The following is a 57,671-nucleotide window of genomic DNA, read 5'->3' on the forward strand; positions in this document are numbered from 1 at the left end:
GCACAATCGGACCGCTTGATCGTCCTGGACGAGGCCTATGTCGACTTTGCACCTGATAATGGTCTGCGCCTCATCGATCGCTATTCGAACCTTCTTGTCTTAAGAACATTTTCGAAAAGCTATGCAGCCGCCGGCGTTCGCGTCGGTTTCGGTTTCGGTCATCCCGAAATTATTGGCAGGCTGCGCAACATCCAGAACGTCTTCAACATGAATGTGATCGGGCATGCGGTTGGTATCAGCGTCCTTGCGCATCGCGCCGCCTATGCAGAGAACCACAAACACATCAAGCTTGAACGCCAGCGCGTGACCTTGGAGCTGTTGCAACTTGGATTTTCCGTAACACCGTCCCATGCGAATTTCTTGCTAGCCCGTGTGCCAGCGGGACAGGACGGCTCATGGTGGCAAGCAGCCTTGGAACGGCAAAAGATACTTGTCGCCTTCTTTCCCGATAAAGGTTTGCAAAATCACATCCGCATTAGCATCGGTACCAAAGAACAGATGGATGCATTTCTTGCAGCAGCGAGAGAGATTTCTGGAAGCTTAAAGATGCCAAGGTCAGGCTTGGCAGCATCAGGCTCTGCTTGCCCGCTACGCTAGCGATAATCCGAGCGATCACACACCTCTATGCCTTTGAATTGTTGGTCATCGCCAGCAAGAGAACCTTCTGCGTTAAACTTGGAGAAATCGAGTGAGAAACGCCTTTCCTTCAACCTTGACCTTCGGAATCTTCGATCACCTAGACGAGGACGGCCGCGATATCGCCCGACAATACGCGGATCGCCTGATGTTAGCAGAGGCGTGCGACCACCTCGGTTTCTATGCATATCATCTGGCAGAGCATCACTGTACTCCGCATGGGAGAGGTCCATCGCCGAATCTGTTCTTATCGAGCGTCGCCCAGCGCACCCAACGCCTTCGCATCGGCCCGTTGGTGATGCTACTTGCCCTTTATCATCCGCTGCGAGCCTTCGAAGAGGTCTGTATGCTTGACCAATTGAGCGGTGGTAGGCTCGAACTCGGTATAGGACGAGGCTCTTTCCCCGCCGAATTGGGTTACTTCGGAATTGGTGCGGACGCGGCGCCAGGACAGTATGCGGAAGCCAGCGAGATCCTTATCAATGCGATGAAGGGCGGCACGCTCTCTTATCAAGGGCGCCATTTTGAACTGAATGACGTTCCTTTGACGCTAAGACCTCATCAGCGGCCGCATCCGCCGACCTGGATCGCCACCAATCGACCCGAGCCGGCAAGCTGGGCCGCGGCTAATGGGGCAAATATCGCGTGCGTGGGACCTTCCTCTTCTGTTCGCAGAACGACTGATGCTTTCCGCGCCGGTCGAGAGCACGAAACTGGGGCGGACGATCGAGCACCATTTCTTGGACTGCTGCGAATGGTCGTGATTGGGCGTTCTGAAGCAGATGCGTATTCGCTCGCGGCACCTGCTTACGAACGATGGCTTAAGAGCTTCAAATTCCTTTACGACCGCAATGCCATTCCGACTCCACCAAACCTGCCGCTGACTTTCGATGCAGCAATCGGAAGTGAATTGTGCGTAGTAGGATCGCCAGCTTCCGTGCGAAAAGCTCTGCTTGGTCACGTGGAAGAGGCAGGGGCCAATTACCTTCTTTGTCAACTGGCATTTGGGGATCTGCCGCTAGATGCTTCCCTATACACCGCAACGACAATTCAATCCGAAATCATGGCTCAAGTCGGCTGACCACGAAATTCGCTGTCGGGATTGGAGGTCAAATCATTGTCGAAACGCTCGATGACGTTCCCATGCAGTCTGGGGACGACCCTGCGTATAATGGCGGGATTGATATGTCATTGGGATGTTCGAGTGTGGTGCGGTACCGGGACGGGAATGCGACCGTCGCACTCGGATCCACCTGCACCGTCACTTACCGTTCTATCGTCAGGCGCACATCTGAAAGCGGGCAAGGAACAATTCGCTATTCGGTAGCAACCGCCACCAACTCCCGAATTAACGCTTCAACCTGGACTTTACTCCAGAAAGGCCAGAGCCCGTCTCCCCGTTCCCCTCGAAGGCGTCAGGCTTTTCCATGAGCGTATCGAGATGCCGTTCGCCCTTGTCGCGATCAGAACTTCGATCCCATGGAACTCCCGCGTCCGTACAAGGCATCCAAAGTTAGACTCGCGTCGCGTTGTCGAGGCGGAGGCGCGCTCACTGGCCTCGGCACCAGCTCAGGGACACATCCGCGGTCGGGCGAGGCGAGCGATTTATTCTTCATTTATTCATACACCTTTTGGCAGTTTTTACATCATTGTAAACAAAGGGTTTTTGTGCATCCATTTGTTCATGAATGGCGATATGTTCGTTTGACTTTTGCAGGGCGGCGGGCGCTTAGTCGTCCCTGCGTGAACTTGTGAATTGGTGAATCCCATGCATCCAGTGATGGCGCTCCGCAATTTGGACACCCTCCAGAAGGAGATCGTCAGCATCCTTTCCCGCGTCGGGATCGGCATGTCGCAGACTGACATCGTTGCGAAACTGACTAGCCGCGCCAGCCAGCCAACCGTGTCCCGGGCGATGGCCAAGCTCGTCGCCGACGGGATCGTCATCAAAACGGGAGAAACCCGCGGCGCATCGTTCGATTTGTCCCCAGCAGCGTCTTGGTTCTCGAAGGCACCGCACTACCGCCCCGAGGTTCCGTATGACCCCGAGCGGATCGGAGGTTACGTCCCGAACATGACAACATGGCTTCCAACGGAACAGTTGGCGCGCATGAGGGCCGCCGCGGAAGGCGTAAACCAGGCCCTGGATGCATCGACGTATAGCAAGGCGATCGCGGAACGCTTCCTGATTGACCTCGCCTGGGCATCATCGAACCTTGAAGGGAACACATACACCTATCTCGACACGGAAGTCCTCCTTCAATACGGCCAGAAAGCGAGCGGCCACGAACTGGCGGAGGCAACCATGATCCTCAACCACAAGCACGCGATTTCCGAACTGCTCGATAGCGTGGGGAGGCCCGTCCTCAATCCCCAGTTCGCCGCCCGTATCCACGCGATGCTCCTTCGCGACCTGATCTCGCCCGAAGACCTTGGGCGGGTGCGGGGAAACCCGGTCAAGATTCAAGGCTCCAGCTACCAGCCGAGCGGCGACCGCACCCAGTTCACGCAGGACCTGGGCCAGCTGCTCTGGAAAGCGGAACAAGTCGAGGACCCGTTCGAGGCAAGCTTCCTGTTGCTGACCGGGTTCTCCTACCTGCAGGCTTACATCGACGGCAACAAGCGGATGGGGCGGCTCATGGCCAACGTACCATTGCTGTGGCAGGGCCTACCGCCGATCTCGTTCATGGGCATCGACCGCAGCGCATACCTGTCCGGACTCATCCTCTTCTACGAACTGGGCGACGCGTCATTGATGGCCGGCGCCGTGGCTGACGCCTATGAGGAGACGTCGAAGAACTACACGGCTGCGGTGGCGACCAGGCGGGTGCCGAAGTCTGTCGAACTGCGTGAGCGGAGGCGCATCGACGAGGCTATCCGTACCATCGTGGAGGATGGCATCCCGGAAGATGACGTGCGGTCGTTCGCTTCGGATTATTTCCAGGACCTGAATGATGAAGACCGGGACCACCTCGTTGGGTTAGTGGCCGAGATAATCACGGCGATCACACCGGAAAACGCGGGGGCATGGAGCGTCGACCCTGACAGGGTAGCCGCCTACATCAGCGGCAGATCCAAAACCCATGGCACTTAGTCTGTTTTATTCACCATTCATTCAAGCCGCCAACGGAACGGCCAAGCATATGATTATTATGGACTATTTTCAGGCGTTTTATTCATAACCGAGGACGCGGCCTTAGAAACCCGAGTGCGGCGGCGATGGACATTTCAAGCTCTTGTCCGAGCGGCTAGCAGAGGTTGGGCCCGGAGCGGTCATCCGTCCGCCTTTTACTGCGACTATGGCTTCAACGTCCGGATCGGAGCCAGCGTCTACGTCAACGTCAAACGCGTCATCCTTGACGTGGTAGAGGTGACGATTGGCGAAGGAATGGCAATCGGGCCTGCCGGGCTGATCTACACCGCCGATCATCCACATGATCCCGAGCAGCGGCTGGCTGGGCTGCAGTTCGGGCGTCCTGTCCGCATTGGCAGCCGTGTCTGGATCGGTGGTGGAGCAATCATTCTCCCGGGCGTCACCATTGGCGATGATGCGGTTGTGGGCGCTGGCAGCGTGGTCACCCGAGATGTTCCAGCTGGGGTAACGGTCGTGGGAAGTCCGGCTCGCGTGCAAGGGGTTCAAAGTCGTTGAATTTGGAGGTTTATGGCACGCGGCGAGCATGCCGGATGGTTGTGTAAGGCAACCTCTCAATTTCGGGCCGGTTGGGCGGGTTCCGCTCCGCTTACATTCGGCATAATCTGGCGTCTTACAGCGCCTGATGAAGGCCGGTCCCCAAGCGCGCTGCCCTGCAAAGTGATGGGCATTGTTCCTTCCATCCTTTGCCGACATATCGCGCACGGCTCCGGTATGGGGATGGACGCATTCTTGTCGAGGCTGATCAGCTCGGAGACGCATCGCGTCGTCCGCGATGGAGGCAGGCTGGGCGGTTGTGCGCAATTGTAGCCCCGGCCGACCATGTCCCCGACAAGCACCCCAGCTACAACGATCTCGCCGGCCTCAAGAAGATGGTGACCGTCAAACATCAGGTCCGGGAGCCCGCTAGTGCGGTGATATATCCAGTTTCACTTCGGCAATGTCGTCGAAGGACGCGTTGTAGAGTTTGGAATAGAGCCCATCCATGGCCATTAGTTTGTCGTGGTTGCCGGTCTCGATGACCTGGCCATTCTCAAGCACGATGATACGGTCGGCGCCTCGGATCGTTGCAAGGCGGTGGGCGATGACGAGCCCGGTTCGGCCTTCGAGCAGTTTTCTCAGAGCGTTCTGAATGAGCATTTCCGTGTAGCTGTCGATGTTGGCGGTGGCCTCGTCGAGAACCAGGATCTTGGCGTCGGCAACGAGAGCGCGGGCGAAACTAATAAGCTGACGTTGGCCCAGAGATAGGTTGCTACCACGTTCGCCGAGTTGGGCTTCATACCCGTTGGCAAGGCTCATGATGAAGTCGTTGGCGCCCACCGCCTTGGCGGCCTCGATGACCTTGTCGCGCGTGGCATCCGTCTTATGGTAGCGAATGTTCTCGAATACCGTCCCGGTGAAGAGGAACGGCTCCTGCAGAACCATGGCGACCTGGCGGCCGAGCGATTCCTGAGTCAGATCGCGCACATCACGCCCCCCGATGAGCACCTGCCCCCGCTGAACATCATAGAATCGGTGGACGAGGGCCATCGCACTCGATTTACCCGAGCCGGTCGGCCCGACCAAGGCGACCGTCTCGCCGGGATTGACCCGGAAGGAGATCTTTCGCAGCACCGGATGATTGGGATTGTAGCCGAAGGTGACGTCCCTGAACTCGACTGAACCGTCCATTTCCGGCGAAATCACCTTGGCATCCGGTTTGTCTTGAACCTCGATCTTAACGTCGAGCACGTCGGTCAGGCGCCTGCCGGATGCCATGGCGCGCTGCATGACCGAATATTGCAGGGTGAGTGAGCGAATTGGGTCAAAGAAGCGCTGGATGTAGAATAGGTAGGCGACCAATACGCCCACATCGATGCGACCATTCATGACCATGGAACCGCCGGCTACGATAACGACAGCCATGGCGAGGCCGGTGAGGCCATCGACGATCGGCACCATGACCTGTGCATATCTGGCAGCAATCAGGTGTGCCCTCAGGTCGGCCTGTGCCTTGTCGTCATAGAGAATGAAATTCACCTGCTGGCGGTCCATGGACTGGACGGTGCGCACGCCGTGAATGGCTTCGGCCAGCGCGCCGTTGACGACCGAATTGGTCTCGTGTGCAGCCATGAAGGCCTCGCGAGCACGCGGCAACCAGACGATGCGGATGATCAACAGAGCCGGCAAGACCGAGAGCGTCAGGAGGCCCAGGCGCAAGTCGAGGTACAGCATCACGAAAACGATGCCGAACAGAAGCGCAACGTCGCCTACGGAATAGACCGATGTCTCGAGAAACTCCTGGATGGAGTTGACGTCGCCTTGAAGGCGGGACATCAGGCGTCCGACCTCGGTCTTGTCCATGAACGAGAGCGAAACCTTCTGCAGATGGCCAAACATGGCGCGGCGGATATCGAACAGGACGTTGACGGCCATTTTCCCCACCATAGTTTCCTGCGTGTAGGAGGCGCCGAAATTACCCAGGATGGCGAGAGCGAACGCGCCGACGGCCGCCAGCAGCGCGGAGCGATCAACGCCTGCTGGAGTCATGGCGTGGTCGATCGCGTAGCGAATGATCAGCGGGATGAGAAGCTGCGTGCCGATGAAGATCAGCAATGCGGCGACCGAGATGATAACCATAGCGCGGTAGGGGCGAACGAAGTCCCAAATGCGCCGCATGACGTTCTTGTCTAAAGCCCGACCGAACATCTCCTCCTCGATGCGATGGGAGCCAACGACCGCGCGCGGGGGGCGTCTGCCGTCGTCATTGGGTTCGATCTCGGGTTCGCTAGCGTGCCCCTTGGCCATCAGGGCGCGCCTCTACACGCGATCGCGATGTCATCACCCGGGCGCAACTGGAGATCGTTAAGGGCCTTATAGCGTCCTCGCTTGGCCAAAAGCTCTTGATGGGTGCCCCGTTCGACGATCTCGCCGTTTTCGACAAAAAGGATACAGTCGGCGTGCTTGAGCGAACTCAGCCGCTGGGCGATGATGATCGTCACCCTGTCCTTGGCGAAACGCCGTATCGCCTCGCGGATGCGCTGCTCGGTCGCGGCGTCGATCGCGGCCGTTGAGTCGTCGAAAACCACGACGGAAGGGCGCAGCATCATGGTGCGCGCTATCGTGAGACGCTGGCGCTGGCCGCCCGAGAGAGAGGCGCCGCGTTCGCCCACGAGCGTATCGTACCCTGCGGGGAGGCCGAGGATGTAATTGTGCAACTGGGCGGATTCGCTGGCGCGCTCGATCCGCTGTTCCTTCGCCCAGGGATCGCCATAAGCGATGTTGTTCTCTATCGTGGTGGTGAACAGGAATGCATCCTGCTGTACGATGGCGATCGCCTTGCGAAGCGTGGCGAGGGTGACCCCGCGGATGTCTTGCCCGTCAAGCGTGATCGTGCCCCCGGTGACGTCGTAAAAGCGGGGGATCAGATGAACCATTGTCGATTTGCCCGAACCCGGCGCACCAACGATCGCGATCGTCTCGCCCCTGCGGGCCTCAAAGCTGATATTCTTGAGAATGGCGCGGTTTCCGGCGCCGGGATATGCAAACGAGACATTGTCGAATCGCAGAGCGCCTCCCGTGATCTCGAGTGGCCTGGCCTCGGGCGCATCCCTGATCGTGACATCCTGGTCGAGCAGACCGAAGAGGCGCGAACCGCAAGTGTAAGCGCGGGCGAAGGCATTGACCATCAGGCCGATCTGGCGGACGGGCATTTGCAGCATCGTCATAAAGGCCAGAAACGTCGCAAGCGTTCCGACGCTGAGCTGGCCGGCGATGAGCTTGGCGCAACCGATCCAGAGCACCAACCCCATCGCGAAAAAGAAGGACAGGGTCATTGCCGACGTGTTGGGCACATAGACGTCAACTTGCTCGTGGGCGAGGTCGAGCGCGTTCTTCGAGGCGCGATCGAACTTCGCCATCTCATAATCCTGCGCCGAAAACGCGCGGACGACGCGAACGCCTGCGAGATTTTCCTCCATCACGCGGCCAAGGACCGAAAGCCGCTCCTGCAGGTCGAGCCAGGTGGCGCGTAACTTAAGCTGTGTGACCGACGAGCGCCAGGCGACGAAAGGCACGAAGCTCAGCGCGACCAGGCCTAGCACCGGGTCGGTTGAGATCATCATGTAGGCGCCGATCCCGATCAGCATGGTGAGCTGAAGCACGCGAACCAAGGCGGTGGAAAAATACATCCGCACGCCGTCGAGATCGAGCATGCCAAGGGTGATCAGATCGCCTGAATGCACCCGGTCGTGAAAGGAAAAGCTGAGGCGCTGGATCTTGTCGTAGCAAGCGAGTCGCAGTTCGTAAGCGACCTGATGCCCGACGGCTTCGGCAAAATAGTTCTGCGCCATCGTCAAGAGGCCGCGAAGAGCGCTCACCGCGAGCAGCAGGAGAGCCGGTGTCCAGAGCGCCTGTGCGGCGGCGGTTCCCGTCACACCGCCCGCGATGGCTATCTGGGTCTGATCGACGGCCTGGCCGAGAAGCTGCGGAATGAGCGACTGGAGGATTGCCGCTACGACCGTCGCGCCGAGAGCAAAGGCGACTTGCCGCGGGTGCCGCAAATTCATGCGCGTAATGCGCAGTAGCGTACTCAATCCCCGCCCCAGGGGGGCCGCTTCCACATGCGCGGACGAATTGCGAGAGGTCGCGCCAACAGCATCACTGCTCACGGGTGTGTTCCGACTGAATTTTGCGCCTTCCGAAGCAAGCCCGACGACTCACATCAAAGGCGTCCTCGATGTTGATCCTGGCCACCATCTGCTGCAGAGCCTGACCCGACAAGCCGAGCCACGGCTTCATTTGCGGGCAGGTCGATCACCGTGATTCCGCTTGCCGCAAGGAATTTGGCTTCGTTTCTGGTCAGCGTTTGCGCATCCATTATCGTGCAATGTGGGCCTTCGGAGCGCTTCATGATCTGCCTGGCGAAGGTGCGCAGCATCTGATCGTTGAAGCGGCAGCCAAAGAAGAAAAAGCCACGGTTCGTGCGCCGCTCCTTTACCACGTCAGGGATCGGCGTCTGGATGTCGATTTCGGTCAGGACTTCGACATAGTCCGAATCTGCTACGAGGAAATTCGCAGCCGGCCTAATGCTGCCGTGAGGGGTATAGAGAACCGTTTTAGCCACCGACCCGGGTTCGAGTTCGCTCCCGGCCAAGTCATAGGTTTTCATCCAAATGTCACCGAATTGGTTCGCCCGCGTCACGCCTTGTATCTCGACGACTTCCTTTCGGCCGGCGTCTGCGAGGGCCGCGCGCATGGCGCCGTCGTACCAGCTGTCGATGATGAGGGAGAGCGGCAGCTTTGCGAGCCAGGCGTGGAGGACGGTCGGCGCCGTCGGCGCTGCGAATATCTCGGCCATCCACGCTTGAAGCGTCCGGCGATGTCGGCGCTGCTCGATGAACTGTGCGACCGACCACATATTGGTGCGAATCTTGGAAGGGGCTGGCGCGCGCGTATTGAGTGCCGCGGCGACGGCTTCCGGGCTGTGCGGTACAGGCGTTTCCGCGGAGCTGAGCCCGAGGAGACCTGGACCCAAATATGGAATCACCGCATCGGCCGCGAGCGCTTCGTTCAGCAGGTCAAGCAGCTTTTCGGCAAAGCTGTCCTGTAAGACGACGAGGTGGCCCGAGGTCAGAGTAGTGTTCATGCTCGTTTCCTCTCGCAACCGGCAGCATCAGACCCCGTCGGAAATCTTCCTGGCCTCGACGGTGATGGGAAGACGCGTATCCGGTGGAAGGTCGGGCAGGACGAACCGCCACCCGTTCTTGAGCGTTACGGTCCCGCCCCACAAGTCCTCGTTCTCGAGCTTGACGATCGGCTCTTCGAGATCCTTCTTGGGCACATACGCCGACAAGCCAGCATCGGTCCTGCGGATCATTACTTTCATCTGGCTGCTCCTCGGTTCGCGGGGGTTTCGACACTGCAAGGAATCTCGACGTTGTCGAGGCTCACGAGTTCACGCGCTCGCATGCCGACGATCGTGCCGCGATCGATCCATTCGACCGCATAGATGAAGAACTGCTGGAGAAAGGTGCCAATGTCGCGCACATAACCCTCGTCGCCCTTCCGCACGAGGTTTTCGCCAATCTCCCTGCCAGGATACGTGCCGTCATTCTTTATGTGTTGTGTGGCACGGACCCGCTCACCCGGCATAAATCGTGGAGGTTTGCGGATTTCGACCTCCTGTTCGCGTCTCAGCCGCATGGCGGTTCCTTCTTTTCTCGGGGTGCAGGTTGTCGGCAAAGGAGTTCCAGGCGCCCTCCGGAGGCGAGCCCGGCCCTATCGTTAGCCGATTGGAGTCAAGCGGGAACGCAGGTCTTCGGCACCGGACATACCGAGACGCATTGCTGCGTGTCGAAGGCTTCCTTGCATTCGGTGCACTTGTCCGGATCGATCACGTAGGTCTCGCCCTTGAACTCGATCGCTACGGAAGGACATTCGAACTCGCAGGCGCCGCATTGGGTACATTGGGATGCGATGATCTTGAAAGGCATTTTAACTCCTGGTTCGAGTGGAATGAGACGGCTCAGGCCGTCGCCGCCCGTGGTTGAATCCCAAACTTGGCAGCGTAAAGCGCGCCGATTGCAGTCTCGATGTAGTCATGGCCATAAGCGTCGATTGCTCGGATTCCAGCTTCCGCGAGCTGATCCTTGGGGCAGTCTCCGATCTTGGCGCACAGCACGATGTCTATGCCTTCCAACGCGGCGATGACGCCGTCGAGGGTGTCGTTTTCACCCCGGCCGCCGAGGCAATACTGCTCGACCTTGCGGTGCCCGACCAAGCTGATCCCTCTCGGCGAGGCTTCATAGACCTGGAATTCCTTCGCATGGCCGAAGTGTTCGTTGACGCGGCCGCCACCCCTGGTAGCCACGGCGACGAGAAGGACCTTGCCGGAACCCGCGGCCTTGACCATTCCGATCGCCTCGCTTCTAGCTGCCACGTGATCTAGGCGCTCGTGCGCGACCACCTCTTGATAGGCTTCGCGCCTACTGGGATCGTAGGTGACCTCGCCGGGAATGCTGTCGAGCGTGAATTCCTGGCCACGATCCTCGCCGAGCAGGCCGACGGCATCGGCCCGGCACTGCCGGCAGTGGCGCATCAACTTGGCGCCGCCTTCGAGACGATCCTGAAGAGTCTTTATCTCCATTGCATTTGGGCCGCGCTGCCTCGTCAGGCCGAAGTGAGTACCGTGCGCCGGGTCGGAAATCAGCGGCATGACGTTATGCAGGAACGCGCCACGCTCCTTGACCCATCTATTCACCTCGATCAAATGCTCGTCGTTCACGCCGGGAATCATCACCGAATTGATTTTGGTGAGGATGCCGCGCGCGGTCAGCATCTCCAGGCCCAGCCTCTGCCGCTCGTGCAGGATCCGTGCGGCTTCGATGCCGGTGTGGCGGCGATGATCGTAAAAGATCCAAGGATAGATCTTTGCGCCGACTTCAGGGTCGACCATGTTGATGGTGATCGTCACGTGATCGACATTCATATCGGCGAGCTCGGCGACATGGTCCGGCAGCGCCAGACCATTGGTGGAGATGCACAGCTTGATGTCGGGGATTTCCCTCGCAACTCGGTCGAATGTTGCCTTTGTCTTTTTCCAGTCGTAACAGGCATCGCCCGGTCCGGCGATGCCGAGTACAGAGAGCTGCGGCACCTCGTTGGCGACCGCGATCACTTTGCGTAGCGCCTGGTCGGGTGTCAGCTTTTCCGAAACGACCCCAGGCCGGCTTTCGTTGGCGCAGTCATATTTCCGATTGCAGTAGTTGCACTGGACGTTGCAAGCCGGGGCGACCGCGACGTGCATGCGCGCGAAATAGTGATGCGCTTCTTCCGAAAAGCAGGGGTGATCCTTGATCTTGTCCCAGACAGCCGGATTGATGTCGTCCGGCTTTCCCGACAAGCCGCAGGTTGAAGAGGCGCAGCCACCGGATTTCGCGGTCGCCAGCAACTGGTCGAAGGATGTTGTGCTGGTCAGGCCTTCAAGCGAAATTATCGGTGCGGACATCGAACGGCTCCGTTGCTGTAACGTCGCAGTTGAAGGCGCAAGAGCTATGCCAGCTCAAAGAGCGATTTTAGTTCACCAATTGGCTTTCGGTGTCGGATTCTGTCGGTTTGCTCCGGCACAATTTTGTCCGGCTTCCGACAGTGCACAAGCGACCCCCGTCGCGAAGGGCACGGCGTCTTGCGCACGCGCAGTGTCAGGAAGACGACTCCGGCTGACGGTTGACGTCTCTTCACGACCCTAGAATTTCTTCAGCTCGATACCATGCCGGCGCAGAGCGTAGCCGACCTGCCGCGGCGTGAGGCCGAGGATACGAGCCGCCTTGGCCTGAACCCAACCAGCCTTCTCCATCGCGTCGGTCAGGCGGTCGCGTTCGGTCAAATGTGGGCCTATCGCGGGGCAAGCGGGATCGTTCGGGTAGACGACCTTGGCAGGCGATACCTCGCCTTCGGGAGCACCAACGCGCCGAACCGGCAACGTGTCACGCCGGGATAGTCCGTCGACGGCATTGCCGCCACGCGAACGGTGGGCTCCTTTCCAGAGGAGTGACGAAAGGCATTGGCTGTTCTGGCAGGCGAAATCCGATGGGGTGATCGTCCTTGAACGCGCAAGTGTAGCCGTCCTTTGCACGCAGTTTTCCAGCTCGCGGACATTGCCAGGGAAATAGCATTGCGAGATCAGATCAAGCGCCGACGGCGCGAAAGCGCACTCGCGATGGTTGTCCTTGTTGAATCGGCCGAGGAAGGCGTTCGCAAGGCGTGGAATATCGCCGGCTCGCTCTCTGAGCGGAGGCAGGATGATTGGCACAACATTGATGCGGTAATATAGGTCGGCCCTGAACTCTCCAGTTACGACAGCCGTCTCGAGATCCTTATTGGTGGCGCATATGAGCCGGACATCGACCTGAAGCGTCCTCGTGCCGCCCACTCGCTCCAGTTCGCCTTCCTGCAGGACGCGCAACAGCTTGGCTTGAAAAGCACGCGAGATCTCGCCGATTTCGTCAAGTAGCAGCGTTCCGCCATTTGCCAATTCGAATCGGCCGGCGCGCTGGGAGATAGCGCCGGTGAAGGCGCCCTTTTCGTGTCCAAACAGCTCTGATTCCAGAACGCTTTCAGACAGTGCTGCGCAATTCAGTTTGACGAAAGCCTTCTTTCCCCGAGGTGAAAGCTTATGGATGGCCTGGGCAAAGAATTCCTTGCCGGTGCCGCTTTCGCCCCGCAGAAGCACAGTCGAATTGGTCCTTGCCACGACCTTTACGGTTTCGAGAACCTGCTTGAGTGCGGGACTTTCCCCGATGATCCCGTCGATTTTGACACGCCGATGCGTGGCTGCGTCGGACCTCTCCTCGTCCAGCCATTTCTCCGGTCTGCGTTGCTCATCGATGAACCGCTGTCGATCCATACTCAGGATGCGATGGAGACGAATGGTGCGGCCGACAAGGTCGGCGACCATGGTCAGGAAGCGTACGTCTTCGTCGCAGAGAGAGCTGGTCTCGCCGCCGCCGACGCGGTCGATCGACAATGTCCCGAGAATCTCGTGCTCAGCTTTTATCGGGATACCGACGAAGGCAATTGGGATTGTGTTGCCGCTCAAAGACGGTTGAAGGTCGGCCTGAAACAGTTCTGACTGGCTAACATCGTGGATGACGAGCGGCGCCCCCGTAGCTACGATCCTGTCTATCGCGGCCCGCGGTATGATGCGGCCAGTTCCTGATTGAGGTGGGCGGGGGCTGCCGGTGATTGCGGTAATGTCAGGCTCCGCTTCGCCATCCAGGACGACGATTGCTGCATGACGCATTTGCACAAATGAGGAGAGGGTATTCACGACATTGGCAATCGTGATCTCAAGCCGGGTGGGGGCGGTCAGGACCTTCGATATCTCGTAGATTCCCCTGAACGAGATGTCCGCTTCGCGAATGGAGTTGATCCGTGGTTCAGGCAGGATATTCCGATGTCCTCCTTCACCGACCCGATCTCGCAGTACGTGAGTCATGCAAACACCTCAGGGGTTGTCGTCCAGGGTGCTCCTCCCAAGCGCCGTTTTGTATTCGGATTCCAAAACCACAGTGTTCACTATCTTTCTAATGTGAGGGTCATTCCGGCAGCGGCTGACGTGCCGAACTTCAAGTCCGACAGATCGCGCTCTTGAGATGATGCGCGCGCCGGTCATCCAAACTTGAAGAGAACACCGAAGCCGCCGCGTGGATAGTTCCATTCGATCTCGCCAGCGGTCTCGCACAATATCCGGCAGGTGCCACACTCCATGCAGCCGTCGGGGGTGATCTCCACTTGACCCTTGTCGTTCAACTCATAGCATTTTGCTGGGCAGACGCGTGTCAGCGCGAGCAAGTTTGCGCTTGGCCTCTCGTGCGGTCGCACTTTGATATGCGGGCGGCCAGGATCGACCAGATAGCGGTTCTGGTAAAGCTTGTCCTCGACACGTGATTTCGTCACTGGGATCGTCATCTCGTCTTCCCTCAGCGCCACGCGAATGCCAGGCGGACCGCGTCGCTGACCAGCCCCCAGCGCGAGCGCGCCTTGATGAAGGCGGCCGTGGTCGCTTTTTCCTTCTCGATCTTCGGCGTGCCGTCGACCCGCATGAAGTTCTGCGCGGCTTGCGACATCAACCGGGGATAGGTCGTGAAGAAATTGCTGGAATTGGTGTGGAGCAAAGCCGGCATGTCTTTGTATTTTCTCAGGTCCTTGAGCACGAAGGACCTGTCCAACATCTGCTTGTAGAGGGCGAGGTTCCGTTTGGTCATAGGACCGTTGCGGCTCTTGACCTTGACGATTGCCTCAGCCGCGATGCGGCCGGAGGTCATGGCGAGGTTCGAACCCTCGCGGTGAACGGCGTTGTTCAGCTGCGCGGCATCGCCGACCACGACCCAACCGTCGCCAAAGAGCTGCGGAATCGCCTTGTAGCCGCCTTCGGGAATGAGATGCGCGGCATATTCTTTCACCTCCGAGCCAGCGATCAGCGGCCGGATCGAAGGATGGCTTTTTAAGGCATCGAGCAGGACGTAAGGGCTCTCCATCGTTGCGGCGAAATCCGAGACGAGGCAGCCAATCCCAAGTGAGATCGACTCCTTGTTGGTGTAGAGGAAGCCGAGCCCGGCCATGCCGCGGGAGGTCGTGCCCACCGCCTCGATCACGCAACCTTCATCGCCCTTGAGGCCGAACCGCTGCTCAATGACCTCTTCGGGCAGGAAATGCATTTCCTTGACGGCGAGCGCCACGGCTTCCGGCTTCAGCATCTTGCGCAGTCCGCCCCGCGTGCCAAGCAGTCCGCAGACACCTTCTGCAAGAACGATCACGTCCGCGTAGATCGCTCCGCCAGCACGATCTGTGCGGACACCGATCACCTTGCCCTTGGCATCATGGACGAGTTCCGTCACGGTCGTCTCGCACAGAACCGTGGCGCCGGCTTCGCGCACCTTGCGCGAAAACCATTTATCGAACTGGGCACGGATGATCGTGTAGCGGTTGGGCTTCGCCTCGTTGAAGTCATCCGAGCGATAGTGAATCCCGGTGTGTGAGCTGTCGTCCATCACCCAAAGCCGCTGTTCAACCAGATGCCGCTCGAGAGGCGCGTCATCCCGGAAATCCGGAATGATCTCCTCCAGCATGTTCGCGTACATGATGGCACCCTGGACATTCTTGGAGCCCGGATATTCTCCGCGCTCCAACTGCAGCACCTTCAGGCCGCGGCTTGCCATCGTGTAAGCAGCTGCGTTCCCGGACATGCCGGCCCCGATGACAATGGCGTCGAATTCGTCCTCGATCATCTCCGTCTCCCTTAGCTTGCAAGCTTGTCGCGACTGTGCGGCGACAGCCGCCGGGTGAAGGCTTCCGTCAGTGCGGGCAGGAAGCGGATCGCATCGGTAACGATTCCGAGGTGAGCAAAATCGAAAATCGGCGCGTTGGGATCGGTGTTGATGGCCACGATGAGATCGGCCCCTTCCACGCCAACCCGGTGCTGGATGGCGCCGGAAATCCCCGCCGCTATGTAAAGCTTCGGCCGGATGGTCTTGCCAGTTTGGCCGATTTGCCGATCAGGCGACACCCAGCCCTTCTGGACCAGTGGGCGCGAACAGCCATGTTCGGCGCCTATCGCGCGCGCGAGATTCTTCACAAGCTGCAAATTCTCCGCCGCGCCGAGACCGAGACCTCCCGCAACCACAACGTCGGCATAGGCGAGATTGGCCATTGCCGACTGGCTATCCGGTAGGAAACTGAGGACTTTGGTGACGATCTCGTCCTCGGTAATCGACACCTTGTGCTGGATGACACGGCCGACCGGCTTATCCGCCCGCTGCGGCATGGGCATGACCCTCGGGCGCACCGTCGCCATCTGCGGTCGATAGTTGAGCGTATAGATTGTGCATAACAGGGAACCGCCGAAAGTCGGACGGGTCGCGGCGAGCGAACCGTCGGCATCCACGTCGAGTTCGGTGCAGTCGGCCGTGAGGCCAGTCTGCAAAGTTGTCGCCACAGAACCAGCAAGATCCCTTCCGAGTGTGGTCGCACCGAGAAGAAGGATCTCGGGTTTGTGGGTAGCGACCAGATCCGTCATCGCCTTGGTGAAAGGCTCGTTTCGATAGTCGGCGAACAGTGGCGCCTCGACGATGTAGACAAGGTCGGCGCCATAAGCGAAGGCTTCGGCAATGGCGTCCCCGATGGCCTCCCCAGGTGGGCCGAGCACGACGCCAGCAAGCTGCACCTCAAGCTTGTCGGCCAGCTTGCGACCTTCGCCGAGCAGCTCGAATGATACCGGATGGACCTGGCCGCGTTCGAGCTCGATGAAGACCCAGATGTGTCGGTAGTCCTTGAAATGGTCGGGCAGTTCCTTCTTTATGCCGGCACGGCCGGCGGTAGGGCGAGGGGTTTCTCGGTTCACGGTCGACATTGTCTGCTCCTGGTCCTCACGCGCCACTGTTGGAGGCGAGCTCTTGTTCCAGCGCCGGCTGGCGGGTGAAGATTGCGGCGATGGTGTGGTCAGCGATATCGCGCAACGTCTTCTCCGCAGTGTCGAGTTGCACCGCCTTTTCCGCCCGCGCAGCAGGAGCGAAAACACGCTTGACGACCGTCGGCGAGCCGCGCAGGCCACATCTGGTGAGATCCTCAATGCCGGCGTCGGCCGCACTCCACTTCAAGACCCGGCTGCGCGCGGCACACAGGGCGTCCTCAAGCGATCCCCGGCGGATCTCGTTTGTGCCTTCCAGCATGGTGATGAGGCACGGGAGCCTGCTCTTCAGCATTTGTGTGCCGCCTTCGCAACGGCGTTCGACCTTAATCTCGCGCGCAGCGAGATCGATAGAGGCGATCTTCGCGACATAGGTGAGCTGCAAGAGACCAAGGCGCTTGGCTATGCCGGGCCCGACCTGGGCGGTGTCGCCATCGATCGTCTGCTTGCCGGTGAAGACGATGTCTGGCGCGCCGAACGTCTCGCCAATCTTGGCGATTGCCTGGGAAAGGGCGAAGGAGGTCGCCAGCGTGTCGGAGCCGGCAAAATAGCGGTCGGTCAAGAGCACCGCGCGGTCGGCGCCGTAACCGAGCGCCTTGCGCAGCGAGTCCTCTGCCATGGGCGGACCCATACTGAGCACGGTGACCTCGCCACCATAAGCGTCGCGCAGTCTGAGTGCTTCTTCCAGGGCGAACAAGTCGTAAGGGTTGATGATGGTCGGCACACCCTGGCGCATGATCGTGTTCGTCACCGGATGGACCCGTATCTGTGCCGAGTCGGGCACCTGCTTGATGCAGATTACGATATGCATTGGCGGTTTCTCTAGGCTCCTATCGCGATCGGGGCTTGGCAGTTCACCTTCTCGGCTGCATCATTCGTGCCAAGTGTTTCGCGGGCCCTTATTCCTAGAAAATCGGTTGGTTGCTCTGAGGGTGCCGTCGTGATGACCGGATTTGTCGGCTTCTCGACATTGTCGCGTCTCAACCCGTGTCGCGCTCATTCGCTTCCGAACCGCTTCAGTGCGGAGTCGAACGGGACAAAGGCGCGGCCCGGCGTGGCGGGTTTGTTCGGATCGTGGTCCTTGAGTACCTTGAAGACCCGATGCGTAAGCGGCGAGGAAATCGCGAAGTCCTCATAGGCGCGTTCCAGCGTGGCGCGCACGCGCGCGGCGACTACCGGGTCGGGCAGACCGGAGAAATCTTCTTCGGAAAGGTATTGGCCCACCCGCTTCATGATATGGAGCCGTGAGACATTGAGCACGTTCGGATCGTAGGAGACGCCAAGGACAGCGAAGAACTCCTCCGCAGCCGACAGGCCTTTCAGCCGCGCGAGGATGTCGGTGACATCAATAGGGCGGCTGTCAGCGGAACAATTCATTGCACTCTCCCCGGTCGGAAAAACTGTGGTGTCGATGCGTTTGTCGCAGGGCCGACCTGCGCGCAATCCGCGGCTGCAGGAATGAAATGGGATGAACCAGCCAGGCGTGCCTCGCTGGACATTTTCTCGTAGAGCTCGACCAGTTGATCTGCAGTGACGGTCGATTTGGTCTCGGCCGCCTTGCGGCGAACGCGGGCCACCATGGCGGCTGCCAGATCCGGGTCGAGATCGCGGCCGCTTTCGCTCAGCACATGGGCAATTGCCGTGGCGCCAGAATGTTTGCCGATGACGATAGCCCGGCAACGGCCCACGAGAGCCGGATCGAGCCCCTGATAGCTACGCGAGTCCTTCAGCAGCCCTGCGACGTGAATACCGGACTCGTGGGTGAAAACATCGGCGCCGACGACCGGCTTGATGGCTGCTGTCGGCCGGCAGGCGGCCCGCGCCACCTGGGCGGCAAGATTGGGCAACGCGGTCAGGTCGATGCCGGCGTCTGCGCCGTCAAGGACGGCCATCGCTGTGGCTACCTCTTCCAGCGCGGCATTGCCCGCGCGCTCGCCGAGGCCGAGGACGGTCACCGAGGCATGGCGCGCGCCGGCGCGGATTGCGGCCAGCGTGTTGGCGACGGCGAGGCCGAGATCGTTGTGGCCATGAAATTCGAGGTCGATAGAAGACCGCGCCGCGACCCAGGCGACAAGCTCAAAGGTCGAAAATGGGTCAAGAACGCCGACCGTGTCGGCCAGCCTGATGCGGCTTGCGCCGGCCCGCGCGGCCGTCTCGATGACGCGGGCGACATGATCCGGGTCGGCCCGCGAGGCGTCCTCGCAGCCTACCGCAACGAAAAAGCCGCGGGCGGCTGCGAGCCCGACCATGTGCTCGATGACCTGCAGCGCTCCCGCGTGATCGAGGCCCAGCTTGGCGGCGAGCTGGATGTCCGATGCAGGCAGCGACAGATTGACGGCGGTGACGCCGCTTTGGATTGCTGCCTCAAGATCCTGCGATGTCATCCTGCACCAGGCCGTGAGCCGAACCGGGAGGCTCTTCGCGACCGCGCAGCGAATTGTTTCGATCTCGTCGGCGCCCATGACCGGCGAGCCGATTTCGATCTCTGGCACGCCGGCTGCAGCAAGAGACTCAGCGATCTCCAGCTTTTCCGCCGTGGTAAAGGCGACGCCGGGTGCCTGCTCGCCATCGCGCAAGGTCGTATCGTTGAGATAGACCTGACGGTTCATGAGCGACCACCGCTTCTTCCGGCACCGGAGCATGGACCCGATTGAATGTCCTCGGCACTTCGCTTATCCGGCCAAGAATTGCGAACGCCACGCAGCCTCTCCACGATCGCGGGCATGACCTCAAGCACTCGGTCGACATCCGCTTCGCCGTTGTCTCGCGCGAAGGAAAAGCGGACGGCCTCGTCCGGCGTTTTCATCGCCCTCAGGACGTGGCTCGGCTCCAACGAGCCGGAGGTGCAGGCGGAGCCGGCGGAACACGCGATCCCCACGCGGCTCAGGAGAAGTGGGATTCCATCGCCTTCGATATGTTCAAATGAAATGTTGGCAGTGTTTGGCAACCGCGCCAGCGGATCGCCATTGACGCAGGTGTTTGGGACGCCCTGGAGAATTCCGTTTTCTAGGCGGTCGCGCAGCGACTTTACCCGTGTGGTCCCGTCGTCCATGAATTTCGAGGCGAGTTCGGCCGCAATGCCGAGCCCGACTATGCCAGGCGTGTTCTCGGTGCCTGCACGCCGATCGTGCTCTTGGCGACCTCCTGTGATCATCGAGCGGAAGTGCACGCCACGCTTTACATAGAGTGCGCCGATCCCTTTCGGGCCATGCAGCTTGTGGCCGGACAGCGACAGCATGTCGATTGCGGTCGATTTCAGGTCCATTGGAAGTTTCCCGACCGCCTGCACAGCATCGGTATGGAAAAGGGCGCCGACTTCCTTGGCCAACTCAGCAAGCTTGCAGACGGGGAAGATCGTGCCAGTCTCATTGTTTGCCCACATGATCGAGACGATTGCCACGTGTGGGGTGAGGGCGGCCCTGTAGGCGTCGAGGTCAAGCCGGCCATGGCGATCCACCGGGATTGTGTGCACCTTGACGGCCCGCGTCTTTTCAAGATGCGCGCAGAGCGTCAGCACGGCCGGATGCTCGACCGCTGAAATCAGGATCTCTGTTCGGCCAGGCAACACCTCGAGCCCCGAAAGAATCGCTGCATTGTCGCTTTCCGTCCCGCCCGAGGTAAAGATGATTTCATGGTCTAGCTCGGCGCCGATCAGCGCCTGCAGCTGGAGGCGCGCCTTTTTCACCGCGGCAAAGGCCGCGGCGCCGAACCCATGCGTCGACGAAGGGTTGCCGAATTGATCTGTAAAGAACGGCAACATCGCTTGAACGACCTCAGGATCGACCCGTGTGGTGGCGTTGTTGTCGAGATAGACAGGTCTCATGCTGCGATCCCTCAGTTGACCAGAATGACGCGACGCCCGAGATCGCTCGCATTGAGCCTGGCGCATGCCGGTGATGGTGATGGACCAAACCGGCAGCCGGTGCAGGCGCCCGCCAGTCTTGACGCCGACATGGTCGCCGTCGACATCGTCAAGTTCGCCTCCCCGCCGTGAGCCTCCAGGTAGCCCCCAACAGTGTCTTCCATCGGGCGAATCTACTGCAGCGTCGTCACTGGGCGGCCGACAGTTTCGGCCCCTCCAGGAACTGAACTGTTTCTGGCGGCGACGTTCTGCACATCCCACCGGAAGCGATCGCTGGTCCGCAATCGGCTTCGACCTTGCCTAGTTGAGGGCGCGGACGTCTGTTGTCCCGGGCGTACAGAGCCGCTATGCCGCAATAACGCCCTCGGCGGACATTGCTCCCTGGACCAGAACAAGCACTTCCTCGATGGCTGCGAAGCATGCGAGGCAGCCGCGGCCAGCTTTTGTATAGCAAGTGATCTGCCCGGCGGTGGTTTGCTGATGGTGAGTTCGGTAACCGCCGACAAGGAGGTGGTCGTGGCGCCGCTGCTGAAGGTCTGGCGCTCAGCGGCAGTGATCCTTGAGGCGCCAGGGTCGATGCCGATCACCGATTCAGACGTGTCGCCATAACCAATGGTGCCGGCCATACCTCCTGCATTGGCTGTTTCCAGAACGCCGGCATGTTTGCGGGCGAAGTGTTGCTTGGCGTTCCCGCTACAGTTCCACATACGGCTGCCTCGGGCGATCAGCCGAAGGACTTGCCGCAAGCGCACTTCTCCCGCGCGTTGGGATTGTCAAAGACAAAGCCGGAGGATTCCAGCCCCGTGACAAAGTCGACGGTCATGCCGGCTACATGGGGCTGAGACCCTACGTCTACGAATACCTTGACCCCGTCTACCTCAATGATCGCATCGCCCTCGCGCGAGGCACTCTCGGGGCCCATCAGATATTTGAAGCCGGCGCAGCCGCCAGTCTGGACCATGATGCGAAAACCTTCCGCCGGCTCGCTCGCGCTGGAAAGAGCCGTCTTGACGGCGGCAAGCGCGGTGTGGGTGAGCGTTATCATGGCTAAGTTTCTCCTCAGTCCGTGCCGCATTTGCGGATGACCGTGCATGTGCCATGCCAAAGTAGAAACCTCTTTAAAACAGAAGCTTGTCCCTACAACACTGTGTCGGATGTGCGACATTGTCGGCAGCGTACACGACGTCCGACCGCGTGGATTGCGCCGTCACAGTCCTGTCCTGAAAGACAGCGGGGCAACACCACTGGGTGGTTTTGTCTAGACCGCGACACAGTGGTCTCGCCGTCAGTCGTGCTGCACTCTCTCGTAAACCATTGACCGGTATGCGAAGATTTCTTCGAGGTCGCTTCTCCGCGATTGGCACGACATTTGAAGCTCCTTTCCGGCGAAGGCGGCAGAACTGCCGACCGACACTGATCTTGCGGGTGACCCGCGATCAGTGGAACGAAGGAAGGGACGCAAATGTCAGGTTTGGACCAGATCCGCTTTCGGAGGGAAAGCAGCACCTCCCGTCGACCCCGAATGCCGGATCGGTCGGTTAGCGTCGACATCCACAATCGCTCGCCACCGCCTGATCGCCGCCGATCGACTTGAGATGCGATACGACCGACATCCAACGGTCTGTCTCATCGCGTGAGAGCAGCCAGCGCGTTTCGAGCCGGCGACACGGCGGCACGTATGCCGTCCAGCAACACTGGGGCAAGCAAAGATCGGCATCAGCCTCACGGGCGCGCTCTATTGGCGAGCACCCGGCAGGGCAGTTGATCCTCAACAATTGAGTGGAAGCAGGGGAAAGACATGGACCAGCGCCAGAAACCCTCTCCGGACCAAATCCGGCGGGCACAGGAAGACAGTCCGAAAGTCCGCGAGCGCGATCTGGCCGCCAAATTGAGCGTTTCGGAAGCGGAGCTGGTCGCGGCACATTGCGGTTTCGGCGCGGTACGCATCGAGCCGCGCGTCAATGATCTGCTGATTGGCCTCGAAGCGGTCGGCGAGGTGATGGCGCTGACCCGCAATCAAAGTGCCGTGCACGAGAAGATTGGCGTCTACAACAAGGTGGTAACCGGCAACCACCACATCATGGTGCTTGGCGACGACATCGATCTGCGCATCTTCCCGGAGGCTTGGGCGTATGGTTTTGCCGTCGAAAAGCGCGATGACGGCGACATCCGCCGCAGTCTGCAATTCTTCGACGCTGCCGGCGCTTCAGTGCATCAGGTGCATGTCAGGCCGGCCTCCAACCTCAACGCTTATCAGAAGCTGGTGGCGGAGTTCGCATCCTCGAACCAGGAGCCGATCTTGTCGGTTAAGGTGAGCGGAGCCGATGACGCAGAGGTTCCGGACCAAGCCACCACGATCGACGAGCTGCGTGAGCACTGGAGCCGGCTGACCGACGTGCATCAGTTCTTCGACATGCTGAAGACGCTGAAGCTCAGTCGGTGCCGGGCGATGCGCATGGTCGGCCAGGATTATGCCTGGCTGCTCGACAATGCTGCCGTTGGCGCCATGTTCCAAAGCGCGGCCGAAGAAGAGATGCCGATCATGTGCTTCGTCGGCAATCGTGGCTGCATCCAGATCCATTCCGGCCCCATCAAGTCGGTCAAGCCGATCGGGCCGCGGATCAATGTTCTGGACGAAACCTTCCACCTGCATCTCAGAACCCACCACATCCACGAGGTTTGGGCCGTGCGCAAGCCGACCAGGGACGGTCACGTCACGTCGCTCGAAGCCTATGGCGCCGACGGCAAAATGATCATCCAGTTTTTCGGCGAGCGCCATGAAGGCGAACGCGAGCGCGGCGACTGGCGGGTCTTGGCCGAGACCCTGCCGCGTATCCCAATCCCGACAGCCGCCTGAGGTCACACCGATGCATGTTGATTTCCGTCTTCGCTCGGCGCCGGCGCCGGTCCTTTGGATTCTGCTGGCCACCGCTCTGCCTGCCAATGCCAACGAGGGCACAGCTGTCTTTTCCGATCCGGCACGGATCGCCTCGATCGCAGGTTCCATCACCGAGATCGCCTACATGCGTGGCGAGTATGGTAGCTCCGGTTTCGACACGCTACGGCCCGAACGCCGCGCTGAAGCCGTCCGATGTCTAATACGTCAGCGCCCCGCGCAGGGATGTTCTGTCGGTCAATGGTCCAAGAGACTGGCCCTATACGGCAGCGGGCGCAACGAAGCGATCGACGTGAAATCGGTTGGTCCCTTCATCAAGCTGCCGGAGGACGGCGTCTGCAAAGGCATTCTCGAAAAATCCACGTCGCCCGCTAGACGCTCGGGTCGACGCCAAGGCCAGGAAACCCGCTGCCGGCACGAAGGCGACCGAAAAGCAGATCCCGCCTGAGCGGCGGCGACGGCGCGGATCGAGCCGGTCAAGCCGTTTTAGAGGGGGTGAGGGTGCCGTGGTGTTGGCATGTCCAACTGCCTTCGTATTTCGGGCCGCGCGCCTTTCGCAGCTGTCTCAGCCACGGCACCGGAGCGCGATTGCGCCTGCCGATGCAAATGGAATCGTTGCACTGCGATTCATCGCGGCAGGAGCCATGCGCAAGCAGACAAAGCCGTTCAGACCACGCCGTCCTGAAAGCCGAAAACTGGCAACCAGCATAACGAGATCCGAGGAGGCAGCACTCCTCGACCGTGTCAGCGCCATTGCGACCGGGACCAGAAACGAGTTCCCGGCCCTTCAAGAACCGATGCCTGATCACCCATCAGCTGCCAAGCGCGAACCGCGTTCGCCCGGGCTGCGTAATCCTGCCCAACTCCGTCCGGGCGAACGCTGCCCGCTCCTGTAGGGCGCGGAGGTGAAGGCCGGCGGGCGCTGGCGCGTCCATGCCCATCGGGAGTCGATGCGGAAGAAGCAGTAGCCGGATCCAGGCGGCCTATGCGATCGGCGAAACGAAGCCTGCAACCGACAAAGTAATCGTGCGCAGGATCGCGGCGCGCGGCTGGTGCGATTGCATCTGTCGCCGCGCTGAGGGCTTCTTCTGTCAGGCGGTCTAGGTTTCGCGATTCGGGCCGTGCAGGAACACCGTGAGGGCGGCGAGGAACGTGGCAACCGCGCTGTACGCAAAGACACTGGATAGGCCGGCATTGTTCACCAGTAATCCGCCGACAATCGCGCCGGCTGCGATGGCCACCTGGAACGTTGCGGCCATCAGAACACCGGCGCTTTCGGCCTGCTCGGGAACGGCGCGCAGCACCAGCCACGTCTGTACCCCTACCGGCACCGCACCGAAGGCAAAGCTCCATACGGCAATCGCAATCGCCGAGGCCAAGGCCGATGCTCCCACCATCAGCAGCGAAACAGCGGCTATCGCTATGAGCAGGGGCGGCATTGCCGCCACTGCCTTGAGGCTGTGTTTGGCCAGGAATGCGCCGGCTAAATTGCCCAAGAAGCCGCCTATGCCAGATGCGAGCAACACTAGCGAGATCGCCTCGATATCCAGCGCGGGAACCTTCTCGAGGAAGGCGCGGATGTAGGTGAAGCTGGCGAAGTGCCCAGAAGCGACCAGCAGGACGACCAAAAGCGCGACCTTGATCATCGGCTTCTTGGCCGCATCCAGCAGACTGCGGAATCCAGGCATTTCAACCGGAGGCAGCGTTGGAATCGTTACCAGTTGCACCAGCAGTGTTACGGCATTAACGACTGCGGCGATCATGAAGGCTGCTCGCCATCCCCAGATCTCGCCAACATAGGCGCCGATTGGGGGCGCGCAAACGATAGCGACGGAAACGCCGGTGAGGATAATTGACATGGCGCGCGGCAGAAGGTGATTTGGAACGAGCCGCATCGCCAGCGATGCCGAAATCGACCAGAAGCCTCCGAGCGCAATGCCGAGCACGACGCGTGCCGCCAGGAAAACCGGCAGCGACCACGCGACTTCCGCCAGAACGTTGGACAGGATCTGCAGCAGCATCATCGCCCACAGGACGATCCTGCGGTCCAGGCGCTTTGTGATGATGGCCGTCGTCGGCGCCGAGATCGCCGCAGCGATCGCGGTCGCTGTCATCGTCTGTCCAGCCGCACCCTCCGTGATACCGAGATCATGCGCGAGCGGTGTCAGCACGCAGGCAGGCAGAAACTCTGCCGTCACCAGCCCGAAGGTCCCCAAGGCAAGCGAAATGACCGCACCCCATGCGGGACGAGAAGGTTGATCCGGCTTTTCTGGGCCGTGCAGAACAGCCTTCATGAAGCCTGTCGCGGATTCGGTCATGAATAGGCTCGCCAGTTTGGATGACCTGCAAGATGGGTTGGCTGCGTTGACCCGCATTCAAGCCAGAAGCGCCGCCGGTCCCGGCGGCGTTGCACGAAAGGATGTTCATCGCTGCCTGACATGTTGTGATGGTGCGGCAGGCGATATCGGTGCCGGTTTGTCCGAGCCGGACGAGGATGCCATCGTCGGAAGGCACTCCATCGGGCGTTCCCATGGCGACCATCGGCGGTCGGTCTCGAGCCAACCATGCGCGAAGCAGCTACCGAGCACGGACTCTGAAGGAAACGATGTCCCGCGGCGGAAACCGGCACGGTCTCCCCAGGCGCTTCTACAGAGCTTCGCGTCTCAGCCATGGTTCCGCTTGTAGCTTTGGTGCCTGGATGCTCTAACGATGAGAGCAAGCACCATGCCATTTCACTTTAAGGCACCCGATCGACTACTCTTTGGAGTGACCCTTTTGGCTGGAGCAGGAGCACCGTGCCCTTGCCGAGGCCGAGCGCACCGCACATTTGCTTGGCACCCGGACCGAGCAGTGGTGATGCATGGTCAGGGCAATCCGCACTTCCGGAACCGGCTCGGGAAACACGAAAACCGTTCTGGACAGGCTGGCCCATGCATTGCCGCACACCGGCTGGCACCGTGTCGACCGCGTAAGGCGCTATCGCGTTCTTGAATGCGCCGGCATGGCGGTCTGCGAACACACCGCTGTCGCAGCATTCGTCGAAACGCACGCTGTTGCTATTTCCGCTCTGTCGAGGAAGGTCTTTGACATCCTCCAGCCCTTAGCGCGCACCACTGCGGATGCGGGGAGGACCATTCGGCTCGGGTCGCGGCGTTTGCATGCCTGAGGGTGCTTTTCATTTGCTCCCTTCGTGTGTCCGAAGCTGAACAAGAATGTCGCAAGCCCGACCAAAAGGCCGCCAAGGCCGGGCCACCGGTTCCGGGACTGGTGCAAGGCAAAGGGTGCGCTAATCGGCACGCAACTTGCCCCGACGATTTTGTCAGGGGTGGGCAGTCAGCACCGCTGCATCGAGTTCGGCGGTCATTGACCAATCCATACGGCGCCTGAGCCGGGACGATGCTGGTAGTCGACCTTGTGACCGGCCGTGCGAGCCAATCGAGCGCAAGAACGCCTGACGTTCAGGAGAAACCAGATGGCGATTAACCAGGTTCCAGATCATGTCCCACCCGAAATGGTGGGGGACTTCAGCCTGTTTACGTCACCAGGGATGTCACCGACGCCCAACGGCGATCCGCACGCGGCTGTCGCTTGCGTGCATGCCGGAGCGCCAATCTTTTATTCGCCGTGCAACACGCGCCCTGGGCGCGGTACCTGGGTCATCACTCGCGCCGCAGACCAGCGCCGGGTGCTCCAGGACACCGAAACCTTTTCCAGCCACCGCAGCACCTTCGCCTCAGCATTGGGCGAAAACTGGCCGATGATTCCGCTTGAACTCGATCCGCCAGCCCATCGCGTCTTTCGCTCACTGCTCAACCCGCTGCTTTCGCCAAAGCGGGTGACAGAGTTGGAACCGACTATCCGCGAGCGAGCGATCACGCTGATCGAAGGGATCGCCGCATCGGGCACAAGCTGCGACGTCATGAAGGATTTTGCCTTTCCCTTCGCAGTCAACATCTTCCTTCGCTTTCTGGGGCTACCGGAACACCGACTCCATACATTTGTCGGTTGGGCAAGAGATCTACTCCACGGCGATGATGTGAGGCGGCCGGCGGCGGCCCGGACAATTGTGGCGTTCATTGACGAACTTGCAGCCATGCGCCGCAACCGTCCGGTCGACGATTTCATGAGCTTCATCGTGCAGGCACAGGTCGAGGGTCGCCGGCTGACAGACGAGGAAGTCCGTGGCATGGGCGTGCTTCTCTTCGTGGCGGGGCTCGACACGGTCGCTACAGCTATAGGTTTTGACTTGGCCTACCTCGCGCGCAACATCAAAGATCAGGACTTGCTGCGGAGCGAACCGGACCGGATCGTGCTCGCAGCCGAAGAATTGCTGCGCGCCTATCCGAGCGTTCAGATGGTCCGCGTGGCAATCAAAGATATCGACTTCGAGGGCGCGCCGATCCGTAAGGGGGACTATGTTTCCTGCGCAGCGATGATTGCAAATCGTGACCCGGCGGAATTCGAATCCCCCAACACGGTAGATCTGTCGCGAGAGGCAAACCGCCACGCCTCCTTTGGCTATGGTCCCCACCGTTGCCTTGGATCACACCTTGCCCGACGCGAGATTGTCATTGGCCTGGAGGAGTGGCTGGCGCGCATCCCCGCCTTCCGGATCAAGGAGGGTACAGCACCCGTCGCCTATGGCGGTCATGTGTTCGGGATCGAAAATCTGATCCTGGACTGGTCCTGAGCAAGCCCGACCTCGAGCCGGGACACAGACAATGGAGGTAGCGCTATGCGCATCATCGTCCACAAAGCCAAATGCCAGGGTCACGCGCAATGCTTGGCGCGAGCCCCGGGTGTCTTCAAGCTTGACGACGAAGGCTATATCCTGCCCGGCGACATTGAGGTTGCGGAGGGGGAGCAACGGCTTGCCTCACAAGGCGCTCGGTGCTGCCCCGAACGTGCGCTGGAAGTCGACGCTACACCCGCTGCGCGGATTGAACCGGACGTCGATCAATCGAGAGTCAGGCGGGCTTAATCGAAGTCGAATCGATCTGGCTGCACACTTGAAAGATGGCATGAGGCGTCTGCTGCACACCCTCATCCAACTGCGCAGGGACATCTCTCGAGGCTCCAATGGTGCGCAAACGGTAGGCGAGGTTCCGAAATACCCTCTCCAAATCTCAGCTTGTGGAAGATTCGATGGATCAGGCAAAAATTAATGTACTCCTCGACCGCGAGGCGATCCGCGATTGCCTCTATCGGTACTGCCGTGGGATAGACCGCGCGGATGAGAGGGCATTGCGCAGCGCGTACTGGCCCGATGCGAATGACAGTCACGGGGCCTATCGCGGCTCGGCCGAAGGCTTCATCCGGTTTGCGCTCGGTGTCTTCCAGACCGGATCGCGCAACATCCATCAGATCACGAACATCCTGATCGATTTCACCACACCGGCGGAGGCCGCGGTCGAGAGCTACTTCACCGCGCTGCAACGCGGACCGGACGAAGACGGAGAAGTACGCCAGATGTTGCTGTGCGGCCGTTACTGCGATCTGTTTCAGAAGAGGGAAGGAGAGTGGCGCATTGCCGAACGGACGGTGATCTACGATTGGCTCGAAGAGCAGGCGCCACCAGCGCTGCTCGAGGCAGACCGATTCGGGGCTCGGCAGCCGATCGGCGCACATCATCCGGATGACCCGGTCTACGCGCTCGCGAAGCATCGCGTTCTTCTCGGCATGGATGCTGAGAGGTTCCGAACGTGAGAGCCGGCAATGGAAACAAAGACCATATAATTTTGCAGTGGCATGCCTGTCCCGACGAAAGCCTTCCCGGTAAGGACGTAGCCGAGCGGATTGCCTTATGCCCCGCAGCGGCGTGACCGCGGTCCGCTCTGTCGCCCATAACTTTGCTGACGCAGGGAACACTATTTTGCGCGGCAGGCTGCGACGTCCAAGCTCGGTCCGGAGGATCGGTTCGCAGCGGGAAATGGCTCATCCTGGAGCCGGATCGCATGTCTTCGAAGGTCGATCTCCAGCTTCGACTGCCATATCCAGAGTTGGACCGCAGCCGGAACGAACGACGTCTATTTGGGACCGCAACCGGCCGTCACCAGCACATGTTGCTCTACCGCGACCCATTATTGCGCCGCCTAAAGTCGAAGGGCAGAGATTTTTGAGCCTCGCGGAGAAGTTCTCGTGAAGCAGGCAGAACGCATTGTCATCCTAGCAGGCGCCGCGGGCGGTATCGGCAGCGCCCTGGTCGATATTCTTGCCGGAGATGGAGACACAGTTGCGGTGGATCTTCCGGGCGGCGGCGTGGTTGAACTGGCCCCACGGTCTCGGCGGCCCGCATCTCGGCTTTTATGGCCGGGTCGAAGCATAGTTCGGTCATTTCGGTGTGCCGATCAACCACGCCGGGCTGCGACCCATTATGGCTGCCACTGTCGAGATCGATGTCGGCGCCTTCCGAGCGGCCTGGCAGTACAGCTGATTGGGCCGTTGGTCATGGTGCGGGAAGCGGCCAGGCGAGTGCGATCAGGCTGTGCGCTCATCAACATTGCTTCGACGGTGGGCGTGCTGGGCAATCCCAAGCGAAACGCCAGCGCAGCCTCGAAAGTGGGCTTGATCTCGTTAACGAAGTCGCTTGCATGCGGACGGGTTTCCCAGGGCATCGGTGGGATGGCGGTAGCGCCAGGCTGCCCGCACCGCGCATCGCAAGCCATTTGTCGCAACACATTTGCCGCGGCCAAGCGCCGATTTCGATGCGATCGGTGTGCGGGCCGGGCGCATCTCCGTCGGCCAACCATCAGCAAACAAGGAAACACCATGGAATTCGCCACCTTCATTCTGGCGGCCCAGCGCGGCTATCATCAATCGTCCGATAGCGTCATCCGCAACTCCATTGAACAGGCTGTCGCCTCCGAGCAGGCTGGCTTCGATACCGCATGGTTCGCTGAGCACCACTTCAACAATTACAGCCTGATTCCGTCGCCCTTGATGATGGTGGCGCACTGCGCCGGCCTGACGAGCACCATCCGCCTTGGCACCGCCGTCTGCGTGCTGCCGCTCTATCAACCGCAGCGTCTGCTTTCCGAGATCGGCTTCGCCGACATCGTTGCGAACGGTCGTCTCGAGCTCGGGGTCGGCGTCGGATACCAGCAGTTCGAGTTCGAGCGCTTCGGCGTCAATATCGATGAGGCGCCGGCCGTCTTTTCGGAATACTTGGATATCCTTCTGAAGGGCCTCAACGAGAACATCTTCGAGCACGATGGCCATTATGAGAAGATACCCCCGACGGCGGTTTCGGTACGTACCGTCCAGAAGCCGACCCCGCCAATATGGATCGCCGGCGGGCCGGCTCGCACGGGACGGGCCTATCGCGACGGACACAATTTCTTTGTCACAGCATTCCACGACGGCGTGGAGACCTTGAGCACGCTGCGTGCAACAATTGAGAAGGCAGCCGCTTCCAAGGGCAGGAATGTCACCGACGCCAAGATATCGCTGCTGCGTTGCTGCTATGCCAGCCACGATGAGGCGGAGATCATCAGCTATCTCGACAACGCCCGCTTCCAGCGCCGCCTGTCCGAGGCGCTGCATCAACGCCGACAGCAGAGCCACGACGGCTATCTGCTGCAGGAAACCCCCACTCAGCAGGATCTGTCATTCGAGACAATGCGCAAGAATATGCCGATCGGCAGCGTGAATCGCGTGATTGATCGCCTGCTGGAAGAGATCGACATCCTTAAACCGGATCAGATCGCACTTCAGACCCAGTTGGGAGATTTCGACCAAAATACAATGCTGCGCCAGATCGAGCTCTGGGGAGACAGGATCATTCCCGCAATCAACAAGGCGCTGGATCATGCCCAGATTTGAATTCGCGACGGGTTCAACTTCTTGCCTCAGCTCCTTGGTCGTTTCAGGGGGTATAAACGCACGGGTCAACGGCAGGGCTCATGAACGGAACTTGATGCGCCTTTGATGAGTAGCGCTTCGTCACCCTCGATGGCTCCAGATGGGTGCCCGAATATCTCACCTACCGACGGCTCCGCTTGCATCGGCTAAGGCCGTTGCTTCAGGATCTGTTCGCGCCCGGTCATGCATCTTCACGGCGTCGATGTCCCGGATGAAATCCTTGGCGCTTGCGACGGCGAGCACGATGACTTCGAAGGCGGCAATCGCATTGTCGTGGCCGTCAACCTGGCGGCCGCTGCATCGGGTCAAGCCTGCGCCCGCGCGTGCCCGAAAGACTGCCAGACCCATGTTACCGGCCGACAGTGTCGCTGCATGAGGAGACAAATCAGGAGAACGGAACCCATGTCCACGCAAAACGATGGCCGTCCCGGCGCCGGCCAATGGCCTGGGATCGAGCCGGACAAGGACTTCGACCAGCATGTGCTTGCCTGTGTCCTGTCGTGTGCGCTCAAGGAGGTCGAGGACGGCGAGGCGACGGCGACGGAGTCAACAGGCCTTTCCCGTGCCGAGCTGCGCGACGTCCTGCCTTGCAGTTTCCCCGCTACCGCTATCAACGGCTTCGCCTTGGAAGATGTCAGCGATCCTAAGCCGGCTATGGAGGAAGAACTTTTGCACGGCCTGCTGTTGGCGCATGCCCGGCCGAGCGACCCGGTGAGCGCCCGCTTCTCTAAGATCATCGCCCGGCGCGCCATGCGCAACGACCATCTGTGGCAGGACCTTGGCCTTCTCAACCGGGGCGAGCTCAACCAGCTGCTTGCCACACACTTTCCGACGCTGGCGGCCGGCAACACCCAAAACATGAAATGGAAGAAGTACTTTTATCGCAAACTCTGCGAGGCCGAAGGTTTTTCGCTTTGCACTGCACCCAATTGCCGGGAATGCAACGATTTCGAAAGTTGCTTCGGCCCGGAGGAAGGGGAAAGCGGCCTCATGCTGGTCAACAACGGGGTCGCGTTGGTCTAAGGGCCGCTTTTCGTCACGAGGCCTTCAGACTTTGATCGCCATTGCGCCACAAGCGCTTTTCCCGGCGCCGCTGTATGGAGGAAGGGATGTTCATCGCCTCGCGATACTTTGTGACGGTGCGGCGAGCGATATCGACGCCCCATTCCTTGAGCCGGTCAGCGATGTCATCGTCAGAAAGCATGTCATCAAGCGATTCTTCGGCAACCATCGCCTTGATCCGATGGCGGACAGCTTCGGCGGAGTGCGCGTCACCTCCTTCGGAGGAGGCGATCGCGACGGTGAAAAAGTACTTTAGTTCGAACACTCCGCGTGGGGTAAGCATGTACTTGTTCGACGTCACCCGGCTCACCGTCGATTCGTGCATGCTGATGGCGTCAGCGACGGTCCTTAGATTGAGAGGCCGTAGGTGAGCGACGCCATATTCCAGAAAGGCATCCTGCTGGCGCACGATTTCGGTCGCAACCTTAAGGATCGTCTTGGCCCGCTGATCGAGGCTGCGAATTAACCAGTTTGCGTTTTGCAAGCATTCGTTGAGAAATGCCATGTCTTTCGATTTTTTTTCGGCTCGGCATGAAACCTCCGCAACATAGCTTTGATTGATCAGCACCTTGGGCAGCGTGTTTGGATCGAGTTCGATCTGCCATCCACCTCCGGGCGAGGGCAGAACCCAGACGTCCGGTATGATGCATTCCGGCGCCCCCGATTGGAATCTGTTTCCAGGCTTGGGATCGAGCGCACGGATTTCCTGCAACATGTCGAGAAGATCCTCTTCATCGACGTCGCAACGCTGCTTCAATGTCTGAAAATCGCGTCGTGCAAGCATCTCGAGATTTGCAACCAAAACCGCCATGGCCGGGTCGAATCGGTTTCGTTGGCGCAGCTGTATCTCGAGACATTCGCTGAGAGTTCGTGCAAAAATCCCTGGGGGATCGAAGTGCTGCAAGATACCCAGAACCCGTTCAACATCTTCCGGCCGGACGTTTAGGCTCCCGGCCAGTTCCAACGGACTTACCTGAAGATAACCAGTGTTTTCCAGATGACCGGCAAGCTCGCTGGCAATCAGCTGCTCGCGCGGTGTGAAGGCAGTGAGGGCGATCTGACGGGCGACATGGTCGTGCAACGTTTCGGCTAAGGCGACAAACTCCTCGAAAGCAGGACGATCACCCGACGCGGTGCTGGCCGCGTTCGGCAGGGATTTCCCTTGCCTGGGCCGGTCGGGGGACCCGGCCCAAGTCGGTCCTTCAACCTCGCCAGACAGCGCGTCGTCGTTTGGCGCAGGCTCCAAAAGCGGGTTTTTCTCGAGCTCCTGGTCCACGAATTGATGCAGTTCGGCATGCGTCAGTTGCAGCAAGCGAATCGACTCAATGAGTTGAGGCGATGCAGCCAGAGACTGTTTCTGAAGTAGGCCTAACGATGATTTCATGGTCAGTTCAGTATTCCTGTCAAAGAAACTCTTGGCCGCGGCTAATTGGATCTCCCACAGGTCGACGCTTCTAAAGCGCGTTACGTTTCAACAACCTCATGGAGCGCGCCTTGGAGTTTGTCTTTTGTGAACGACGTCGTCGAAAACGCGGCTGCACATGGTCGATGTGCACCAGGTCATCCAGCGGCCTTCAATACTTCAAGAACGTTTTGCGGGGATGAGACGTCGTAGGGGTCGGTCTCGCAGTTGTCGGAGAAACCTTCCTCCTCGAACCATTGCTCCACCACGCCATTGTTGATCAGAGCAGCGTAGCGCCAGGAGCGCATGCCGAAACCCAGATTGTCCTTGGCGACCAGCATGCCCATTTTACGCGTAAACTCACCCGACCCATCCGCGATGAGCTCGACTTTCTGCAGCCCCAAGGACTTCCCCCAGGCATTCATGACGAAGGCATCGTTGACGGAGAGGCAATAGACCGCGTCAATCCCCTCCTTCTCAAACTCGTCATAAAGATTCTCGAAATTGGGCAGTTGGTAGGTCGAGCAGGTCGGGGTGAAAGCGCCAGGCAGCGAGAACAGTATGACGCGCTTGCCGGCAAAGTAATTATCGGACGTTCTTTCTTGCCAGCGATATGGATTTGGCCCCTGGACTGACTCGTCGCGAACACGCGTGAGAAAGGTGACGAAGGGAACCTTCTTTTGAACGGTCATCAATTTGCTCCTCTTGAAAGAACTTGCGCACTGGATTCCGGCCGCGGCTGGCGCAAGCCCGAGCTAGGGCCCGCATGCCGGGCATGAGATGAGGCCTTCGCGGCTTCCAACCTGCTTTTCCATCCGGATGTATTGAAACATCCTGGCTGCTGGTCTTCGTCACCGGAACGCCGTTGAGATGAGTGAACTGGAGGCCTTCGAGCCGCTTGGGCAATTTTTCACGGCCATGGCGCCGCAAGCGGCGTTGAGCATCCGCTGCGCGCAGTCAAAATCCCAATAAGCGTGTGACGCCTCAAATGCGACATCATGCAAGAGAGTAACGTCACTCAAGTGGTTCAGCGTACTGTAGTGATTTGTCAGTGATCCGCCGATCTTGGATTGGGCGACACTTTGATGGGGCTCTTGGGCACTCACATGCTGATCAGAACCGGCAAACGGGAATTGCGCGAGCGTCACGTGTTGGCGTGTCGCAATCGGACCTGCCATGCGCAAAGCAGCTACCAAGCACCGATGTCCGAAGCTGGCTATGTCCCGATCTTCAGCGGGAATGGGCACCGTTGCCTCGGGCGATCGCATAGAGGTTTGCGTGTCAGCCATGGTTCGGTAGTCGCTTTCTTCGCGCTTGATGGGCTCTAACCACGAGGAGCAAGCGGCATGCCAAATTCAATTGCAGATGCTTTTGCAGCGGTCGTTTTGGCTTGAGGGCCGTGTCTTCGCCTGGACCAGGTGCGCGCTATAACGGCTTGGTCACCACATCAACAAAGGTGCTGTATGGTGCGGATATTCAGCACTTCCGCGCCGCTCGGGATAGATGAACCGGAAAGACCGGGGCCAATGCACTACCGCACACGGCGGGATTTGCAGCGATCGCATACGTCTGCCGCCAGCATGTTCTTGCGTCGAGGCGCGGCAATCGCGGCGGACACGCATGTCGCAACAACCATAAGCACGCGCAAGCGCCCTGGTCCGGATTCGGTGAGGATCGCGTCCGGCTCGGTGCACCTTTGCAATGCTTGAAGTTCCATTTGTTCTCCCGAGCGTGTCTATGGGCAAACCGCCTTGTGTCAGAAACTGGACAAGAATGTCGCAAGCCCACCGAAAGGGCGCCAAGGCCTGCAGCGCGACAATCAAGTTAAGGTGCGCCAAGCCAAGCTGGCGAGTTCCAGCCGGTGCAAGTCCGGCCCGGGTAAGGGGTAGCGTCCGCCCGGTAGTGAGTGTTGCGACGTGGGAGGTGACGACCACGGCGAAGCGTACACAGCAATCGTGTGGGGTGTGGGAGTGAGCCACGATAGTGATAAGATTGCAGGGGCCGAGACGTTCTCATCCGTCGAAGGCAATATGTGCGGAGCCGCTATGCGAGGCTCCGTCGCCCTGCCGGGGTCTAGGGCCACATCACGCACGAAAGGAACACGTCGGAACCTGGGAGGTCTCTTGCCCGACCGGGTGGCGTCCAGCCACACCGGTCCGCATCGGGAAGGCGAGGAGCCGTAGCCGATGATGAACGGACAGGAGAAATCTGACTCCGGCATAGTAGCTGGGAAGCCGACGAACAAAGCCGGGCAACCGGCGGCGGAGTTGGTGGAGCCAAGGCCGGGGACCAAGGGGAACGCGGAACAGCAACACATGCACCGGACACAGAGCCGGGCTCGCATGTCTCAGTCGCTGGACCGCGTACGGAAAGCCGCAAGGCTGAGGAAGAAGGAACGGTTCACCGCGCTCTTCCACCATATCAATGTCGACACGCTTCGGACGGCGTCTACGCGCTCAAGCGCAAGGCCGCCCCCGGGGTGGATGGCATGACGTGGCAGGACTACGAGGCAGACCTCGAGCCCCGGCTCAAGGATTTGCATGAACGGGTTCAACGGGGAGCGTATCGCCCGCAACCGTCTCGCCGGACGTTTATACCGAAGGCGGACGGCAAGCAGCGGCCGCTGGCGATTGTAGCCCTGGAAGACAAGATAGTCCAAGGGGCAACCGTCACGGTGCTCAACGCCATCTATGAAGGCGACTTCTGCGGTTTCTCATATGGGTTCCGACCCGGAAGAGGGCCGCACGATGCGTTGCACGCCCTGTGCGTGGCGATCGACAAGCGGAAGGTGAACTGGATTTTGGACGCCGACATCCAGAACTTTTTCGGGAGCGTCAGCCAAGATTGGCTCGTTCGTTTCCTGGAACACAGGATCGGCGACAAGCGCATCATCCGCCTGATCCAGAAGTGGTTGAAGGCGGGCATCCTCGAAGACGGGATCGTGACTGTCGATGACAGAGGAACGGGTCAGGGCTCGGTGATTTCGCCGCTCCTCGCCAATATCTACCTGCATTATGTCTTGGACCTGTGGGCCCAGCGCTGGCGACAGCGCGAGGCCACCGGCGACATGATCATCGTGCGCTATGCCGATGATATAATCGTCGGCTTCGAGCGCGAGGGCGACGCCCGTCGCTTCCTCGATGCTAGCCAACGACTACCTTCCCAAGCCTTGTAACCTTCATCCATGGCCGAGCGTCCGCTTCGCCGTCAAACACTCGAGGTAGGAGCCACGTGCGGGAAAGCCGCCCGCGTGGATCTGTGCCGGGGGCGCTCAGTAATGAGCGTCCCTACCGCGAAAAAGGCCACTTGCGCACATCAAACAATGACGCAATCATCACCACCGCCGCGACACCAGATTCTTATCCAGATTACGAGGTCTCTTCCAGATCGTCGCGCTACACCAAGGCCGGACCGCCGGTTAGCGGGCAAGCCTTGAAAATGCAACGTAGCGTCAACCCGGCACCCAAATTGCTCCGATGATCTTGTCAGTGAGGCGTCGGGGAGAAGCGCCGGTGGGCCGGCGGCGAAATAACCGAAATCAATCACTCCTAACGGCAACAAGGCAAACGGAACTCGATCCCTCCCGTTGTCCGCGACTTTGCGAAACGCTTGTCCGCGACTTACTGAAACCGCTGTCCCAATTTAGCGAAATCCGCATTCATCCTCCAACAGCTGCCGCAGTTCCCCAGGCTCGAATGCCATCATTGGTGGGGAGGCGGGTTCATCATCCAACAGCTGCCGGAGCTCTTCCTCGTGCGGCAAGCGCCCCCTCAACCGGCCTTGCAGCGCCTGCCGATCGGCGACGAGGTTGTCGAGGGGCAGCGGCTCGCGGTCCGGCCGCTGCCCTTCCACCAATCGTCCAACCAGCGCCCACGTGCCCTCCAGCACAAAGACGCCGCAATCATAATGGTTCGACTGTCGGGCCATGGGGGCCGGCGATAAGTTGGCGTTCAGCAGTCCTGCGAGCTGTCTTGCAGGCACGTCGTTGTATCCCTCCCGCCGGAGGGAGTCGTAGTGATAGGCGACCGGTCTTTCCCGGTTGCGGCGATCAACGAGCAGCAGCGACCAATGGGTGCCGGGGCTAGTAAGAGTGCCATTGTTCACGGGCAGGAACAGGAAGTCGGCTGGGGCGTCTTTTTGATTATAGATGGACTGCAATGTGTCTCCCGCGCGTTTCATGTGACGCAGTAGATGGGATACGGACGGATCCACCAGCCGTGTCCGGGCGGCGAGCGTCGGATTGATCCCCCGCAGCTGCACCTCCAGCAAATCGTAATCCCTCTGGATATGGGCGTCGCTCAGCCACTCGGCGGCGCCGAGCATCGACCCCTTGGGGACATTGGACGAGACTGTCGGACCTAACGCCCCGATCTGAGCATCCGAGGAGGAGGTGGTTGGCCTCGTCAGATCAACCACTGGAAGACCGCGGTAGGTGCCTGGCAGCCTAGAGGTTACTGGCGAGGCGGGTTGGGGAGCTCTCGCCGGTGCCGCTGCCGCAGTTTCACTCATCGGCGAAAGTCGACCGCGATGGATGAGCCGAACGTCACCGTGCCCTCCGGCCCCCGGGACGGCGGCGGACCCTGTCCCTTGCATCATGGGCTGCCACTCCGTCTCGTCGAGGATCTGCCCGCGCGGACGCACCGGTGCAGAATGAGCATCGTCGCGCAAGTCGGACGGTGTGGGCACATTCAGATCGACAAAAGACTGGAGACCGCCGTAGGTGTCTGAGGGAGCTCTTGCCGGTGCCGCTGGCGCAGCTTCACTCATCGGCGAAAGTCGACCGCGATGGATGAGCCGAACGTCACCGTGCCCTCCGGCCCCCGGGACGGCGGCGGACCCTGTCCCTTGCATCATGGGCTGCCACTCCGTCTCGTCGAGGATCTGCCCGCGCGGACGCACCGGTGCAGAATGAGCATCGTCGCGCAAGTCGGACGGTGTGGGCACATTCAGATCGACAAAAGACTGGAGACCGCCGTAGGTGTCTGAGGGAGCTCTTGCAGAAGGCGCCGGCGCAAAATGAGCATTGTAACCCAACTCAGCCGGATCTGGATCAACCAATGCCTCAAAGCCAGGATGGAGATCCTGAGCTCTGGCAGTTGATAGTGACGCCGGTTCTTGCATCCGCCGATGCACCAACTCCTCGCTTAACCACGCCAAACCTTCATCGTCCGAGGAGGCTGGCACGGGAGAAAGCTCCTGCGGCGAGCCGGGCTGTCGAGCGCCCTGGTAACGACCCGGTACTGGCCCGGTAAACAGCGGCGGAAAATCAGGCGCTGGAACCCAAGCATTGAGCTCGAATGGTGTGGGCGGATTCTGATGGACCATTGCCTCGAACCCGCCGTGCTGTCGCCTCGGCAGGACGTTGCTCCCGGCCAACTCGTCCGCGGCCGACTGGTGGTCGTGGCGCCAGTTCAAAGGATGAACGGCTCCTGCGGAATCCGGTGGCTGATGAGGGCTTGCGCTTGACCCGAGAGATGGCAGTGGGCCGGCCTTATCCACTCCCCCCCAAAGTAGATCCTGATGGTAATCTTCCATAGGAACGACGAATGGCAAAGCGATAGCGTCATGCGGCGCACTGTGCTGCGCAGTGGCGCCTCCGATGCCGCTAGTCTCCGAATGCAGCCTTGGGATGTATTCGGACTCTCTCCCCCGCATGACGGGCGGGCCTTCCATTGGCAATGCGCCCATCTGGTAGGTGGAGGGCTGCATCGGCATGCGACTGCCTAAATTGCCGATCTCGCTCAGCTGCTGCTGAATGGCGACGGCTGGAGGCGCATTCAGGTTCCTTTGCCGCTTCGCTGGCCTCAACAGCGCTGTGGAATGTTCATTGTTGATGATGACCCACTCGGTTGGCAGGAGGTTGCCCCTGTCAACCGCGCCAGGCGAGCGCCGAATCTGCTCTTCGCTGACCGCTAACAACGGCCGGGCGGCAGCCTGAACCCCAGCCTGCCGAGAGCCGGATGCTCCGAAAGCGCCCGCCCCGATGCTGTTGAGGGTATCCAGTCCAGCGGGCAACTTCCCTGGAGCGATAAAAAATGACGGGGCTGGTTGATTATCCTGCTGTCCCTGAAGCTCCTTTGGCCAACTGCCAGCTTCGTGCGACGCGCTGTGCTGCGCAATCACCTCGCCGACCCGCCTCGGCTCCATCAGTGCCGCGTCCTCGGGATTAGGAACGACGGGAACACGGGGCTCGAGCTCCATCGCTTTAGCGCCGGCGTCCGATTTTCGGAGATGAGCCAGTGCGGAACTGATGTTCCGATGACCACCGACTTCCTCCTTAAAGCCCTTGACATCTCCATCCAACGCCTCGCCGGAAAGCCGACCAGCAATGCCCTTCTTGTTGTTTTGACGCAGGTAGTCACTGAAGCTCCGAAGAGCAGTTGCATTCGTACTGCCGATATGTGTCGCTGCTTCCTTTCTGTACTCTTTGATCAGAGCCGCGTCCGCCGGATGCGGAGTCAACTCAGCGCGGCCTGCGATCCAAACGAGGCCCCCCGTCGACTGCGAGGTCCGGAGATGACCTATTGCCGTAAAGAGTTTCACGGAATCACCGTTTCCGATGAACTTGCGCGCATCCTCGGTCAGCGACCCGTGGTCGAGCCGATCCTTAATGGGATCTTTGTTGTTTGCGAAGAGCCAGTGGCCGAAGCTGAGAAGAGAACGGACATAATTCTTGACGGTGTGTTCGGCGGCATTTCCGTTGATGAGGGCCTCCTCAAGCCCCAAAATAAGGGAAGCATCCTGGGGATGGAGAGGCGGCTGCTGCCTGCGAAGCCGAGTTGACCGGGCTGGCCGCAGCGCCGAGGACGACGGGCCGGGTTTTTCCATCAGATCCAATCGCGCATCCTGATCGTGGGTTGCAGCAAGCTCCTTTGGCCAATCTTTAGCGCCGGCGTGCAATCTTCGGAGATGAGCTAGTGCGGCACCGATGTTCCGATGACCACCGGCGTCCTCCTTATAGCCCTTGACATCTCCATCCAACGCCCCGTCGGAAAGCCGACCAGCAATGCCCTTCTTGTTGTTTTGACGTAGGTAGTCACTGAAGCTCCTAAGAGCAGTTGCATTCGTATCGCCGGTATTTGTCGCTGCTTCGTTTTTGTACTCATCGATGAGGGCCACATCCTCGGGGTGAGGAGTCAACTCAGCGCGACCTCGGATCGCCACGGTGCCGCCCGTCGACTGAGAGGTCCGGAGATGATCTATTGCTGTAAGGAGTCTCGCGGGATCGCCCTTTCCGATGAACGTACGCGCATCCTCGGTCAGGGACCCGTGGTCGAGCCGATCCTTAATGGGATCTTTGTTGTTTGCGAAGAGCCAATGGCCAAAGCGGAGAAGAGTACTTACATTGTTCTTGGCGGTCCGCTCCGAGGCGTTGCCCTTGATGAGGGCCTCCTCAAGGCTGAGGATAAAGTCTTCATCCCTGAAATGAAGAGGGCGCTTGCTGAGCCTCCTCAAAAAATTAGTTGGCTGCGGCGCCGAGCCGGCCGGCATTGCTCCACCACCTCCAGCTGGATTGGCGATCTCGCTCAGTTGCCGCTCAAACGCCGCCGCACCTGCGGACGGAGCCGCACGTGAGCTATCTTGCAGGCCGGCCCTGTTCGATTGTCCGTGGACCCGCTTGGTTGAGGTGAAATCCATCCGTTCTCACTTTTATCAATATAACCGTTTGAAGCTGGGCTTGGATTTGACACCGGAAGCTGTCGTGAACCTGACGACGACAACGTGTGGCGCCGTGTAGATCACCGCGCTGCTTGGCGTCTTTCTCGGTCTCCGATCCTTCGAGCATGTAGGCATTGGATTTGTTCTTGGAGGCATGCCGGGCAAATGGACGTTATGCCGACGTCGGAAGTCTCTCGGCCTCACTGACCGCTTCGGATGCCCAGGTAGGAAGTCTGCGCTTGATCCGGGATAGTTTCACCCATTCGCTCGAGGTGATCTCCTTTTTGATCTTGAATGCAGCCTCACGAGCATTCCGCTTCCCCATATAAGCGATCGCGCGAACTGCCTCACCTGCTGGCTGATTGGGAAAAACAGTTGCCATTCCGGAACAGGCTTCAGCTCTACTGGGTTACCGCCCAGCGCCAGTTTCTCGGACTTTCACGATGTAAAATAGACTTCACGAATCGGCTGCTGCGTGGTCAATCCGGGCCGATTCGTAGCTAGCGCACCGTTCGCTGCAATGCCTCTCCGCTTGGCCTTGGCATACGTGCGCACATTTTTTCTGCCGCGGGCGGATAGCTTCCAAACTTGCCCTTCACAGGCAGAACGTACATGCCCCGAGCAATGCGCATTAATTCACCCGCCCGCGACATCCGCGCGAGCGCCTGATCAACGGCCCGCCTTCCCAAATGAGTAAGCGAGCGGGCACTCACGATGGCCCCGCTCACGCTTTTCCCTAAGGCTTCTCTGATCTTTTCAGCAACTGTCGGCATGGTCCATTTCCTGTCAGAAACAGCTATAACGGTTTCTGACAGAATAAAGACGAACGCGCTGAATAAATTAGCAAAACAGGTCCATAAAATGGGGCGTGGCATCACATAGTGTGGCCACAATGAGTGACGAGTATGAACGCCGCCTTCCGAATCGCAGTGCATGAAGACTGGCTGAATCCTCCCCAGAACTTTCGGTCCAAAGATCTTCGCGCTGCCGTTATCCGCGTTGGGCGGTTCCGAGCGACTAAGTCCAAGGACGGTCGCCCAGTGGCCCTCTTAGGGGTGACCTCGACACTGGTGGTGGCGATACTGCGGATGGCGGTTTTACCAACGGCGACGTTGCGCCGAAGACCGGTCGCAAATAATGTTTCATAAACTGCTGTTCGGGGAGGGCGTGATGGGGGCAGGTGAATTGAAATACGGCGGATCTGCGCTACGGCGAATACATGCGAAGAGCAACCGTCGGAAGGCCGAGGCATACTGGCTGGGTTTCCTTGAAGGCGTTCTGGCCAGCGAAGCCATTGAGAGCCTGGAGGTCGCGTCAATCCGAGCCGAAGCCGAGCAGTTCCTCCAGCTTTTTGGCGACGCCGCCGCCGCGGACCTCATCCAGGATCTGGACACCGCATACAGTGATTTCCGGAGGGAAATTTTCGGGATCATCTCCGGAATCGTCGACTATCGCTTGAGACCGTTCTCCGAGAGCAGCCCAAATGACTGCTGCAACAGGTTCTTCGGCTTCTGTGCTGGGATTGCCTGCGACAATCGCCTGAAGGTCATCGAGGTCGAAAAGCTGATCGACCGCATCGACCAGAGCGCCCAACTCCTCGAGGACGCCAGGATCGCGGCTTTGAGGAGAGTGGCTGCCAAGGCGATATCGGATGGGCATCTATCGACGGAGGAAAAAGAAGATATCGGCAAATGGATAGTTCGATTGGTCGGCGATAGCTGCGCGGACACCGGGTTACCAACGTACGGGAACACGCCATCCATAGACGGCGTCCTGAGAGACTCGAGCAAGTTGGTATTCGAGAACGCGGGATTCGTAGTGACCGGTACCTTTTAGTCTGGGGCCTAGAAAGGCTATCGAAGGATGGATCGCGGAACGGGGAGGGCTGGTTTCTAGGAGCGTCTCCCGCAGCACCGACTACCTGGTCATAGCCGCGATCGCATCGCGCGATTGGCTCCATAGCCATCAAGGAACCAAGATCATCGAAGCCCTGAAGCTTCGCGAGAAGGGCGGCAGCATACATTTCGTGGAAGAGCCTACTTTCCGAAAGGCGTTGGGCCTTTGACAATGGTTCTTTCAACGGACGTGGTGGGTGGGAAGACCCTTTCGCAGCTGCTGCGCATGCGAGGGCATCATGGACATCGCACGGGGAGGGGTCGTTAGGCTGTCGAGGTGCTGACACGCCTTGCCCCTGACCACTCTCATGTTCGCCGTTTCAAGCCGCAGGTGCGAAAAATCGTTCGCTTGCGTTGGCAAGCGTGGTGGCGAAATGGCTGCCCTGGGCAAAGCAGGAGGCACGGTCATGAGACGACGGTTGATCATGCTCTGATACGCGGGTTGGTTACCGCAGGACCTGATGCGTCGCGGAGCTGCCTCGGTCTAGGATCCAGCGTCGGATGATCCGGCTGATAGTGGTGACGAGGGTTCTCCTGCCGTGACCGTGGCTCCAGCCTTACCCAGGCGCAGAAGGCTCAAAACTGTTCGCTCCTCCGTCGATGCCTTTGGTTCATTGCCCGGCGGTCAGTTCGTCGGCCGCGGCACTTGAGCCGCGATGGCCCAGACGAAGCCGGCCAGTTCGCGCGCGATCGCCGTAGTCACGGTGGTGGCCGGCTTGCCGGCTCTGGTGAGCTTGCGGTAACGGCCGCACAGTCGCATCTGAGCCTTCCATGCCGTATCGCGGATCGGCTTGGGCAGCCCCTCCTGTCGGAGCAATTGTTCACGGCTGACCCTTGCGGGGAACCGATAGCTCCAGGCAGCTTCGACCAGCATTCGCCGGGCGGTTCCGTTGCCTGCTTTCGTTACGCCGCCCTGACGCCTGGTTCCGCCGCTGGAATGTTCCGAGGGGACCAGACCGAGATAGGCCATAAGCTGCCGGGGGTTCTCAAAGCGCGTGATGTCGCCGAGTTCCGCGATCACGGTCGCGGCTGTCACAAGGGCCATTCCGCGAAGCGCTTGCAGGGCGTGGACCACCGGCGCCAACACCCAGTCCACGAGCATGGTCTCGATCTGTGCCGTCAGCCGATCACGACGGGCCGTTGCGGCTTCGATCGTTGACATACAGTCTTCCAGGACGATGTGGTGGGCGAGCTGCTCGAATCGTAGTCCAGCCAGCCAGCGGCGATGCATCTGCGTCCAGGCGGGACGATTGTAGTGGAATCCGTGACGCAACAGAAATCCGGAGAGCTGCTGGCGGGCCTGCCGCAAGCTACGAACCGCGGCCAGGCGTGCGCGAACCAGATCGCGCATTGCCTCATGCGCAAGGTCTGGAATCCATACGGGCGTCAGTTCGCCGGCCCGATGCAGCTTCGCCAGATTGATGGCGTCCCGACGGTCCGTCTTGATCCGATCTCCCGGCTTGCGAGGGATCAGCGACGGCGCGACCACCACACAATCGTGCCCCGCCGCGGTTAGTTGCCGCTGAATGCCGTAACCGCACGGTCCGGCCTCGTAGCAGAACCGCAGCACCGCTCCCGGCTGGGAGAGCTTGCTCAAAAGGCGCGTCAATGCCGCAGGCGTATTCGATATTTGCCCGTGTTCGCGAACCTCTCCGCGCCTGCCTCCAACTGCCAGAGCGACCGAAATCGTCTCCTTGTGAACATCCAAACCGACGTAGGTGATATGCTCGTCCATGGCCCGTCTCCTATGCATGAGGCTCGGCGCCGGGATATCCAGCGCAACCCTCGATAACCTGCATACTGTGAGACGGGTCGCCCTATCTCAGGCGAACATGTGGTCTAGAGGCATATGCAAGCCGGACGACCATGTAATACCGGACTTTCAAAGCCTGCGAAACAAAGATCGGGCAGCAAGAGGATCCTGCTGAAGACGTCTTCGTCTGGTCGGTTTATCCGTCATTGGGGAAATTTCGGGTGGCTCGGAGGGTTTCTGGGGGAGTCAGGCCGATTCTACCTGCAACGCCTAATCAATACCCCTGGAGCGGCTTGGCCCGGCGACTTTGAAAGGGGCCGTCTTCCGACTCGGCACTATCCGCAACACTGTCTATGCTCTTCTGCGGTTTTCCGATGCAATCTGCGAGCGAGCAGAGCTATTACGTCACCAGCTTACGCCGACTTAACTAGCGGAACGTGATATCTCCGTCGATGACCCCGCGCCATTTGGGTTTACACTGCGGAAAGAAGAGCGTCCGCCAAAGACACGCTGGGGCATACCCTGTTGGATCGCTTGCCTTGTCGGACAGACGTCATTTTTGTGAGCATCCGAACGCTGCCATTCAGACGCCAAAAATCAATCTGACCGCTGTCAGAGGCATAGGGTCAATCGCATTACCGGTGAATGTGGTGAGCTTGCAGCCCTCTGCCGTACTGTTCGCTACGTCCTTGTCGTGGTCAGCGCCAGTCAGTCGCGAGATAGCGCGTCGATGGGTTTCAAACGCGCCGCTTTTTTCGCAGGAAGAAAGCCAAAGACCGCACCGACTACAATAGCCATAACGCAACCGACGCTAACAGCGTGCCACGAGATCACCATCGGAATAGGTGTTCCGATGGAATGGATGAGCGCGCTAAGGCCGAAGGCGAGGGCGACGCCCGCGCACCCTCCCATAATAGTGATGGCCAGGGTCTCAATCAAAAACTGCAACATGATATCGCTTGTCCGGGCTCCGACTGCCATCCGCAAGCCGATTTCGTTGGTGCGTTCGGTGATCGTTACGAGCATGATATTCATCACGCCGATGCCTCCAACCAACAGCGTTACAGCTCCGACAGATCCTAAGAGCATCGAAAGAGTTCGCGTTGTCTTCTCAATCGACCGTCGTATTCCATCGCTATTGTATGTGAAGAAATCCCGCGTTCCGTGACGTTTCTCCAAGAACGCTATCACGGCTTTCTCGCCAACGTCCGTGCCAACGCTCTCGTTGATACGGACCACTATCTCGGGCAGCCGTTGCGAGCCCGAGATGCGGGAAATCATACTGATGTGCGGAATGAACACCTGCGGGCGCTTGTCCTGCCCTAACGATCCGCCGAGCTCTCCAATGGCGCCAACAATCACGAAGGGCACGTCCTTCACGAACAGGATCTCACCAATCGGGCTCCTTGAATTTCCGAAGAGCGTTCGTCGGATATTGTTATCGATGATCGCTTCCTGCAGGGCGCGATTTTCACCGCCGGTGAATCGATTGCCTTGCGTTAAGGGAAGTTGCGCGATGTCGAAATAGGCGTTGCTAACTCCATTGATTAGTCCGTCGACGGTCGTGCTCTCGAACGTGAGCTGCCCCGTATCCCAAGCCTGCGGACTGACGCTATTTATGTAAGATTGCTCTGCCAGGGCGGCCGCATCGTCGGGAGTGAGCGTATCGACATTTCCGGCATTGCGGTCATCCCAGCCAGTGCCTGGGAAGATGCTGATCGAGTTTGCGCCAAGTCTGTTGATCTGGTCGAGAACGATCGCCTGGCCACCCTCACCGAGACCAATGACGGCGGCTAAAGACATGATGCCCACGACGATTCCGAGCAGTGTGAGAGCGCTACGCAGCCGATGTGCAGCAATCGATCGGAATGCTATTCTGGCAGCCTCGGACGTTCTTCTGAGGAAGCTTGTCAGGAACCCCGCCTCTCCCGCCAAATCGACGAGACCGGGCGAAGGATGCGTTACGGTCGCGACGTTGCGTCGATCGGAGACGATCTGTCCGTCTCTGATCTCAACGATCCGATCGGCGTGTCGAGCTACGCCCATGTCGTGGGTAACCATGACAATGGTGTGTCCTTCCACATGAAGGGTCTTCAGGTGGTCCAGAACGATCGCGCCGTTAATCGAATCGAGCGACCCTGTCGGCTCATCTGCAAGAATGATCTCTCCCCCATTCATCAACGCGCGGGCAATCGATACGCGCTGCTGCTGTCCACCCGACATTTCCATAGGGCGATGATGGAGCCGATCCTCCAGACCGAGTTGGGCTAGCAATCGCTCGGCTCGGGCTTGCCGCCTCGACTTCGAAACGCCGTTATAGATCGCCGGCAACTCGACGTTCGATACTGCGCTCAGCGAGTTCAGAAGGTGATACCGCTGAAACACAAAGCCAAAATGTCTGCGCCTGAGTTCTGCGAGCGCGTCCTGACCAAGAGCCGACACATCCTGCCCGGCAAAAAGGTAAGTGCCGGCCGTCGGCGCATCCAAACATCCCAGGATGTTCATAAGCGTCGATTTGCCGGAACCGCTCGCGCCCACAAGCGCAACGAATTCGCCGCGCTTTATCTCGAGATTGATCCCGCGAAGCGCCTCGACGGTTTCTCCTCCCAGGGTGAAAGAACGGCCGAGATCGCGGAGCTCTACCAGATGCATCATTCAGCTCGTGCTCTTTGGTCGTATACATCGAGCAATACGGTCTCTCGCTGACGAAGGCCTTCAAGCACCTGCGCGTGAGTCCTGTCCGTATAGCCAGTGCGCACCGATCGCTCTGTCACCTTGCCGTTTATGCCCTTCACCTTGACTAGATATGATCCGTTCGCTTGTCGCTGAGAAAGCGCCGCCCATGGCACGAGTAAAACATCATCAGCACGCCCGATTGAAATGCGCACTTGGGCCGTCATCTTGGTTCGAAGTTTTTCTTCTGGATTCTTCACCCTGAGCACGCCGTGGTAATAGACCGCGCTCGCTTCCTCCGTGGAGCTATCCTCGGCTATGGACGGAGGTGCATATTCAACCATCTCGAGCGGGGCCTGGTAGCGAGTCTGTGGATCTCCGAAGATCGTGAACCAGGCGTTTTGACCAGGCCTCGTGCGCCAGACGTCGACTTCGGAAATTCGGATCTTTACCACCATCTCGTCAAGGTTCGCGATCACGGCAACCGTTGGCGAAGTCTGCGTAGAATTGAGCGTCTGTCCCGGCTCGATCGGGACCGCTACGATTCTCCCCTGCATGGGTGAGATTATCCGCGTATATGCGAGGTTAGCTTGCGCGATCTCAACGTCGACCTCGCTTTGCTGGATCTTGGCCTCCAGCGAGATCTGTTCCGCCGATAACGTCTGGTACTCTCTTTCGGCCTCTTCGAACGTCTTCTTAGAGACTGCACGATGCTCACTGAGGCTACGCTGTCTTCGGAGGTCGGATTCGGCAAATCGTATCGCTACTTGCTTCATGCCCTTCTGGGCATTCATATCCTCTACCTTGGCCTTCGCAATTCTAAGGGCGCTTTGCTGTGGAATAGCGTCGATCTCCGCCAGAAGGTCTCCGGGCATGACCGTCTGGCCGACTCGAACATGGATCGCCTTGATTTGGCCCGATACCTGGGCGCCAACGCGGACCATTGAGACCGGCTCTAGAGTGCCCGGGGCTAATACGACCTCTTCAACTGAACCTCGCGTAACAATCGCCGTCATTTCGTCGGGTGGCGCGCTTTTTGCTGAATGTGACGGAAAAGACGAAAGATACGCCGCATATAAAGTCAGGGCCGCGACCGTCATTAAAGCGTATGTCGCCTTATTTCTCATGTTAGATTCCACCGTTCTCACAATTCACGCCTCAGCATCAGGAAATTCGATCCATAATTCTAGAGACTGTCCTGCAATGCGCATGCCAGCTTTATGGCTGGAACGCGACAATCTGGGATTCTTCGGCGCATTTGATGCAGGGATGCAGGATTCAACGCTGGTGCGAGTAAGTTCATGGAGTCGGAACAATCGACGCCCTGATTTGCCCGTGCTCTGCCACCGCTGAGTTCGCCCGAGTTTTCGATTGGCCAAATTCTCCCACAGGCCGACAGGGTTGTGCTTGTGGCCCGGCCATTGGCGATCGCCTTGCATGCCCATGTCGCGCCGCCGAACCGCGCGGATCAATGGAGTGAAGCTACGCCTGGACTGAAGTCTCTGCAGCAGGCTCCTCAACGAAAGTCGCCTTAAGTCGCTGCCCCAACTTGCCCCGGACACCCGAGGTCAATCTATAGCGGTCTCGAGCGGCACCATCCGACACTTCCTGTCGCCTTTGTCGCATCCGCTACACGGGCTTGTTGCGACATCTACTTGTTTGGCTTCAAGCTAAACAGCTGAAAAGAAATATCAAAATGCCTCTTGGGGGCCCGATCGGACAAGTTGGCACGAGTCTTGAAACCCTTTGGGTGTGAGGCGGCGAGAGCTGCCGACCGGCATTCAAGTCGCGGATACCCGCGATGGATGGAACGAAGGAAGGAACGCTACATGTCAGGTCTGCGTCAGATCGCATTCTACGGCAAGGGGGGCATCGGCAAGTCCACCACCTCCCAAAATACGCTCGCCGCACTTGTCGACCTCGGGCAGAAGATTCTCATCGTCGGCTGCGATCCCAAAGCCGACTCCACCCGCCTGATCCTGAACTCGAAAGCGCAGGATACGGTCCTGCACCTCGCGGCACAGGAAGGTTCGGTCGAAGACCTCGAACTCCAGGACGTGCTCAAGGTCGGCTATAAGGGCATCAAGTGCGTGGAATCCGGCGGCCCCGAGCCTGGTGTCGGCTGCGCCGGCCGCGGCGTCATCACCTCGATCAACTTCCTCGAGGAGAACGGCGCCTATGACGATGTCGACTATGTATCCTACGACGTGCTCGGGGACGTGGTGTGCGGCGGCTTCGCGATGCCGATCCGCGAGGGCAAGGCCCAGGAAATCTACATCGTCATGTCGGGTGAGATGATGGCGCTCTATGCCGCCAACAACATTGCCAAGGGCATCCTGAAATATGCCCATTCCGGCGGCGTGCGGCTCGGCGGCCTGATTTGCAACGAGCGTCAAACCGACCGCGAGCTCGACCTCGCCGAAGCTCTGGCTTCCAGGCTCAATTCAAAGCTCATCCACTTCGTGCCGCGCGACAACATCGTCCAGCACGCCGAACTCAGGAAGATGTCGGTGATCCAGTATGCGCCGGACTCAAAGCAGGCGGGAGAATACCGCGCGCTGGCCGAGAAGATCCATGCCAATTCGGGCCAGGGCACCATCCCGACCCCGATCACCATGGAAGAACTTGAGGACATGCTGCTCGACTTCGGCATCATGAAGACCGACGAGCAGATGCTTGCCGAGCTTCAGGCCAAGGAATCGGCGAAGGCGGCCGCCCAGTAACGAGCGTTGCACACGAGGCGCCCCTTGACCTGGCGCGCCTTTCAAAGAACGGCGCCTCGTCGGTGAGGCGTCATCCGAACCTTGAAAGGGGTCCCATGAGCCTGGAATACGAAAATGACGGCGCTCTCCATGCAAAGCTTATCGAGGAGGTGCTGTCGCAATATCCCGACAAGTCGGCGAAGCGACGCAAAAAACACCTCAGCGTCGCAAAGAGCGGGGACGATGGTGAGGAAGGCGAAGTTCTTTCCGAATGCGACGTGAAGTCGAACATCAAGTCCGTTCCGGGCGTGATGACGATTCGCGGCTGCGCCTATGCCGGCTCAAAGGGCGTGGTGTGGGGTCCGGTCAAGGATATGGTCCATATCTCGCACGGCCCGGTCGGCTGCGGACAATATTCCTGGTCGCAGCGCCGCAACTACTACGTCGGCACGACGGGCATCGACACGTTCGGGACAATGCAGTTCACTTCCGATTTCCAGGAGAAGGACATTGTTTTCGGCGGCGACAAGAAGCTGGAACAGATCATCGACGAGATTGAGGAACTATTTCCGCTCAACAATGGCATCACCGTGCAATCCGAATGCCCGATCGGCCTGATTGGCGACGACACCGAAGCCGTGTCCCGTAACAAGGCCAAGGAACACAAAAAGACAGTCGTGCCGGTGCGCTGCGAGGGTTTCCGCGGGGTCTCGCAATCACTCGGACATCACATCGCCAACGACTCGATCCGTGACTGGGTCTTCGAGAAGAAGGACGTGGAGTTCGACACCGGACCGTACGATGTCAACGTGATCGGTGACTACAATATCGGCGGCGACGCCTGGGCCTCGCGCATCCTGCTCGAGGAGGTAGGGCTGCGCGTTGTCGGCAACTGGTCGGGCGACGCGACACTTGCCGAGATAGAGCGCGCGCCGAAGGCCAAGCTCAATCTCATCCATTGCTACAGGTCGATGAACTACATCTGTCGGCACATGGAGGAAAAATATGGCGTCGCCTGGATGGAGTACAATTTCTTCGGCCCCTCCCAGATCGAGACCTCTCTGCGCAAGATAGCCAAGCATTTTGGGCCCGAAATCGAGGAGAAGACAGAGAAGGTCATCGCCAAGTACAGACCGCTCGTGGACGCAGTCATTGCCAAGTACCGGCCGCGCCTCGAAGGAAATACGGTGATGCTCTATGTCGGTGGCCTGCGCCCACGTCACGTCATCACCGCCTACGAGGACCTCGGCATGGTGATCGTCGGCACCGGCTATGAGTTCGCGCACAACGACGACTATCAGCGCACGGGCCATTACGTGAAGAATGGCACCCTGATCTATGATGACGTGACCGGTTACGAGTTGGAGAAGTTCATCGAGGGGGTTCGCCCCAATCTCGTTGGCTCGGGCATCAAGGAAAAATACCCGGTGCAGAAGATGGGCATACCATTCCGTCAGATGCACTCCTGGGATTACTCAGGACCGTATCACGGCTATGACGGCTTTGCCATTTTCGCCCGCGACGTGGACCTTGCCATCAACAACCCAGTCTGGGGCCTGTACCAGGCCCCGTGGAAAACAAGCTCGAGCCGTGGGCGAGCGATAGCTGCCGAGTAAACACCTGATCTAACCCAGTCTCCACGACGAACGCCCGCGGTCGCGTGATCGCGGGAGACCTGAAACGTCTCGACGTCCCTGAGCTGCCGTATGGCGCAGCCAGATGAAAGAGGTAACCACCGATGCCGCAATCGGCTGAAAAAGTTCTCGACCACGCCCCTCTGTTCCGTGAGCCGGAATACAGGCAGATGCTTGCCGAGAAGAAGCTGAATTTCGAATGTCCGCACCCGGATCAGATCGTTACCGATCAACGCGAATTCACGCAGACGTGGGAATACCGCGAAAAAAACCTCGCCCGCGAAGCGCTTGTGGTGAACCCTGCCAAGGCCTGTCAGCCGCTGGGTGCCGTGTTCGCGGCTGCCGGCTTCGAGCGAACCATGTCCTTCGTCCATGGTAGCCAGGGCTGCGTGGCCTATTACCGCTCACACCTGTCGCGCCATTTCAAGGAGCCTGCGTCGGCGGTCTCCTCCTCGATGACTGAAGACGCGGCAGTATTTGGCGGCCTGAAGAACATGGTCGACGGGCTGGCCAACACCTACCAACTCTACGACCCGAAGATGATCGCCGTCTCGACGACCTGTATGGCTGAAGTCATTGGCGATGACCTGCATAGCTTCATCCAGAACGCCAAGGACGAAAACTCGGTCCCGGCTGAGTTCGACGTGCCCTTTGCCCACACGCCGGCCTTCGTCGGTAGCCATGTCGATGGTTACGACGGCATGGTCAAGGGCATTCTGGAGCACTTCTGGAAAGGCCAGGAGCGGACGGAAGCCGGGGGGACAATCAACGTCATTCCGGGTTTCGACGGCTTCTGCGTTGGCAACAACCGCGAACTCAAACGCCTGCTCGATCTGATGGGCGTATCCTACACCTTCATCCAGGACGCCTCAGACCAGTTCGACACCCCGTCGGACGGCGAATACCGCATGTATGATGGCGGCACCAAGATCGAAGACGTGAAGGAGGCACTCAACGCTGAGGCGACACTTTCGCTGCAGTATTACAACACCCGAAAAACTCTGGAATATTGCGAGCAAGTCGGGCAGGCGACGGCCTCGTTCCATTACCCGTTAGGCATTCAGGCGACCGACGAATTCCTGATGAAGGTCTCGGCGCTTTGCGGCAAGGAAATCCCGGAGGCAATCCGCCTAGAGCGCGGCCGAATGGTTGATGCCATGGCGGACAGCCAGTCCTGGCTGCACGGTAAGAAATACGCGATCTATGGGGATCCGGACTTCGTCTATGCGATGGCCCGCTTCGTCATGGAGACCGGCGGCGAGCCGACCCATTGCCTCGCCACCAACGGCAACTCGGCATGGGAAGCCGAGATGAAGCAACTGTTTGCATCTTCACCCTTCGGAAAGGATGCCCAGGTCTGGGCGGGCAAGGACCTGTGGGCGATGCGCTCGCTGCTCTTCACCGAGCCGGTGGACCTGCTGATCGGCAATTCCTATGGCAAATATCTGGAGCGCGACACCGGCACCCCGCTGATCCGGCTGATGTTTCCCATCTTCGACCGGCACCATCATCATCGCTTTGCGATCATGGGCTACCAAGGCGGGCTGCGCGTGCTGACGACGATCCTCGACAAGATCTTCGACAAGCTCGATCGCGAGACCGGTGAGACGGGCGTGACGGACTATTCTTATGACCTCACCCGCTAGCAGCGGCGGACGGCTTTTCGCCGACGCCATCCGTTCCCCAATGGACTTTGGAGACTGACGCAATGACCTCGCTCAGCGCCAAGATCCAGGATGTCTTCGACGAGCCCGCCTGCGATTACAACCGCGGCAAGGATGCCAAGGCGCGCAAGGAGGGCTGCGCAAGGCCGCTGACGCCGGGAGCGGCAGCCGGCGGCTGCGCCTTTGACGGCGCCAAGATCGTCTTGCAGCCGATCACCGACGTTGCGCACCTGGTCCATGCGCCGCTCGCCTGCGAGGGCAATTCCTGGGACAACCGCGGCGCGGCTTCGTCCGGTGCAATGCTATGGCGCACCAGCTTCACGACCGATCTCACTGAACTCGACGTGGTGATGGGCCAGGGCGAGCGGAAGCTCTTCAAGGCGATCCGCGAGATCAAGGAAACATACGCCCCGCCGGCGGTCTTCGTCTATTCAACCTGCGTGACGGCGCTGACTGGTGACGACATCGAGGCCGTGTGCAAACGCGCGGGGGAAAAATTCGGCCTGGCCGTGGTGCCGGTCAATGCGCCGGGCTTCATCGGCTCCAAGAACCTCGGCAACAAGCTCGCCGGCGAGGCATTGCTCGACCACGTCATCGGCACGGTGGAACCGGACGATGCCGGGCCCTACGACATCAACATCCTTGGCGAATTCAACCTCTCCGGCGAATTCTGGCTGGTGAAGCCGCTCCTTGATCGGCTCGGCATTCGGGTGCGCGCCTGCATTCCGGGTGACGCGCGATACATCGACGTGGCATCCGCCCACCGCGCCCGGGCGGCTATGATGGTGTGCTCGACCGCACTCATCAATCTGGCCCGCAAGATGCAGGAGCGCTGGGACATCCCGTTCTTCGAGGGTTCCTTCTACGGCATCTCCGACACCTCGGAAGCACTCCGCAACATTGCTGAGCTGCTGGTGAAGCAAGGCGCCGATCCGCAGATCCTCGACCGCACACAGACGCTGATTGCTGAGCAGGAGGCGATCGCGTGGAAGAAGCTCGATGCCTACCGGCGGCGACTTCAAGGCAAGCGCGTGCTGCTCAATACAGGCGGCGTCAAATCCTGGTCGGTCGTCCACGCGCTGATGGAGATCGGCATGGAGATCGTCGGCACCTCGGTCAAGAAATCGACCGTCGAAGACAGGGAGCGCATCAAACAGATCCTCAAGGACGACAACCACATGTTCGAGCAGATGGCGGCGCGCGAGCTTTACGCCATGCTCTTACACCACAAGGCCGATATCATGCTGTCGGGCGGGCGTACGCAATTCATCGCGCTCAAGGCCAAGACGCCCTGGCTCGATATCAACCAGGAGCGCCAACACCCTTACGCTGGCTATGACGGCATGGTGGAACTCGTACGCCAGATCGACCTCGCCATTCACAATCCGATCTGGTGCCAAGTGCGCGAGCCGGCCCCGTGGGATTGCAAGCCTGATCTGAAGGAGGAACTGCCGGACACGAAGAACGAGGCCGCGACCTTGCACGCGGTCCAGGAATTCGTCCCCACCACGGCCGACGATTTCGGCGAGCGTTGAGGAAAGCCGATGGCCCGCATCCTTCCCCAGAACAAAGCGGCCGCTGTCAATCCGCTGAAATCGTCACAGCCGCTGGGTGCCGCCTTGGCCTTTCTTGGGATCGACGGCGCAATGCCGCTGTTTCACGGCAGCCAGGGATGCACCAGCTTCGCGCTCGTGCTCTTCGTGCGGCATTTCAAGGAAACGATCCCCCTGCAGACCACCGCGATGGACGAAGTGACGACGATCCTCGGCGGAGCGGACAATCTGGAAGAGGCAATACTCAACCTCAAAACTCGCACACAGCCAAAGCTGATCGGGATCTGCACGACGGCGCTCGTGGAAACCCGTGGCGAAGATTCCGCAGGAGACATCGCCGCAATCAAGCTGAAGCGGGCGGAAGAAATCGCGGGTACGGAGATCGTGCTGGCCAACACGCCGGATTTCAGCGGCGCCGTCGAAGAGGGCTGGGCCAAGGCTGTCACCGCGATGATCGAAGGCATTACCAGGCCTGGCGAACGGGCGCGGCAGCCGAAGAAGGTCGCGATCCTGCCCGGATGCCACCTCACCGTGGCTGACATCGAGCATCTGAGTGAGATGGTTGAAAGCTTTGGGCTCGAGCCGGTTATTCTGCCGGACATATCCGGCTCGCTTGACGGCACGGTGCCTGATCGTTGGGTAACAACCACCTATGGCGGCACCAGCATCGAGGACATCCGCGAGCTTGGCACGGCCGGGCAATGCATCGTCATCGGCGAACACATGCGCGGCCCCGCGAAAGTGCTGCACCGGTTGACCCGCGTGCCTTATGTGCTGTTCCAGTCGCTGACCGGATTGAAGGACGCCGATCGATTCATCTCCATGCTGTCGGCGATTTCGGGAGAGTCTGTGCCCGCAGGTGTGCGCCGTCGCCGGGCGCAATTGCAGGATGCGTTGCTCGACGGACATTTCCATTTGGGAGGCAAGAAAATTGCGATCGCTGCTGAACCAGACCAACTCTATCAACTCGCAACCTTCTTCGTCGGCATGGGCTCCGAAATCGCGGCGGCGGTCTCCACGACCGATATGTCGAAGATTCTGGAAAAGGTACCGGCGGAGTCGGTTCAGATCGGCGATCTCGGCGATTTGGAAGCTCTTGCCGCCGGCGCTGATCTTCTGGTCACCCATTCCCATGGACGCCAGGCTTCGGAACGCCTCGGCCTTCCGCTCATGCGCGTCGGCTTTCCGATCTTCGACCGGCTCGGCAGCCAGCACAAGCTCACAATCCTCTATCAGGGGACCCGCGACCTGGTTTTCGAGGTTGCCAATATTTTTCAGGCCAACCGGCAGGCGCCGACGCCTGAGAAACTTAATCCACTCCGCAAGCGAGAAACGTCAGATGGGCCCCGTCCGTCGCCTCTCACTCGTCACTGACGAGGTTCATGGTCCGATGTCAAAACGACAACCAGGCACATTGCGCGTGGCCATTGCGACGCAGGACATGAAGGATCTCAACGCCCATTTCGGATCGGCCAGGCGCTTTGCCATCTACGATGTGACGCGCGAGGAGTTCAATCTCGTGGAGGCCGTGGCGTTCGACGACGTTTCCGACGAGAACGGGAAGCATCGGAGCGAGGGCGATGACCGCATCACGCCGAAAGTGGAGGCGCTGAAAGGCTGCCATCTCCTGTTTTGTCTGGCGATCGGCGGGCCTTCGGCAGCCAAGATTGTTTCGGCAAAAATCCATCCGATCAAGGTGCCCGAGCCCCAATCCATCCAAGAGGTGCTGTTGCGCACGCAAATAATGCTCAGGACGTGTCCTCCGCCCTGGCTGCGCAAGGTGCTGGCGCAGGCAGGCGTCACGGACAACAAACCGTCCTTCGAGGACGGAGACTGAAAATGAGGAGAAACCGAAATGTCAGATGCCGCGGTTAGCCCTGCTGTCCCGGAGGACGAGGCGGCCCTTGCCACCCCGTTCGTCAAATGCCTCGTGCGGCTGATCCGTGCTCAGGATTGCCACGGGTCATGGGAAGGCAAACGGGATGCCGAGTTGCTGGGAGACTTCATCATCACCAAGGAACAGCGCCGTGCGATCCCGATCATCGGCGATCCGGATCCGGACGTGCTGTGGAGGCTCGATAAGTTCTACGCCGCCGTCGGGCTCGCGATCGAGGAGCGCTGCGGCCTGATGGCATCGCCGATGATGGAGATGAGCCACGAGGGCTTCGGGCGCGTGCTCTTCACGGCCGGCCGGCTGGTCGTCCTGTCGAAGACCTTGCGCGACGTCCATCGGTTCGGCTTCGAGACGTTCTGGAAACTCGCCGCGGCCGGCACCAAACTGGTCGGCGATGCGATCGCAGCCATCGACGCCTATCCCGAGGTG

Annotated in this window: 45 protein-coding genes and 2 pseudogenes (1 of these 47 running past the window's edge); 22 read left to right on the top strand and 25 right to left on the bottom strand. The window is 59.7% G+C overall.

Going from position 1 to position 57,671, the window contains the following annotated elements:
• From EH240_RS26880 to EH240_RS26895, 4 genes and pseudogenes are all read left to right on the top strand, one after another.
• Positions 1-597: pyridoxal phosphate-dependent aminotransferase (locus tag EH240_RS26880; RefSeq protein ID WP_148101152.1), on the top strand; the 597-nt coding region annotated here is incomplete at its 5' end.
• A gap of 91 nt (positions 598-688) precedes the next feature.
• On the top strand, positions 689-1,717 hold the full coding sequence (locus EH240_RS26885) for an LLM class flavin-dependent oxidoreductase (protein ID WP_125004288.1): 1,029 nt from the start codon (positions 689-691) through the stop codon (positions 1,715-1,717).
• Between the two features lie 687 nt (positions 1,718-2,404).
• Complete coding sequence (locus tag EH240_RS26890; RefSeq protein WP_125004290.1) at positions 2,405-3,730, top strand: Fic family protein; 1,326 nt, start codon at positions 2,405-2,407, stop codon at positions 3,728-3,730.
• Positions 3,731-3,872: 142 nt separating this feature from the next.
• Positions 3,873-4,285 (top strand): annotated as a pseudogene (locus EH240_RS26895) (sugar O-acetyltransferase); the annotation flags it as partial.
• Between the two features lie 408 nt (positions 4,286-4,693).
• On the opposite strand, the gene EH240_RS26900 reads toward EH240_RS26895, so the two are convergent.
• The 15 genes from EH240_RS26900 to nifS all read right to left on the bottom strand — a co-directional run bounded on the left by EH240_RS26900 (position 4,694) and on the right by nifS (position 20,556).
• Entirely contained in the window at positions 4,694-6,574 is a 1,881-nt protein-coding gene (locus tag EH240_RS26900; protein ID WP_125004292.1) for an ABC transporter ATP-binding protein, read from the bottom strand.
• Positions 6,574-8,436 carry an ABC transporter ATP-binding protein gene (locus EH240_RS26905; protein WP_125004294.1) on the bottom strand — a complete coding sequence of 621 codons (1,863 nt, stop codon included), beginning with the start codon at positions 8,434-8,436 and terminating at the stop codon, positions 6,574-6,576. The genes EH240_RS26900 and EH240_RS26905 overlap by 1 nt, the downstream gene beginning before the upstream one ends.
• A 53-nt stretch (positions 8,437-8,489) precedes the next feature.
• Complete coding sequence (locus EH240_RS26910; RefSeq protein WP_125004296.1) at positions 8,490-9,413, bottom strand: SIR2 family protein; 924 nt, start codon at positions 9,411-9,413, stop codon at positions 8,490-8,492.
• Positions 9,414-9,440: 27 nt separating this feature from the next.
• Complete coding sequence (gene nifT, locus EH240_RS26915; RefSeq protein WP_125004298.1) at positions 9,441-9,653, bottom strand: putative nitrogen fixation protein NifT; 213 nt, start codon at positions 9,651-9,653, stop codon at positions 9,441-9,443.
• Entirely contained in the window at positions 9,650-9,970 is a 321-nt protein-coding gene (locus EH240_RS26920) for a nitrogen fixation protein NifZ (RefSeq protein WP_125004300.1), read from the bottom strand. The genes nifT and EH240_RS26920 overlap by 4 nt, the downstream gene beginning before the upstream one ends.
• Positions 9,971-10,065: 95 nt before the next feature.
• Positions 10,066-10,260 carry a 4Fe-4S binding protein gene (locus tag EH240_RS26925; protein WP_125004302.1) on the bottom strand — a complete coding sequence of 65 codons (195 nt, stop codon included), beginning with the start codon at positions 10,258-10,260 and terminating at the stop codon, positions 10,066-10,068.
• A gap of 32 nt (positions 10,261-10,292) precedes the next feature.
• Positions 10,293-11,774: a nitrogenase cofactor biosynthesis protein NifB gene (gene nifB, locus EH240_RS26930; RefSeq protein ID WP_125004304.1), complete on the bottom strand. Its 1,482-nt coding sequence runs from the start codon at positions 11,772-11,774 to the stop codon at positions 10,293-10,295.
• 237 nt (positions 11,775-12,011) lie between these two features.
• Positions 12,012-13,763 carry a nif-specific transcriptional activator NifA gene (gene nifA / locus EH240_RS26935; RefSeq protein WP_125004306.1) on the bottom strand — a complete coding sequence of 584 codons (1,752 nt, stop codon included), beginning with the start codon at positions 13,761-13,763 and terminating at the stop codon, positions 12,012-12,014.
• Positions 13,764-13,936: 173 nt separating this feature from the next.
• Positions 13,937-14,236, bottom strand: a complete 300-nt coding sequence (locus tag EH240_RS26940) for a ferredoxin family protein (RefSeq protein WP_125004308.1) — start codon at positions 14,234-14,236, stop codon at positions 13,937-13,939.
• Between the two features lie 11 nt (positions 14,237-14,247).
• Positions 14,248-15,555 (bottom strand): FAD-binding protein, encoded by a 1,308-nt coding sequence (locus EH240_RS26945; RefSeq protein ID WP_125004310.1) that lies wholly within the window; start codon positions 15,553-15,555, stop codon positions 14,248-14,250.
• Positions 15,556-15,566: 11 nt separating this feature from the next.
• Positions 15,567-16,676: an electron transfer flavoprotein subunit alpha/FixB family protein gene (locus EH240_RS26950; RefSeq protein WP_125004311.1), complete on the bottom strand. Its 1,110-nt coding sequence runs from the start codon at positions 16,674-16,676 to the stop codon at positions 15,567-15,569.
• A 16-nt stretch (positions 16,677-16,692) separates the two neighbouring features.
• Entirely contained in the window at positions 16,693-17,544 is an 852-nt protein-coding gene (locus EH240_RS26955) for an electron transfer flavoprotein subunit beta/FixA family protein (protein ID WP_125004313.1), read from the bottom strand.
• Between the two features lie 185 nt (positions 17,545-17,729).
• Entirely contained in the window at positions 17,730-18,110 is a 381-nt protein-coding gene (gene nifW, locus EH240_RS26960) for a nitrogenase stabilizing/protective protein NifW (RefSeq protein ID WP_125004315.1), read from the bottom strand.
• On the bottom strand, positions 18,107-19,342 hold the full coding sequence (nifV, locus tag EH240_RS26965) for a homocitrate synthase (RefSeq protein ID WP_125004317.1): 1,236 nt from the start codon (positions 19,340-19,342) through the stop codon (positions 18,107-18,109). The genes nifW and nifV overlap by 4 nt, the downstream gene beginning before the upstream one ends.
• Entirely contained in the window at positions 19,339-20,556 is a 1,218-nt protein-coding gene (gene nifS / locus EH240_RS26970) for a cysteine desulfurase NifS (RefSeq protein WP_125004319.1), read from the bottom strand. The genes nifV and nifS overlap by 4 nt, the downstream gene beginning before the upstream one ends.
• A gap of 519 nt (positions 20,557-21,075) precedes the next feature.
• On the opposite strand from nifS, the gene EH240_RS39720 reads away from it, so the two are divergent.
• Positions 21,076-21,204: a hypothetical protein gene (locus tag EH240_RS39720; protein WP_281035164.1), complete on the top strand. Its 129-nt coding sequence runs from the start codon at positions 21,076-21,078 to the stop codon at positions 21,202-21,204.
• 115 nt (positions 21,205-21,319) lie between these two features.
• On the opposite strand, the gene EH240_RS26980 is transcribed toward EH240_RS39720, so the two are convergent.
• Positions 21,320-21,640: an iron-sulfur cluster assembly accessory protein gene (locus EH240_RS26980; RefSeq protein ID WP_125004321.1), complete on the bottom strand. Its 321-nt coding sequence runs from the start codon at positions 21,638-21,640 to the stop codon at positions 21,320-21,322.
• Between the two features lie 753 nt (positions 21,641-22,393).
• On the opposite strand from EH240_RS26980, the gene EH240_RS26985 reads away from it, so the two are divergent.
• Together EH240_RS26985 and EH240_RS26990 are read left to right on the top strand one after the other, a co-directional pair.
• Positions 22,394-23,452 carry a hemin-degrading factor gene (locus EH240_RS26985; RefSeq protein WP_125004323.1) on the top strand — a complete coding sequence of 353 codons (1,059 nt, stop codon included), beginning with the start codon at positions 22,394-22,396 and terminating at the stop codon, positions 23,450-23,452.
• A gap of 10 nt (positions 23,453-23,462) precedes the next feature.
• On the top strand, positions 23,463-23,939 hold the full coding sequence (locus EH240_RS26990) for a hypothetical protein (protein WP_125004325.1): 477 nt from the start codon (positions 23,463-23,465) through the stop codon (positions 23,937-23,939).
• Between the two features lie 652 nt (positions 23,940-24,591).
• Here the strand turns inward: EH240_RS26990 and EH240_RS26995 are convergent.
• A complete protein-coding gene (locus EH240_RS26995; RefSeq protein ID WP_125004327.1) occupies positions 24,592-25,809 on the bottom strand; it encodes an MFS transporter in 1,218 nt (405 codons plus the stop codon).
• A gap of 1,154 nt (positions 25,810-26,963) precedes the next feature.
• Between EH240_RS26995 and EH240_RS27000 the strand changes: the two genes are divergently transcribed.
• From EH240_RS27000 to EH240_RS27020, 6 genes and pseudogenes are all read left to right on the top strand, one after another.
• Complete coding sequence (locus EH240_RS27000; RefSeq protein WP_125004329.1) at positions 26,964-28,181, top strand: cytochrome P450; 1,218 nt, start codon at positions 26,964-26,966, stop codon at positions 28,179-28,181.
• A gap of 45 nt (positions 28,182-28,226) precedes the next feature.
• Positions 28,227-28,472, top strand: coding sequence for a ferredoxin (locus tag EH240_RS27005; protein WP_125004331.1), 246 nt, complete (start codon positions 28,227-28,229; stop codon positions 28,470-28,472).
• A gap of 164 nt (positions 28,473-28,636) precedes the next feature.
• Positions 28,637-29,197 (top strand): nuclear transport factor 2 family protein, encoded by a 561-nt coding sequence (locus EH240_RS27010; RefSeq protein ID WP_125004333.1) that lies wholly within the window; start codon positions 28,637-28,639, stop codon positions 29,195-29,197.
• Positions 29,198-29,749: 552 nt separating this feature from the next.
• A pseudogene (locus EH240_RS39725) lies at positions 29,750-30,121 on the top strand (SDR family oxidoreductase); the annotation flags it as partial.
• 138 nt (positions 30,122-30,259) lie between these two features.
• A complete protein-coding gene (locus EH240_RS27015; RefSeq protein WP_167484174.1) occupies positions 30,260-31,312 on the top strand; it encodes an LLM class flavin-dependent oxidoreductase in 1,053 nt (350 codons plus the stop codon).
• Between the two features lie 441 nt (positions 31,313-31,753).
• The gene (locus EH240_RS27020; protein ID WP_125004388.1) at positions 31,754-32,374 is read left to right on the top strand and encodes a nitrogen fixation protein NifQ; all 621 of its coding nucleotides are present in this window, start codon (positions 31,754-31,756) and stop codon (positions 32,372-32,374) included.
• A 13-nt stretch (positions 32,375-32,387) separates the two neighbouring features.
• Here EH240_RS27020 and rpoN read toward each other — a convergent pair whose 3' ends face one another.
• From rpoN to EH240_RS27035, 3 genes are all read right to left on the bottom strand, one after another.
• On the bottom strand, positions 32,388-33,797 hold the full coding sequence (gene rpoN, locus EH240_RS27025) for an RNA polymerase factor sigma-54 (protein ID WP_125004337.1): 1,410 nt from the start codon (positions 33,795-33,797) through the stop codon (positions 32,388-32,390).
• 176 nt (positions 33,798-33,973) lie between these two features.
• Entirely contained in the window at positions 33,974-34,507 is a 534-nt protein-coding gene (locus tag EH240_RS27030) for a peroxiredoxin (protein ID WP_125004339.1), read from the bottom strand.
• Positions 34,508-34,666: 159 nt separating this feature from the next.
• On the bottom strand, positions 34,667-35,104 hold the full coding sequence (locus tag EH240_RS27035) for a hypothetical protein (RefSeq protein WP_206075325.1): 438 nt from the start codon (positions 35,102-35,104) through the stop codon (positions 34,667-34,669).
• Between the two features lie 1,199 nt (positions 35,105-36,303).
• Here EH240_RS27035 and EH240_RS27040 point away from each other — a divergent pair.
• Complete coding sequence (locus tag EH240_RS27040) at positions 36,304-36,990, top strand: reverse transcriptase domain-containing protein (RefSeq protein ID WP_425374837.1); 687 nt, start codon at positions 36,304-36,306, stop codon at positions 36,988-36,990.
• Between the two features lie 467 nt (positions 36,991-37,457).
• Here EH240_RS27040 and EH240_RS27055 read toward each other — a convergent pair whose 3' ends face one another.
• Together EH240_RS27055 and EH240_RS27065 are read right to left on the bottom strand one after the other, a co-directional pair.
• Positions 37,458-41,453, bottom strand: a complete 3,996-nt coding sequence (locus EH240_RS27055) for a Ulp1 family isopeptidase (protein WP_125004343.1) — start codon at positions 41,451-41,453, stop codon at positions 37,458-37,460.
• Positions 41,454-41,974: 521 nt separating this feature from the next.
• Complete coding sequence (locus EH240_RS27065; protein WP_125004345.1) at positions 41,975-42,409, bottom strand: type IV toxin-antitoxin system AbiEi family antitoxin domain-containing protein; 435 nt, start codon at positions 42,407-42,409, stop codon at positions 41,975-41,977.
• A 202-nt stretch (positions 42,410-42,611) separates the two neighbouring features.
• Here EH240_RS27065 and EH240_RS27070 point away from each other — a divergent pair, with 202 nt between their 5' ends.
• On the top strand, positions 42,612-43,310 hold the full coding sequence (locus tag EH240_RS27070; RefSeq protein ID WP_125004347.1) for a hypothetical protein: 699 nt from the start codon (positions 42,612-42,614) through the stop codon (positions 43,308-43,310).
• Between the two features lie 684 nt (positions 43,311-43,994).
• Here EH240_RS27070 and EH240_RS27075 read toward each other — a convergent pair.
• From EH240_RS27075 to EH240_RS27085, 3 genes are all read right to left on the bottom strand, one after another.
• Positions 43,995-45,104, bottom strand: a complete 1,110-nt coding sequence (locus tag EH240_RS27075) for an IS110 family RNA-guided transposase (RefSeq protein ID WP_125004349.1) — start codon at positions 45,102-45,104, stop codon at positions 43,995-43,997.
• A gap of 726 nt (positions 45,105-45,830) precedes the next feature.
• Complete coding sequence (locus EH240_RS27080) at positions 45,831-47,777, bottom strand: MacB family efflux pump subunit (RefSeq protein ID WP_125004351.1); 1,947 nt, start codon at positions 47,775-47,777, stop codon at positions 45,831-45,833.
• Entirely contained in the window at positions 47,774-48,922 is a 1,149-nt protein-coding gene (locus tag EH240_RS27085) for an efflux RND transporter periplasmic adaptor subunit (RefSeq protein ID WP_125004353.1), read from the bottom strand. The genes EH240_RS27080 and EH240_RS27085 overlap by 4 nt, the downstream gene beginning before the upstream one ends.
• A 702-nt stretch (positions 48,923-49,624) precedes the next feature.
• Between EH240_RS27085 and nifH the strand changes: the two genes are divergently transcribed.
• From nifH to EH240_RS27120, 7 genes are all read left to right on the top strand, one after another.
• Entirely contained in the window at positions 49,625-50,518 is an 894-nt protein-coding gene (gene nifH / locus EH240_RS27090; RefSeq protein ID WP_125004355.1) for a nitrogenase iron protein, read from the top strand.
• Between the two features lie 95 nt (positions 50,519-50,613).
• Positions 50,614-52,113, top strand: a complete 1,500-nt coding sequence (gene nifD, locus EH240_RS27095; protein WP_125004357.1) for a nitrogenase molybdenum-iron protein alpha chain — start codon at positions 50,614-50,616, stop codon at positions 52,111-52,113.
• A gap of 122 nt (positions 52,114-52,235) precedes the next feature.
• Entirely contained in the window at positions 52,236-53,777 is a 1,542-nt protein-coding gene (gene nifK, locus EH240_RS27100) for a nitrogenase molybdenum-iron protein subunit beta (RefSeq protein ID WP_125004359.1), read from the top strand.
• A 62-nt stretch (positions 53,778-53,839) separates the two neighbouring features.
• Positions 53,840-55,330 (top strand): nitrogenase iron-molybdenum cofactor biosynthesis protein NifE, encoded by a 1,491-nt coding sequence (gene nifE / locus EH240_RS27105; RefSeq protein WP_125004361.1) that lies wholly within the window; start codon positions 53,840-53,842, stop codon positions 55,328-55,330.
• Between the two features lie 9 nt (positions 55,331-55,339).
• Entirely contained in the window at positions 55,340-56,722 is a 1,383-nt protein-coding gene (gene nifN, locus EH240_RS27110) for a nitrogenase iron-molybdenum cofactor biosynthesis protein NifN (protein WP_125004363.1), read from the top strand.
• Positions 56,688-57,185, top strand: a complete 498-nt coding sequence (gene nifX, locus EH240_RS27115; RefSeq protein WP_125004365.1) for a nitrogen fixation protein NifX — start codon at positions 56,688-56,690, stop codon at positions 57,183-57,185. The genes nifN and nifX overlap by 35 nt, the downstream gene beginning before the upstream one ends.
• An 18-nt stretch (positions 57,186-57,203) precedes the next feature.
• Positions 57,204-57,671 carry the 5' portion of a NifX-associated nitrogen fixation protein gene (locus EH240_RS27120; RefSeq protein WP_125004367.1) on the top strand. Its footprint extends 12 nt past the window's final position, so 468 of the gene's 480 nt are visible here — the first part of the coding sequence; its start codon is at positions 57,204-57,206; its stop codon lies off the right edge, out of view.

The sequence above is a fragment of the Mesorhizobium tamadayense genome (assembly GCF_003863365.1).
Classification (GTDB): Bacteria; Pseudomonadota; Alphaproteobacteria; order Rhizobiales; family Rhizobiaceae; genus Mesorhizobium; species Mesorhizobium tamadayense.

Coding starts and splice junctions, on each gene's coding strand:
- EH240_RS26925 (WP_125004302.1), bottom strand. CDS start 10,260: ATGCCTTTCAAGATCATCGCATCCCAATGTACCCAATGCGGCGCCTGC.
- EH240_RS27015 (WP_167484174.1), top strand. CDS start 30,260: ATGGAATTCGCCACCTTCATTCTGGCGGCCCAGCGCGGCTATCATCAA.
- nifN (WP_125004363.1), top strand. CDS start 55,340: ATGGCCCGCATCCTTCCCCAGAACAAAGCGGCCGCTGTCAATCCGCTG.
- EH240_RS27070 (WP_125004347.1), top strand. CDS start 42,612: ATGTTTCATAAACTGCTGTTCGGGGAGGGCGTGATGGGGGCAGGTGAA.
- rpoN (WP_125004337.1), bottom strand. CDS start 33,797: ATGAAATCATCGTTAGGCCTACTTCAGAAACAGTCTCTGGCTGCATCG.
- EH240_RS27075 (WP_125004349.1), bottom strand. CDS start 45,104: ATGGACGAGCATATCACCTACGTCGGTTTGGATGTTCACAAGGAGACG.
- EH240_RS26985 (WP_125004323.1), top strand. CDS start 22,394: ATGGACCAGCGCCAGAAACCCTCTCCGGACCAAATCCGGCGGGCACAG.
- EH240_RS26900 (WP_125004292.1), bottom strand. CDS start 6,574: ATGGCCAAGGGGCACGCTAGCGAACCCGAGATCGAACCCAATGACGAC.
- nifV (WP_125004317.1), bottom strand. CDS start 19,342: ATGAACCGTCAGGTCTATCTCAACGATACGACCTTGCGCGATGGCGAG.
- EH240_RS27055 (WP_125004343.1), bottom strand. CDS start 41,453: ATGGATTTCACCTCAACCAAGCGGGTCCACGGACAATCGAACAGGGCC.
- EH240_RS27010 (WP_125004333.1), top strand. CDS start 28,637: ATGGATCAGGCAAAAATTAATGTACTCCTCGACCGCGAGGCGATCCGC.
- EH240_RS27085 (WP_125004353.1), bottom strand. CDS start 48,922: ATGAGAAATAAGGCGACATACGCTTTAATGACGGTCGCGGCCCTGACT.
- EH240_RS26955 (WP_125004313.1), bottom strand. CDS start 17,544: ATGCATATCGTAATCTGCATCAAGCAGGTGCCCGACTCGGCACAGATA.
- EH240_RS26990 (WP_125004325.1), top strand. CDS start 23,463: ATGCATGTTGATTTCCGTCTTCGCTCGGCGCCGGCGCCGGTCCTTTGG.
- nifX (WP_125004365.1), top strand. CDS start 56,688: ATGGGCCCCGTCCGTCGCCTCTCACTCGTCACTGACGAGGTTCATGGT.
- nifA (WP_125004306.1), bottom strand. CDS start 13,763: ATGACTCACGTACTGCGAGATCGGGTCGGTGAAGGAGGACATCGGAAT.
- EH240_RS27035 (WP_206075325.1), bottom strand. CDS start 35,104: ATGGCTGACACGCAAACCTCTATGCGATCGCCCGAGGCAACGGTGCCC.
- EH240_RS39720 (WP_281035164.1), top strand. CDS start 21,076: ATGGTGAGTTCGGTAACCGCCGACAAGGAGGTGGTCGTGGCGCCGCTG.
- EH240_RS26890 (WP_125004290.1), top strand. CDS start 2,405: ATGCATCCAGTGATGGCGCTCCGCAATTTGGACACCCTCCAGAAGGAG.
- EH240_RS26950 (WP_125004311.1), bottom strand. CDS start 16,676: ATGTCGACCGTGAACCGAGAAACCCCTCGCCCTACCGCCGGCCGTGCC.
- nifE (WP_125004361.1), top strand. CDS start 53,840: ATGACCTCGCTCAGCGCCAAGATCCAGGATGTCTTCGACGAGCCCGCC.
- EH240_RS26945 (WP_125004310.1), bottom strand. CDS start 15,555: ATGATCGAGGACGAATTCGACGCCATTGTCATCGGGGCCGGCATGTCC.
- nifD (WP_125004357.1), top strand. CDS start 50,614: ATGAGCCTGGAATACGAAAATGACGGCGCTCTCCATGCAAAGCTTATC.
- EH240_RS27000 (WP_125004329.1), top strand. CDS start 26,964: ATGGCGATTAACCAGGTTCCAGATCATGTCCCACCCGAAATGGTGGGG.
- nifW (WP_125004315.1), bottom strand. CDS start 18,110: ATGAATTGTTCCGCTGACAGCCGCCCTATTGATGTCACCGACATCCTC.
- EH240_RS27065 (WP_125004345.1), bottom strand. CDS start 42,409: ATGCACTGCGATTCGGAAGGCGGCGTTCATACTCGTCACTCATTGTGG.
- EH240_RS27030 (WP_125004339.1), bottom strand. CDS start 34,507: ATGACCGTTCAAAAGAAGGTTCCCTTCGTCACCTTTCTCACGCGTGTT.
- nifT (WP_125004298.1), bottom strand. CDS start 9,653: ATGAAAGTAATGATCCGCAGGACCGATGCTGGCTTGTCGGCGTATGTG.
- EH240_RS26980 (WP_125004321.1), bottom strand. CDS start 21,640: ATGATAACGCTCACCCACACCGCGCTTGCCGCCGTCAAGACGGCTCTT.
- EH240_RS26920 (WP_125004300.1), bottom strand. CDS start 9,970: ATGCGGCTGAGACGCGAACAGGAGGTCGAAATCCGCAAACCTCCACGA.
- nifS (WP_125004319.1), bottom strand. CDS start 20,556: ATGAGACCTGTCTATCTCGACAACAACGCCACCACACGGGTCGATCCT.
- EH240_RS26940 (WP_125004308.1), bottom strand. CDS start 14,236: ATGACGATCCCAGTGACGAAATCACGTGTCGAGGACAAGCTTTACCAG.
- nifK (WP_125004359.1), top strand. CDS start 52,236: ATGCCGCAATCGGCTGAAAAAGTTCTCGACCACGCCCCTCTGTTCCGT.
- EH240_RS26995 (WP_125004327.1), bottom strand. CDS start 25,809: ATGACCGAATCCGCGACAGGCTTCATGAAGGCTGTTCTGCACGGCCCA.
- EH240_RS27005 (WP_125004331.1), top strand. CDS start 28,227: ATGCGCATCATCGTCCACAAAGCCAAATGCCAGGGTCACGCGCAATGC.
- nifB (WP_125004304.1), bottom strand. CDS start 11,774: ATGTCCGCACCGATAATTTCGCTTGAAGGCCTGACCAGCACAACATCC.
- EH240_RS27080 (WP_125004351.1), bottom strand. CDS start 47,777: ATGATGCATCTGGTAGAGCTCCGCGATCTCGGCCGTTCTTTCACCCTG.
- EH240_RS26910 (WP_125004296.1), bottom strand. CDS start 9,413: ATGAACACTACTCTGACCTCGGGCCACCTCGTCGTCTTACAGGACAGC.
- EH240_RS27040 (WP_425374837.1), top strand. CDS start 36,304: ATGACGTGGCAGGACTACGAGGCAGACCTCGAGCCCCGGCTCAAGGAT.
- EH240_RS27020 (WP_125004388.1), top strand. CDS start 31,754: ATGTCCACGCAAAACGATGGCCGTCCCGGCGCCGGCCAATGGCCTGGG.
- nifH (WP_125004355.1), top strand. CDS start 49,625: ATGTCAGGTCTGCGTCAGATCGCATTCTACGGCAAGGGGGGCATCGGC.